This is a genomic window from Pelomonas aquatica (assembly GCF_026712205.1).
In the GTDB taxonomy this organism is placed as follows: Bacteria; Pseudomonadota; Gammaproteobacteria; order Burkholderiales; family Burkholderiaceae_C; genus Pelomonas; species Pelomonas aquatica.
Map to the genome: position 1 here is coordinate 1 of NZ_JAPPUW010000022.1, position 54,844 is coordinate 54,844.

At 67.0% G+C, this 54,844-nt stretch carries 58 protein-coding genes and 1 pseudogene (1 of these 59 cut by a window edge); 36 read left to right on the forward strand and 23 right to left on the reverse strand.

The genetic code is table 11. The annotated features are described in order from the left end of the window. Positions 1 to 95 precede the first annotated feature (95 nt). Together NYP07_RS19510 and NYP07_RS19515 are read right to left on the reverse strand one after the other, a co-directional pair. Positions 96 to 269, reverse strand: coding sequence for a hypothetical protein (locus NYP07_RS19510; RefSeq protein ID WP_268153402.1), 174 nt, complete (start codon positions 267 to 269; stop codon positions 96 to 98). A 375-nt stretch (positions 270 to 644) separates the two neighbouring features. Next, positions 645 to 899 carry a helix-turn-helix domain-containing protein gene (locus NYP07_RS19515; RefSeq protein WP_268153472.1) on the reverse strand — a complete coding sequence of 85 codons (255 nt, stop codon included), beginning with the start codon at positions 897 to 899 and terminating at the stop codon, positions 645 to 647. A 118-nt stretch (positions 900 to 1,017) separates the two neighbouring features. On the opposite strand from NYP07_RS19515, the gene NYP07_RS19520 reads away from it, so the two are divergent. From NYP07_RS19520 to NYP07_RS19550, 8 genes and pseudogenes are all read left to right on the forward strand, one after another. Beyond that, complete coding sequence (locus NYP07_RS19520; protein WP_268153403.1) at positions 1,018 to 1,239, forward strand: hypothetical protein; 222 nt, start codon at positions 1,018 to 1,020, stop codon at positions 1,237 to 1,239. 8 nt (positions 1,240 to 1,247) lie between these two features. After that, positions 1,248 to 1,427 (forward strand): annotated as a pseudogene (locus NYP07_RS24165) (Arm DNA-binding domain-containing protein); the annotation flags it as partial. A 99-nt stretch (positions 1,428 to 1,526) separates the two neighbouring features. Next, entirely contained in the window at positions 1,527 to 2,510 is a 984-nt protein-coding gene (locus NYP07_RS24075; RefSeq protein WP_268153405.1) for a tyrosine-type recombinase/integrase, read from the forward strand. A 238-nt stretch (positions 2,511 to 2,748) separates the two neighbouring features. Beyond that, complete coding sequence (locus NYP07_RS19530) at positions 2,749 to 3,318, forward strand: hypothetical protein (protein ID WP_268153406.1); 570 nt, start codon at positions 2,749 to 2,751, stop codon at positions 3,316 to 3,318. Further along, positions 3,315 to 3,617: a hypothetical protein gene (locus tag NYP07_RS19535; protein WP_268153407.1), complete on the forward strand. Its 303-nt coding sequence runs from the start codon at positions 3,315 to 3,317 to the stop codon at positions 3,615 to 3,617. The genes NYP07_RS19530 and NYP07_RS19535 overlap by 4 nt, the downstream gene beginning before the upstream one ends. After that, a complete protein-coding gene (locus NYP07_RS19540; RefSeq protein WP_268153408.1) occupies positions 3,614 to 3,982 on the forward strand; it encodes a hypothetical protein in 369 nt (122 codons plus the stop codon). Before NYP07_RS19535 ends, NYP07_RS19540 begins: the two co-directional genes overlap by 4 nt. 421 nt (positions 3,983 to 4,403) lie before the next feature. Then, positions 4,404 to 4,829: a hypothetical protein gene (locus tag NYP07_RS19545; RefSeq protein ID WP_268153409.1), complete on the forward strand. Its 426-nt coding sequence runs from the start codon at positions 4,404 to 4,406 to the stop codon at positions 4,827 to 4,829. A gap of 9 nt (positions 4,830 to 4,838) precedes the next feature. Continuing rightward, entirely contained in the window at positions 4,839 to 5,657 is an 819-nt protein-coding gene (locus NYP07_RS19550; RefSeq protein WP_268153410.1) for a hypothetical protein, read from the forward strand. Between the two features lie 14 nt (positions 5,658 to 5,671). Here NYP07_RS19550 and NYP07_RS19555 read toward each other — a convergent pair whose 3' ends face one another. Beyond that, entirely contained in the window at positions 5,672 to 6,007 is a 336-nt protein-coding gene (locus NYP07_RS19555; RefSeq protein ID WP_268153411.1) for a helix-turn-helix domain-containing protein, read from the reverse strand. Positions 6,008 to 6,120: 113 nt separating this feature from the next. On the opposite strand from NYP07_RS19555, the gene NYP07_RS19560 reads away from it, so the two are divergent. Continuing rightward, positions 6,121 to 6,933 carry a hypothetical protein gene (locus NYP07_RS19560; RefSeq protein ID WP_268153412.1) on the forward strand — a complete coding sequence of 271 codons (813 nt, stop codon included), beginning with the start codon at positions 6,121 to 6,123 and terminating at the stop codon, positions 6,931 to 6,933. Positions 6,934 to 7,178: 245 nt separating this feature from the next. On the opposite strand, the gene NYP07_RS19565 is transcribed toward NYP07_RS19560, so the two are convergent. Continuing rightward, positions 7,179 to 8,186 (reverse strand): LysR family transcriptional regulator, encoded by a 1,008-nt coding sequence (locus NYP07_RS19565; protein WP_268153413.1) that lies wholly within the window; start codon positions 8,184 to 8,186, stop codon positions 7,179 to 7,181. 105 nt (positions 8,187 to 8,291) lie between these two features. Here NYP07_RS19565 and NYP07_RS19570 point away from each other — a divergent pair, with 105 nt between their 5' ends. Further along, positions 8,292 to 11,780 (forward strand): indolepyruvate ferredoxin oxidoreductase family protein, encoded by a 3,489-nt coding sequence (locus NYP07_RS19570; protein WP_268153414.1) that lies wholly within the window; start codon positions 8,292 to 8,294, stop codon positions 11,778 to 11,780. Between the two features lie 111 nt (positions 11,781 to 11,891). Next, positions 11,892 to 12,746 carry an SDR family oxidoreductase gene (locus tag NYP07_RS19575; RefSeq protein WP_268153415.1) on the forward strand — a complete coding sequence of 285 codons (855 nt, stop codon included), beginning with the start codon at positions 11,892 to 11,894 and terminating at the stop codon, positions 12,744 to 12,746. 111 nt (positions 12,747 to 12,857) lie between these two features. On the opposite strand, the gene NYP07_RS19580 is transcribed toward NYP07_RS19575, so the two are convergent. Genes NYP07_RS19580 through NYP07_RS19590 form a run of 3 tightly spaced genes read right to left on the reverse strand, consistent with a single transcriptional unit; the run spans position 12,858 to position 14,799 of the window. Then, positions 12,858 to 13,784, reverse strand: a complete 927-nt coding sequence (locus NYP07_RS19580; RefSeq protein ID WP_268153416.1) for a VOC family protein — start codon at positions 13,782 to 13,784, stop codon at positions 12,858 to 12,860. Positions 13,785 to 13,813: 29 nt separating this feature from the next. Continuing rightward, positions 13,814 to 14,575, reverse strand: a complete 762-nt coding sequence (locus NYP07_RS19585) for an SDR family NAD(P)-dependent oxidoreductase (protein ID WP_268153417.1) — start codon at positions 14,573 to 14,575, stop codon at positions 13,814 to 13,816. 2 nt (positions 14,576 to 14,577) lie between these two features. Then, positions 14,578 to 14,799, reverse strand: coding sequence for a ferredoxin (locus NYP07_RS19590; protein WP_268153418.1), 222 nt, complete (start codon positions 14,797 to 14,799; stop codon positions 14,578 to 14,580). 189 nt (positions 14,800 to 14,988) lie between these two features. Here NYP07_RS19590 and NYP07_RS19595 point away from each other — a divergent pair, with 189 nt between their 5' ends. The 21 genes from NYP07_RS19595 to NYP07_RS19695 all read left to right on the forward strand — a co-directional run bounded on the left by NYP07_RS19595 (position 14,989) and on the right by NYP07_RS19695 (position 36,108). Then, on the forward strand, positions 14,989 to 15,810 hold the full coding sequence (locus NYP07_RS19595) for an IclR family transcriptional regulator (RefSeq protein WP_268153419.1): 822 nt from the start codon (positions 14,989 to 14,991) through the stop codon (positions 15,808 to 15,810). Between the two features lie 137 nt (positions 15,811 to 15,947). Beyond that, positions 15,948 to 17,255 carry an amidohydrolase family protein gene (locus NYP07_RS19600; protein ID WP_268153420.1) on the forward strand — a complete coding sequence of 436 codons (1,308 nt, stop codon included), beginning with the start codon at positions 15,948 to 15,950 and terminating at the stop codon, positions 17,253 to 17,255. Next, positions 17,255 to 18,406 (forward strand): acyl-CoA dehydrogenase family protein, encoded by a 1,152-nt coding sequence (locus NYP07_RS19605; protein ID WP_378991154.1) that lies wholly within the window; start codon positions 17,255 to 17,257, stop codon positions 18,404 to 18,406. Before NYP07_RS19600 ends, NYP07_RS19605 begins: the two co-directional genes overlap by 1 nt. Further along, positions 18,406 to 19,422, forward strand: coding sequence for an acyl-CoA dehydrogenase family protein (locus NYP07_RS19610; RefSeq protein ID WP_268153422.1), 1,017 nt, complete (start codon positions 18,406 to 18,408; stop codon positions 19,420 to 19,422). Before NYP07_RS19605 ends, NYP07_RS19610 begins: the two co-directional genes overlap by 1 nt. Further along, positions 19,419 to 20,234 carry a crotonase/enoyl-CoA hydratase family protein gene (locus NYP07_RS19615; protein ID WP_268153423.1) on the forward strand — a complete coding sequence of 272 codons (816 nt, stop codon included), beginning with the start codon at positions 19,419 to 19,421 and terminating at the stop codon, positions 20,232 to 20,234. Before NYP07_RS19610 ends, NYP07_RS19615 begins: the two co-directional genes overlap by 4 nt. Before the next feature lie 5 nt (positions 20,235 to 20,239). Next, positions 20,240 to 21,364 carry an acyl-CoA dehydrogenase family protein gene (locus NYP07_RS19620; RefSeq protein WP_268153424.1) on the forward strand — a complete coding sequence of 375 codons (1,125 nt, stop codon included), beginning with the start codon at positions 20,240 to 20,242 and terminating at the stop codon, positions 21,362 to 21,364. A 101-nt stretch (positions 21,365 to 21,465) separates the two neighbouring features. Next, positions 21,466 to 22,293 (forward strand): SDR family NAD(P)-dependent oxidoreductase, encoded by an 828-nt coding sequence (locus NYP07_RS19625; RefSeq protein WP_268153425.1) that lies wholly within the window; start codon positions 21,466 to 21,468, stop codon positions 22,291 to 22,293. After that, entirely contained in the window at positions 22,293 to 23,987 is a 1,695-nt protein-coding gene (locus NYP07_RS19630; RefSeq protein ID WP_268153426.1) for an FAD-dependent oxidoreductase, read from the forward strand. The genes NYP07_RS19625 and NYP07_RS19630 overlap by 1 nt, the downstream gene beginning before the upstream one ends. A gap of 83 nt (positions 23,988 to 24,070) precedes the next feature. Then, positions 24,071 to 25,279 carry an acyl-CoA dehydrogenase family protein gene (locus NYP07_RS19635; protein ID WP_268153427.1) on the forward strand — a complete coding sequence of 403 codons (1,209 nt, stop codon included), beginning with the start codon at positions 24,071 to 24,073 and terminating at the stop codon, positions 25,277 to 25,279. A 1-nt stretch (position 25,280) separates the two neighbouring features. Beyond that, positions 25,281 to 25,976, forward strand: coding sequence for a TetR/AcrR family transcriptional regulator (locus NYP07_RS19640; protein ID WP_268153428.1), 696 nt, complete (start codon positions 25,281 to 25,283; stop codon positions 25,974 to 25,976). A gap of 37 nt (positions 25,977 to 26,013) precedes the next feature. Further along, complete coding sequence (locus NYP07_RS19645) at positions 26,014 to 27,597, forward strand: phytoene desaturase family protein (RefSeq protein ID WP_268153429.1); 1,584 nt, start codon at positions 26,014 to 26,016, stop codon at positions 27,595 to 27,597. Next, complete coding sequence (locus tag NYP07_RS19650) at positions 27,594 to 28,859, forward strand: MFS transporter (RefSeq protein WP_268153430.1); 1,266 nt, start codon at positions 27,594 to 27,596, stop codon at positions 28,857 to 28,859. The genes NYP07_RS19645 and NYP07_RS19650 overlap by 4 nt, the downstream gene beginning before the upstream one ends. Next, positions 28,856 to 30,139: a cytochrome P450 gene (locus NYP07_RS19655; RefSeq protein ID WP_268153431.1), complete on the forward strand. Its 1,284-nt coding sequence runs from the start codon at positions 28,856 to 28,858 to the stop codon at positions 30,137 to 30,139. Before NYP07_RS19650 ends, NYP07_RS19655 begins: the two co-directional genes overlap by 4 nt. A 5-nt stretch (positions 30,140 to 30,144) precedes the next feature. Continuing rightward, entirely contained in the window at positions 30,145 to 30,498 is a 354-nt protein-coding gene (locus NYP07_RS19660) for a nuclear transport factor 2 family protein (RefSeq protein ID WP_268153432.1), read from the forward strand. A gap of 4 nt (positions 30,499 to 30,502) precedes the next feature. Next, a complete protein-coding gene (locus tag NYP07_RS19665; protein WP_268153433.1) occupies positions 30,503 to 31,504 on the forward strand; it encodes a flavin reductase family protein in 1,002 nt (333 codons plus the stop codon). Continuing rightward, on the forward strand, positions 31,501 to 31,905 hold the full coding sequence (locus NYP07_RS19670; protein ID WP_268153434.1) for a Cif family virulence factor: 405 nt from the start codon (positions 31,501 to 31,503) through the stop codon (positions 31,903 to 31,905). The genes NYP07_RS19665 and NYP07_RS19670 overlap by 4 nt, the downstream gene beginning before the upstream one ends. Positions 31,906 to 31,922: 17 nt before the next feature. Further along, complete coding sequence (locus NYP07_RS19675) at positions 31,923 to 32,501, forward strand: glutathione S-transferase family protein (RefSeq protein WP_268153435.1); 579 nt, start codon at positions 31,923 to 31,925, stop codon at positions 32,499 to 32,501. A gap of 97 nt (positions 32,502 to 32,598) precedes the next feature. Continuing rightward, the gene (locus NYP07_RS19680) at positions 32,599 to 33,027 is read left to right on the forward strand and encodes a limonene-1,2-epoxide hydrolase family protein (RefSeq protein WP_268153436.1); all 429 of its coding nucleotides are present in this window, start codon (positions 32,599 to 32,601) and stop codon (positions 33,025 to 33,027) included. Beyond that, positions 33,024 to 34,058 carry a hypothetical protein gene (locus tag NYP07_RS19685; RefSeq protein WP_268153437.1) on the forward strand — a complete coding sequence of 345 codons (1,035 nt, stop codon included), beginning with the start codon at positions 33,024 to 33,026 and terminating at the stop codon, positions 34,056 to 34,058. Before NYP07_RS19680 ends, NYP07_RS19685 begins: the two co-directional genes overlap by 4 nt. Continuing rightward, on the forward strand, positions 34,058 to 34,867 hold the full coding sequence (locus tag NYP07_RS19690; RefSeq protein WP_268153438.1) for an SDR family NAD(P)-dependent oxidoreductase: 810 nt from the start codon (positions 34,058 to 34,060) through the stop codon (positions 34,865 to 34,867). The genes NYP07_RS19685 and NYP07_RS19690 overlap by 1 nt, the downstream gene beginning before the upstream one ends. Further along, positions 34,864 to 36,108 (forward strand): MFS transporter, encoded by a 1,245-nt coding sequence (locus tag NYP07_RS19695; protein ID WP_268153439.1) that lies wholly within the window; start codon positions 34,864 to 34,866, stop codon positions 36,106 to 36,108. Before NYP07_RS19690 ends, NYP07_RS19695 begins: the two co-directional genes overlap by 4 nt. 73 nt (positions 36,109 to 36,181) lie before the next feature. Here NYP07_RS19695 and NYP07_RS19700 read toward each other — a convergent pair whose 3' ends face one another. From NYP07_RS19700 to NYP07_RS19735, 8 genes are all read right to left on the reverse strand, one after another. Continuing rightward, on the reverse strand, positions 36,182 to 37,384 hold the full coding sequence (locus tag NYP07_RS19700; RefSeq protein WP_268153440.1) for an MFS transporter: 1,203 nt from the start codon (positions 37,382 to 37,384) through the stop codon (positions 36,182 to 36,184). Between the two features lies 1 nt (position 37,385). Next, on the reverse strand, positions 37,386 to 38,294 hold the full coding sequence (locus NYP07_RS19705; RefSeq protein WP_268153441.1) for a DMT family transporter: 909 nt from the start codon (positions 38,292 to 38,294) through the stop codon (positions 37,386 to 37,388). A gap of 174 nt (positions 38,295 to 38,468) precedes the next feature. Continuing rightward, entirely contained in the window at positions 38,469 to 39,020 is a 552-nt protein-coding gene (locus NYP07_RS19710; protein WP_268153442.1) for a glutathione peroxidase, read from the reverse strand. Further along, a complete protein-coding gene (locus NYP07_RS19715) occupies positions 39,017 to 39,556 on the reverse strand; it encodes a carboxymuconolactone decarboxylase family protein (RefSeq protein ID WP_268153443.1) in 540 nt (179 codons plus the stop codon). Before NYP07_RS19715 ends, NYP07_RS19710 begins: the two co-directional genes overlap by 4 nt. Positions 39,557 to 39,571: 15 nt before the next feature. Further along, positions 39,572 to 40,738 carry a thiolase family protein gene (locus tag NYP07_RS19720; RefSeq protein ID WP_268153444.1) on the reverse strand — a complete coding sequence of 389 codons (1,167 nt, stop codon included), beginning with the start codon at positions 40,736 to 40,738 and terminating at the stop codon, positions 39,572 to 39,574. A 9-nt stretch (positions 40,739 to 40,747) separates the two neighbouring features. Then, positions 40,748 to 41,650: a 3-hydroxyacyl-CoA dehydrogenase gene (locus tag NYP07_RS19725; RefSeq protein ID WP_268153445.1), complete on the reverse strand. Its 903-nt coding sequence runs from the start codon at positions 41,648 to 41,650 to the stop codon at positions 40,748 to 40,750. A gap of 22 nt (positions 41,651 to 41,672) precedes the next feature. Then, positions 41,673 to 42,524, reverse strand: a complete 852-nt coding sequence (locus NYP07_RS19730) for a fumarylacetoacetate hydrolase family protein (RefSeq protein WP_268153446.1) — start codon at positions 42,522 to 42,524, stop codon at positions 41,673 to 41,675. After that, positions 42,521 to 43,603, reverse strand: coding sequence for an amidohydrolase family protein (locus NYP07_RS19735; RefSeq protein ID WP_268153447.1), 1,083 nt, complete (start codon positions 43,601 to 43,603; stop codon positions 42,521 to 42,523). Before NYP07_RS19735 ends, NYP07_RS19730 begins: the two co-directional genes overlap by 4 nt. Positions 43,604 to 43,779: 176 nt before the next feature. On the opposite strand from NYP07_RS19735, the gene NYP07_RS19740 reads away from it, so the two are divergent. Next, a complete protein-coding gene (locus NYP07_RS19740) occupies positions 43,780 to 44,190 on the forward strand; it encodes a VOC family protein (protein ID WP_268153448.1) in 411 nt (136 codons plus the stop codon). Here NYP07_RS19740 and NYP07_RS19745 read toward each other — a convergent pair. After that, complete coding sequence (locus NYP07_RS19745; RefSeq protein ID WP_268153449.1) at positions 44,172 to 44,951, reverse strand: SDR family oxidoreductase; 780 nt, start codon at positions 44,949 to 44,951, stop codon at positions 44,172 to 44,174. The genes NYP07_RS19740 and NYP07_RS19745 overlap by 19 nt on opposite strands. Positions 44,952 to 44,963: 12 nt before the next feature. Next, positions 44,964 to 45,794 carry a TetR/AcrR family transcriptional regulator gene (locus tag NYP07_RS19750; protein WP_268153450.1) on the reverse strand — a complete coding sequence of 277 codons (831 nt, stop codon included), beginning with the start codon at positions 45,792 to 45,794 and terminating at the stop codon, positions 44,964 to 44,966. Between the two features lie 198 nt (positions 45,795 to 45,992). Here NYP07_RS19750 and NYP07_RS19755 point away from each other — a divergent pair, with 198 nt between their 5' ends. Further along, a complete protein-coding gene (locus tag NYP07_RS19755; protein ID WP_268153451.1) occupies positions 45,993 to 47,660 on the forward strand; it encodes an ATP-dependent acyl-CoA ligase in 1,668 nt (555 codons plus the stop codon). A 59-nt stretch (positions 47,661 to 47,719) separates the two neighbouring features. Here NYP07_RS19755 and NYP07_RS19760 read toward each other — a convergent pair whose 3' ends face one another. Next, positions 47,720 to 48,520, reverse strand: coding sequence for an SDR family NAD(P)-dependent oxidoreductase (locus NYP07_RS19760; protein ID WP_268153452.1), 801 nt, complete (start codon positions 48,518 to 48,520; stop codon positions 47,720 to 47,722). A gap of 79 nt (positions 48,521 to 48,599) precedes the next feature. On the opposite strand from NYP07_RS19760, the gene NYP07_RS19765 reads away from it, so the two are divergent. After that, positions 48,600 to 49,325: a DUF2889 domain-containing protein gene (locus NYP07_RS19765; RefSeq protein WP_268153453.1), complete on the forward strand. Its 726-nt coding sequence runs from the start codon at positions 48,600 to 48,602 to the stop codon at positions 49,323 to 49,325. Between the two features lie 31 nt (positions 49,326 to 49,356). Here NYP07_RS19765 and NYP07_RS19770 read toward each other — a convergent pair whose 3' ends face one another. From NYP07_RS19770 to NYP07_RS19790, 5 genes are all read right to left on the reverse strand, one after another. Continuing rightward, on the reverse strand, positions 49,357 to 49,920 hold the full coding sequence (locus NYP07_RS19770) for a 3-phenylpropionate/cinnamic acid dioxygenase subunit beta (protein WP_268153454.1): 564 nt from the start codon (positions 49,918 to 49,920) through the stop codon (positions 49,357 to 49,359). Between the two features lie 36 nt (positions 49,921 to 49,956). Next, positions 49,957 to 51,354 carry an aromatic ring-hydroxylating dioxygenase subunit alpha gene (locus tag NYP07_RS19775; protein ID WP_268153455.1) on the reverse strand — a complete coding sequence of 466 codons (1,398 nt, stop codon included), beginning with the start codon at positions 51,352 to 51,354 and terminating at the stop codon, positions 49,957 to 49,959. Positions 51,355 to 51,462: 108 nt separating this feature from the next. Further along, positions 51,463 to 52,494 carry a hypothetical protein gene (locus NYP07_RS19780; protein ID WP_268153456.1) on the reverse strand — a complete coding sequence of 344 codons (1,032 nt, stop codon included), beginning with the start codon at positions 52,492 to 52,494 and terminating at the stop codon, positions 51,463 to 51,465. 29 nt (positions 52,495 to 52,523) lie between these two features. Beyond that, the gene (locus tag NYP07_RS19785; RefSeq protein ID WP_268153457.1) at positions 52,524 to 53,528 is read right to left on the reverse strand and encodes a fumarylacetoacetate hydrolase family protein; all 1,005 of its coding nucleotides are present in this window, start codon (positions 53,526 to 53,528) and stop codon (positions 52,524 to 52,526) included. 21 nt (positions 53,529 to 53,549) lie between these two features. Further along, positions 53,550 to 54,251 carry an SDR family NAD(P)-dependent oxidoreductase gene (locus NYP07_RS19790; protein ID WP_268153458.1) on the reverse strand — a complete coding sequence of 234 codons (702 nt, stop codon included), beginning with the start codon at positions 54,249 to 54,251 and terminating at the stop codon, positions 53,550 to 53,552. A 127-nt stretch (positions 54,252 to 54,378) separates the two neighbouring features. Between NYP07_RS19790 and NYP07_RS19795 the strand changes: the two genes are divergently transcribed. Then, a protein-coding gene (locus NYP07_RS19795; RefSeq protein WP_378991147.1) for an amidohydrolase family protein crosses the window boundary here: on the forward strand, positions 54,379 to 54,844 show its 5' end (the start). Its footprint extends 506 nt past the window's final position; only the first 466 of its 972 coding nucleotides appear in the window; its start codon is at positions 54,379 to 54,381; the stop codon falls past the right edge of the window.

Here is a 54,844-nt window from a genome sequence, read left to right on the forward strand (position 1 = left end):
CAAGACCCCGGATGAGTTCTACTTCGCGTCGCTGCCGGCGATTCAACAGGCAGCCTGACGGATCGAGTTCCACTTATCGAACCCCGACTCCGTGTTCAAACGAACGGGGCCAGCTCTGTCGGAACATCGGTGCCATCCGCCTCTGCCGACGTATCAGGAGCGCCGTCAGGCATTTCCTTGTCGAACGCACCTAGCTTGGGCATCTGGAAGTGGGTGCGAAGCCTGTTGGGCTTTGGAAGCGCCTGATGGATTCGCTGCGGGTGCAGCATCAATTGTCATCGGTGCCGCGGACGTGAGGTGCGCCGGCGGACTTCATCGCACAGCGCCAGGCCGCTAAGGGCAGAATCGGTTTGAGCCAGTGGCGTAGCCCAGCAACGGTTGTTCAAGCAGGCACCGGGCGGGCGCCACTGTCGAGCGACCGTTGAATCTGCAATGATGAAGCTGCCAGTCAGCCCATCGGACCGCAGTGGCCGGTTTTGGCCGGAACGGCTGGTCAGGCGCTGAACCGCGAACGACTGAGATCAGCCTCCGGGTCAACGGCCCATAACAGTAGGGCGCGCAGGCTACACAACCGGATGTGATCGACGCGAAGCCGTCGCTGACGACAACCCTCGCCAGAACTAACGATCACACGTGATGCCGCGTTATCTGCCGGCGCCCTCTTCTGCCTCTTTAGCTTCGTCGTCGATGTACACGGCGACGTCGCCAACCGCGCATCGGAAGAAGCGGCACAACCGCTCCACCGTCTCCGTGGTGGTCACGTAGCCCTTGTGATTCAGCATCCTCGACAAGGTCATCCGGTTGATGCCCGTGGCCTCGGCGAGCTCCAACAGCGTGATCTTGCGTCCCTGCTGGAACTGCGCTTCGGCCAATAGCTCAGCGAGACGGAAGCGAATCATGTAGCGCACCTGAAACATTAATGTTGCAAACGCGCATTGAAGTGCTACTATGCAATCCATGTGATGCACATAAGTTGCATTGGATGCATAGGGCTGCGCTTTGATTCAGGAGGCTAGCATGAACGGTGTCACTTATCTCACGACCGACGAGTTGTCCGCACGGATCCGCTACACGCCGGCGACGATCCGGAACCAACTGAAGGACAACGTCCTCATCGAGGGCAAACACTACATCCGTCCCTTCGGAGGTCGGAAGATCCTTTTCCTCTGGGAGCCGATCGAGGTCGACATGAAATTGGGCAGCACGGATTCCGTCGCCATGCCCGTCGCGATCGAGTGAGGCAAGCCATGGCAAGCCTTCGCTCGAGAAAAGAGAACCACCAGCTGTTCTTCGACTTCCGCTGGAACGGCGCTCGATACCGAGCCCAAACCGATGAAGTAGACAGCCCAGCCGCTCGAAAGCGACTGGCCCCCAAGCTGGAATCGCTCAATGAGGCGCTTCGAACAGGGACATTCGACCTGGGCAAGTTCTTCCCGGACCTTGCTGTCCCGCTGACTTCCACATCTCCTGCCGCCACCCATGAGGTGCTACCACCCCCATCAGTGGTCACCCCGATAACCAGTGCGGTGCCATGCAGTCTCAGCTTTCGCAGCTTCTCGGACCAGTGGTACTCCGAGTTCCGCGTCGGCTGGCGCAAGACCTACGACGCCACCGTCCGCGGCCTGCTCGATCAGCATCTGCTGCCGCGATTCGGCACGACGGCTGTGTCGGCCGTGACCCGCGCGCAGATCCTCGAGTTCCGTGCCCACCTGTCCAAGCTCCCCGGCCGCCGCGAGGGCTCAAAGCTCTCCCCGGCCCGGATCAACACCATCATGCTGATCCTGCGCCAGATCCTGCAGGAGGCCGCGGACCGCTACGAGTTCACGATGCCGATGGGGCGGCTCAAGCCGCTCAAGATCCCGAAGTCCGACGTCATGCCGTTCACGCTGACCCAGGTCCAGGACCTGATCGCGCGCGTCCGGCCCGACTACAAGCACTACCTGACGGTGCGCTTCTTCACCGGCATGCGCTCCGGCGAGATCCACGGCCTGAAGTGGAAATACATCGACTTCGAGCGCCGCCTCATCCTCGTGCGCGAGACGATCGTCGGCGGCGAAGAGGACTACACGAAGACCGATGCGTCCCAGCGCGACATCGTCATGAACTCGGTCGTCTACGACGCCCTGCTCGCCCAGAAGAAGGCCACCGGCAACCGGGACTACGTCTTCTGCAACCTGAAGGGCGAGCCGGTCGACACGATCAACTTCACGAAGCGCGTCTGGTATCCGCTGCTGAGGCACCTCGGGCTGGAGCTGCGCCGTCCCTATCAGACTCGGCACACGGCGGCCACGCTCTGGCTCGCTGCAGGCGAGATGCCCGAGTGGATCGCACGCCAGCTCGGACACGCATCCACCGAGATGCTGTTCCGCGTGTATAGCCGTTATGTCCCCAACCTGACGCGCAACGACGGCTCGGCATTCGACCGCATGCTTCAGCAGACGCTGTCACGCGACAGGCCCTCGGCCCAGGATCCGCAGCCACCGCCCTCCCCTTGGCGACTCGCCGCCTGACGCCTTCGAGTCCCTCGAAGCCCCGCCAGGCGCCAGGCCCTCGGCCTGCCATTTGAAGTGACCCGCACGGCCAGCCTCCTCAGAGCGGCCGGGCCGGCGGAGCACTGCCCGAACTAGTCCCTGCGCTGCCAAGCCTTTCGCTTCGACGCGCTCGCAAATGCCCCGGCGATGACGGCAGGCCCCAGTGCCGACCGTTGCCGACCGCCGGGGATCGTGACCACGACCTTTGGAGACCTTCATGTCCGACGAATTTCTGCCTCCCGGCCTCGACCTCCTCGCGCCCCGCGCGGATTTCCGCGGCACGCGCCCACTCATTTGGAGCGCCGGCCGAATCCTCGGCAACGACCTCGACATGTCCCGCGCCCTGGTCCAGCCAACGCTGCACTTCCGCCTGGAGTTCAAACCCGACACCAGCCAGGACGCCATCCACGCACTGCAACGTGACCTGGCCTTTCTGCTCGAGTCGGCGGGCCTGCTCGGCGGCTATGCCAACGACGAGCAATACATGGTGATCAGCCTGCTGCTGCCGATGAGCGAGGCCGACGGCGAGCCCATCGTGAACTGGCTGTCGGCGCATCCCGCGGTCGCCGTGGTCCGCTACTCGGACGTCCAGTCGCTGGCCCAGGTGCTGGCCAACACCGCCGGGCGCGAGCTCGGCGAGGAGCTGCCCCTGGCGTCGGCCTTGCTGTTCTCGCTGATCCGCAGCATGGTGCCGGAATGGCGCATGCAGCGCTGGATGCTGCGCCAAGCCCGGCAAGCCCGGGAGGGCTCGACAACGCCGGACGCCAACGAGGAGGCTGGATCGTGAGCACAGGTGCTTCCCATCCTTCTTCCGCCGATTGGCGCGAACGTCATCCCTCCCGCATCGATCTGTGCGTGCAGTTCCGCGGCCCCTGGTCCGCTCGCGGCGCCGTCGCACGCCGGCTCGCCCAACGACTGCAGGGCTTCCAGGTGAGCGTCGCCGTCACCCCCGACAGCGTCGTGCTCAGGCAGCCCGAGCGCGGCATCTCGCCCGCGCTCTGCCAGGGCGTGTGCCACTGGCTAAGCGAGCAGCCCGAGGTGCTCTCCGTGGCGCCGATCGCTCTGCAGGTCTGGGAGCTCGCATGAGGATCAACGCCCTCGGACTCAACTCCGTCCGTGCCGCCTACCTGGTGCTGCAGGAGATCCAGCGCCAGCCTGGTCTGCCGGACGAACTGCGCGCAGCCGCGGGCGCCGCCTGCATCGGCTACCCCAGCCTCGCCGTCATCAGGCTTGGGCTCTGGACCGCTGAGTCTGCTCAGGCCCAGACCTGGGGGGCGGCCCTGATGCAGGCTCGTCAGTCGTTGGATCGGCTGCTGACCCTCGACACGGATGCGGACATCCGCGACCTCGCGCGGTGGGCGAATCGCCACTTCCCGACCCGCGTGCAACTCGCGGGGCATCGGGTCGTCCACGACCCCGGTCGGGGCTGGACGCTGGAGATCGCCGCATGAAGCGCGGCGCACGTTCACGCCGTACCCCGACCGGCCCCACCTGGACGGTCACCTTCCGGCGCAGCGCACTCGGCCGCCTGGAGGTGACCCTGCCGCCCGGGGCTCATGAGGGCCTCGGCCCGCTGGGCTCGCGCGTCTGGTTCGCCGTTCGCCGCGGCTGCGTCGAGGTCAGCGCGCGGCCCCGAGGACCCCGACCCGCCAACGGACGACGCTGCACGCGAATGCGTCGACCCCGTGGACGCCCGAGTGGCAGTCGGTATGTGAGGCCGCGATGACCTCGACCGCCTGCCTCCGACCCGCACGGGCGCCGCCTCCTCCGCACTTGCGCCTGATCCGTCCCTTCATCCGTGAGCCAACGCGCATCGTCCGCAAGAGGGCTGCGCGCGGGCCAACTCGATCCCCGTACCTCCTGGAGTCTCGAATGAACGCACCTGACCCGGAAGCCCTGGGCTTCTCCTTCTCCATCGTCCCGACACCGGGCATGACCTGGCCCCAGGTTGTGGCTCTCGAACGCCAGATCGAGGACTACGCCCGTGAGCGCGAACTGCTGCCCCGCGGATGCCAATTGCGCTGGGTGCTGTCGAGCCCGCAGCGCAGCCTGAGCGCGGCCGATCAGGTCGAGCTGCTGGATTGGATTGTGGACCGCCCGGGCATTGCCGCTGTGAACCTCAGCCAGCTGCTGCCGGATCTGGCGGCGCCGGTGCCGTTGTCCGAAGGCTATCTGCGCCTGACGCCACTGGAGCCGTCCGTGATTGGACTGACGCTGCTGCATCGGCTGGGCCGCATCAAGCCGGAGCTCTATCTGGAGATTCTGGGTGGCTTCGTGCGGCCGATCGGACTGCACTGAGGAGCGGCCATGACCACGTTTGATGAACGCGGCATCGCGCTGAACCTGGGGCGAGAGCTCATGACCTCCTGGGTGGGCACCGAGGACATGCCGCCAGGCCTGCGTGAACTGGCGGGGATGGCACTCGACCGCTACCCTGGCTCGGCCTCCATCGCCCATCGGCTGGAAGATCTCGGGGGCTACGGGCTGCTGTTGGCCGTGCGCAGCATCGAGACAGCGGCCGGCCTGATCGCAAGGCTCAGCCTTGGTCATGACGCACCGCCGGCGCTGACCGAACACCGCGACCGCGCTCGGCACGTCGCCTGGCACTTCCCCGAAGAGGCTGAACTCAAGGAGGCCGTCGGCAGTCCGCACGCGGCGCGCTGGTGGGCGGCGTTTTACCTGGACAGGCCACCCGGGCGAGATGGTCTCCTTCGGGAGCAGCCTGCGCCCCGGCCGGACGGGCGCTGCAGCCCGAGGCAGCGGCTCGAAGCCCTGCGACGCCTGCCAGCGTTCCTAGACGGTCTGGCTCGGGAATCCGAATTGCCGCCGCTGGCGGTGTCGGAGGCGCAGACGGCGCGCGCGGAACTGCGCCCGTCGCGATGGCTGGAGTTGCAGTTCCACGAGGTCTCGGCGCCCGAACTCATCCGCGCGTTCGAAGGCCTGGAGCGGGGCTGTCAGCTCGTCGAAGCAGTAAGCGACGGGGTCTTTGCGGCCGGCCCGCGCTCGCAGGCCCTGGCACAGACGCTGCGGAGTCACCTGCCGCGGGGCGAGGAGTTCCCGGTCAGCGGCTTTGACGAGCAGCGCCGCGGCAGCTGGATCGACTGGCTGCTGTCGGGGTGCGTGTGAGTCGTACCAGGCGCTCAGCGCACTCGCCCACGCGACGGCGGATTGCCCTGCTTGCGGTTGCTGCCACGGGCCGGCCTCGGCGGGGTGCCGGCCGGGAACAGGTCGGCGACCGTCACGCCAAGCGCGTCGGCCAGCGCGCAGATCATGGTCAGCGTCGGGTTGGCATTGCCGGTCTCGATGCGGCTCATGTAGGTGCGGAACAGGCCGCAGTGCGCCGCCAGATCCTCCTGGGTGAGCTCGCGCTGCAGTCGCAGCTCTCGGATGCGGGCGCCGAACGCGACCTGCGGGTGAGCGGCCGGGCGGGATGGCGCCTCGGCGCGCGAGCGGGATCGGGGAGAGGCCTGAGACACCCCGGCAGGGTGTCGAAAGTACACTCATTCAAACACACACTAATTCGCACATTGATGCGACGGTGTGTGCGCGCGAAGCAGCGCTTCCCGGTCATCACAATCAAGGAGGACTTATGACCGCGTCTCGTGTCGTTGTGTCGTCGCACATAGGTGGGTGCGCCAAGCGTGCCTGGGTCTTGAGAGGGACGGCCGCACTGGTCACGTCCCTGGTGCTCGTGGGATGTGAGTCGCTGCCGCAGACACCCAGGGATCATGCGCTGAGCTGGGCGTATGCCTGGGCCGCGGGAACGCTCCCGGAGAAGGTGGACACCACACCGTACCTGCCCCGGCCCAAGGTTGCCGTGGGCAACGGCTTGCGAACGCTGTCCCTCTTCAACAAGCCTGGCGGTCCGGACAAGGAGATCCGCTGGAACGAAGGGTTCCGGCAGGCGTGTGCGCGGCAGAGCGGGCGCTTCGACGCGAACAAGCTGTGCCACTCCGGCGACGATCCGGACAAGATCCTGTTCGCGGTGGCCCTGAAGAGCTGGTACGGGGATGGCTCGTCATCGGTCGAGATCACCTACGTGGAGCCGACGAGGCAGCCGCCGTCGCTGGACTATCAACTGGTGCTGCAGCGGGCCGGTTTTATGCCGGACCGGATCGTCCAGCAAAGGAAGATCATGGCGGCAGTCGACGCGGAGTCGCGGCAGATGAGGGAAGAGGCTCGCGCCCGAAGCGCATGGCAGCTCATGCGGGAGCGAGGCCGGGCGGTCTGCCAGGATCGGGATGGTGTTCGCTATTTTGGGTTCGTCGAGGACTTCACGGAATCACGGATGAAGGTGTCGGTCACGCGGGCCTACTTCATTCGGTCACCGGCATTTGCGCCGGGGAACTTCCGGCCCGAGGTGATTTGGACCGGGCCGGTGGGCTGGTTTCCCTGCGACTAGCGGGCAGTCGCACTGTGGTGCAAGCCCGAGCGGCAACAGCGTCTGCGGGAAAGGAAGCCGGGGCGTGAATGCGAGTGGCGAGCATGCAGGTTCGGGCGAAACCGGTGGGACGATTTCGTTGGAGACCGTGGTGATCGCTCTCATTCCAGAGTACCGCCAGGTCTGGGTTCAAGACGCTGATGGTCACCAGTTTGAACCGCCCCGCCGGGGCGGTTCACGCTGCGCTTGCGCCAGCAGGATGATTCTTAGACAGACGGCGACACACGGACGCGCGAACCTGAAGGTTCGCGCACCACAGCGTCCTCGGTGTCCGATGTCTGGGGGCCGGCGCGCCCCAGGAAATCCCGGAACGCCGTCGCGCAGGGAGAGAGATTAGGCGCGGTCCGCCAGGCCAGCCCAATCTCCATGACGGGCAGGTGCTGGTCGAGCGGCAGTGGCTGGATGCGCCGGCCGTCCAGTGACCAGGTGCGGAAGACCATATCCGAGAGGATGGTCACGCCGAGCCCCAACGCGACCATCTCACGCAAGGCCTCCATGGACGAGGTGCGGATCCAGGACGCGGGCTCCAGCCCGGCCTGCTCCCAGTAACGCCTTGAGTTGCTGTCCGCCTCGTCCATCATCGGCACGATGTATGGATAGGGTGCAAGGTCTGACCAGTTCACGACGCTACGGCCTGCCAGCGGGTGGTTGTGCGAGACCCACACCTGACGGCGAGAACTGACCAGCATGCGCGTGGCAATGCCTGCCCGAGACTGCAGGTTGGACAGCAGCACTACCGCCAGTTCCAGCGACCCGTCACGAAGCCGGCTCTCGATCTCGGGACGCGGCAGTTCGATCGGAACCACCTCGACGTTCGGAAACAGCTTGCGAAACCGCGCCACCATCGGCAGCAGGAAGTAGCCCTGCACCGTGTACGTGGCTGCCAGTTCCAGCCGGCCCGTGAGGTTCGCTGGCCGATGAAACGGCAGCCGCGACGCTTCCCGCGCTGCCTGCAACAGCCCCTCGGCCTGCTGAAGGAAGGCCTGGCCCTCGAAGGTCAGGCTCACGCCGTGCCGGCCACGCTCGAACAGCGTGGCGCCCACCGACCGTTCCAGTTCAGCTATCGCCAAGGTCATCGCAGACTGTGAGACACCGACCTCCGCCGATGCCACCGAAATCTGACCGCAGCGAGCCGCGGCAGCAAAGTAGTGGAGTTGTCGGAACGTGAAGCGCGGCACGGCGCGGGCTTCGGCGGTAGTGGTCGTCTTGGACATTGGAAATGTCAATGTGCGAGGCAAGAAATTGAATTCGACTATGGCACATTTTGTGAACAAACTATCTAATTCTGTTTACATCAGTCACATCGACGCCCAGCACACATGAGCCACTCCGTTCGATTGAGTGATAAGTACGACCTCCCTGCCGGTCGCGTCTTCATGACCGGAACACAGGCGCTGGTGCGCATGCTGCTGGCCCAGAAAGCCCGTGACGAGGCCGTGGGGTTGAAGACCGAGGGCTTTGTCTCCGGCTATCGCGGCTCGCCACTGGGTGGCCTCGACCTGGAACTTTGGAAGAACAAGGCGCGCCTCACGGAGCGCAAGATTCGCTTCGAGCCGGGCCTCAACGAGGAACTTGCCGCCACGGCCATCTGGGGCACGCAGATGCTCGCACTAGACCCGAAGGCGCGGGTGGATGGCGTGTTCTCCCTCTGGTACGGCAAGGGGCCCGGCGTTGACCGATGTGGCGACGTATTCAAGCACGGCAATATCGCCGGCTGTGCACTTAAGGGCGGCGTGCTGCTGGTGGCAGGAGACGACCACTCCTGCAAGTCTTCCTCGCTACCGCACCAGAGCGAGCATGCGTTGATCGCCTCGATGATCCCCGTGCTGGCGCCGGCTGATCTCAACGACTTCATCGAGTACGGCCTGCACGGCTACGCGATGTCGCGCTACTCGGGCTGCTGGGTCGGCTACAAGGTTGTCAGCGACACGGTCGAGTCCTCCGGCTCGGTGGAAATTGATCCGATGGCCGTCGAGATCCGGATCCCCGACAGCTACCCGATCCCGCCGGATGGCTTCTCGATTCGCTGGCCCGATCCGCCACTGGTCCAGGAGAACCGGCTGCAACGTGAGCGCCTGTACGCGCTGCTGGAGTACGTCCGCGTCAACCGGCTGAACCGGCAGGACTGGTCGGCGCCGCAGGCCAGGCTGGGCATCGTGACCGCGGGCAAAAGCTACCTGGACGTGCGCGAGGCACTGAAGCTACTCGCGCTGAACGTGGACGGCGCGGCTGCGCTGGGCCTCAGGCTGCTGAAGGTGGGCGTGGTCTGGCCGCTGGAGCCGCAGTGCGTGGTCGAGTTTGCGCAGGGCCTGGAGGAGATCCTGGTCGTCGAGGAAAAGCGCCAGGTGCTGGAGTACCAGATCAAGGAACACCTGTACAACGAGCCGGATCGTCCACGCGTCGTGGGCAAGTACGACGATGCCGGCGAGTGGGTGAAGGTGCCGAGTCAACATATCCTGCTGTCGCCCAATGGCGAGCTGAACCCCGCGGTGATCGCCGATGCGATCGCACGCCGGCTCGAGCGAGTGCTCGGTCGCAGTGCCCTGCCCCCGGGCGTCAGCGCCTGGCTCGGCGAGGGCTGCACGGCAATTCGCCAAAGCCTGCCGGTCGATCCGAGCCTGCCGCAACGGGTGCCCTACTTCTGCTCTGGCTGTCCCCACAACACCAGCACGCGCGTGCCCGAGGGTTCGCGGGCGCTCGCCGGTATCGGCTGCCATTACCTCGTGCAAGGCATGGACCGGCGCACCGAGACCTTCTCCCAGATGGGCGGCGAAGGCGCCACATGGATCGGCACCGCACCGTTCACGGACACGCCGCATGTGTTCGCCAACCTCGGCGACGGCACCTACATGCACTCAGGCTCGCTGGCGATCCGGGCAGCTGTCGCGGCCAAGGTCAACATCACCTACAAGCTGTTGGTCAATGATGCGGTCGCGATGACCGGCGGCCAGCCTGTTGAAGGCGCGCCTTCGGTGCCGCAGTTGATGCATCAACTCGCTGCGGAAGGCGTTCGCGAATTGCACCTAGTCAGCGATGAACCGGAGAACTTCAGCCTCAATGAGTTGCCGCCGGGCAGCCACATCGCGCATCGCGACAGCATGGATGCGTTGCAACGTCAGGTGCGCGAGGTCGGAGGCGTTTCGGCCATCGTCTACGTGCAGACTTGCGCCACCGAAAAGCGCCGGCGCCGCAAGGCGAAAAAGCTGGCTGATCCGGCCAGGCGGATCGTCATCAACGAAGCCGTCTGCGAAGGCTGCGGCGACTGCGGTATCCAGTCGAACTGCGTCTCGATCCTGCCATTGGAGACGGAACTGGGCCGCAAGCGTGTGATCGATCAGAGCTCCTGCAACAAGGACAGTTCGTGCGTGAACGGCTTCTGCCCCAGTTTCGTCACCGTGGAAGGCGCCGAGCCCCGCAAGCCCGATCGCAGCAAGATTAGGCTGCCGGAGAATTTGCCGGACCCTGCCCTGCCTAGCTTGGCTCAACCCTACAACATCCTGGTGGCTGGCGTTGGCGGTACCGGCGTCGTGACCATCGGTGCCATCCTTGGTATGGCGGCGCACATCGAGGGCAAGGGCGTCCGTGTGCTCGACATGGCGGGCCTGGCCCAGAAAGGCGGCGCCGTGCAGTCGCATGTGCGCCTGGCCGCAACGCCGTCCGAACTGCACGCCACCCGAGTGCCGCGGGCCCAGGCCGATCTGATCCTCGGCTGCGACCTGATGACCAGCGCCGGAACCGATCCGATGGCCACGCTTTCCATCGACCGGACCCGAGCGCTGATGAACACGGATGTGGCACCGACCGGCGCCTTCACGCGCAATCCCGATTGGCAAGCGTCGCCGGAAGGCCTGCTGGAGCATGTCCGCGGCGCAGTGATGGAACTCGCAGCCGTCGACGCCACGCGACTGGCCACTGCCCTGCTCGGCGACGCGGTCGCGAGCAACATGTTCATGCTGGGCTACGCTTGGCAGAAAGGCTGGATCCCGCTGCAGCGCGAATCGCTGAGCCAGGCGATCGAACTGAACGGTGCCGCGGTGGCCATGAACCAGGGAGCCTTCACCTGGGGTCGCCAGGCCGCGCTGGACCTGACGGCCGTGCGCCTGGCTGCAGGCATCCGCCCTTCAGAGTCGCTCATGCTGATGCCCAACCGCCTCCCCAGCCTGGCGCAACTGCTGATTGACCGGGACAAGCGCTTGAGCGCCTACCAGGATGCCGCCTATGCCCAGCGCTACCGGCGCCTCGTCACCGAGATCGCGCGCCTCGAGCAGAGCCGCACCGGCGGCGACCGCTTCGCCCGTGAAGTGGCGGTCAGCCTCTACAAGCTGATGGCCTACAAGGACGAGTACGAAGTGGCGCGGCTCCATGTCGAGACCGGCTTCTTCGAGCGGATCCGTGAGCAGTTCGACGGCAAGCTGAGCCTGCGCTTCCACCTGGCGCCGCCGCTGCTGGCGCGCAAGGATGAGCAGGGCCACCTGGTCAAGAAAGCCTACGGCCCGTGGGTCGCCGTCGTCTTCAAGGCGCTGGCCAAGCTGAAAGGCCTGCGCGGCACGCCTTTCGACCCCTTCGGCTACACGGCCGAGCGGCGGAGCGAACGCCAGGCCATCCGCGATTTCGAGGCACTGATGAGTGGCATCGCCGCCGAACTTGATCACCAACGCATGGCCATCGCCATGGAACTGGCGCGCCTGCCCCAGGCGGTGAAGGGCTTCGGCCACGTCAGGGACCGCAACGCCAGAGCGGTGACGCTGAAGCAGGCTGAACTGATGCGCCGATGGAAGTCTTGCAACACGGTGCTGAAGGCGGCCTGACCTCCGCATCGCGCAGTTGGAGACATTGAAATGGCCAATTGCATGAACACATATTCTATTTGTGTTTAAATAAATGCCAGCATCGCCAGACATCCGCGAAAGCCCCCCTTCATGAACATCGACCTGAGCAACAAGCGCGTCATCATCACCGGCGCGTCACGCGGCATCGGCCGCGCCATCGCCACCGCATTCGCACAGGAAGGGGCGCGGGTCGCCATCTGTGCCCGCACCGAGGCGGATGTGCGGACGGTCGGCGACGAACTGGCGAAATCCGCCCAGGCCGTCATCGCGCGCGCGGTGGACGTGACGGATACCGTGGCGGTGAAGGCCTTCGTGGACGAGGTGGCGAGCGCCTGGGGCAGCGTGGACGTGCTCGTGAACAACGCCGGCCAGGGCCGCGGCGGCAACCTGGACACGTTGACGCCCGAGCAGATCCTCGAGCATGCCAATGTGCTTCAGATGGGCCACTTCCGCTTCATCCAGGCGGTGGTACCGCACATGCGCCAGCAGCGCTGGGGCCGCATCATCGAGATCAACGCGCTGGCCGGCTCGATCCCGACGCCGGACGGCATCCCCTCGGTGATCAACCGCGCATCCTGCATCGCCCTGTCCAAGACGCTGGGCATGTCCCTGCCCAAGGACGGCATCCTGGTGAACACACTCAATATGGGCTGGATCGACACCGGCCAGTGGAACCGCCACTTCAAGGAAATGCCGGCCGGCAGTTGCACGCGCGAGGAGTTCGACGAGATGGTGCTCAAGGTCGTCCCCGCCGGCCGCTACGGCAAGCCGGAAGACGTCACCGGCATGGTGCTACTGCTGGCTAGCGACCGGGCCAGCTTCATCAGCGGCGCGTCCATCGACATCGCAGGCGGCATGCAGGGGCAGATCGCCTACTACCCGACGCTGAAGCGGGAGTTCAATGCGGCGATGCAGGAACGCGTAGACTCACGGGCATCGAGCTAATCAGATCGACTAAGAAGCGGTGTCCTGATAGCTGCGGATGCCGCTGGCCGTGATCGGCACCCGCAAACGCCGGTTGGAACTTTCTGTCAAAGGCGCCGCCCAGCGCGCAGATCAGAAGTCCTTCAATTCCTCAACATTGCGCACGCTCGGCCCCAAGATCGGCCCGACAAGCTCATGCCCCCACGTGCTCATCTTCTCCGGATTCAGCTCGAATCCGTCGTTATGCCAGGGCTCCAGCTCGACGATGGTCTCGAAGGCGAAGCCAGACGGGTTGAAGTGATAGAAGGACATGTGCGGGTCTTGCGTGTGCTGGCCCAGCGTCATCATCATCGGCAGATTGCGCTTCCTGACGATATCGTAGGTCTGGCCGACATCCTGGACCGACTTCACGAATAGGCCCACATGCTGGACGCCGCGCTTGCCGGCACCGAAGCCGAAGGCGATGTCATGGCTGGTGGACTCGTTCAGCTTGGCGCGGAAGAACCCGGTCTTGCCTTTGCCCGCACCGGCGCCGTACCACTTGAAGCCCATCAGGTCGATCAGGAAGGACTCCAGCTCGGGCGGGTACTCCGGCGTGATGACGACCAGGTGCCCCATCCCACGGGCGTTCGCCACGAAGCCGCCATGCGGACGGCCCGGCACGAAGGACTTCGGCGTCCACTTCTGCGAGTAGTACAACTCGTGCTGATAGCCGACCGGATCTTTGAAACGGATCAGTTCCTTGACGCCACGCTGCTCGCACAGCGCCGCATCGCCGACCGTCACTTCGATGCTCGCCGCACGGAACTTCTCCACCGCGGCGACAAACTCCATCCGTCCGCGCGCCTCCCAGCCGATGTAGGCCAGGCGATCGATCCTGCCGGGATGGAAGGCAAACCGGTTGCGGCGGTCGTCGATCTTGAAGTACAGCGACTCCGGATCGTTGGCCGGCACGGCGCCCAGTTGGAAGCCCATCACCTCCGGGCCATAGCTGCGCCACTGATCCAGCGTGGCGGGTGTCGCTTCGAAACCGAGGTAGCCGAGGCCGATGATGTCCATGGTCGAGTCCTCTCAGGTAATCCGGTAGTTCAATGGGCCAGTAGGCCGCCGTCCACGACGACGTCGGTGCCAGTGATGAAGGACGCTTCGCTGGACGCCAGGAACAGCGCCGTGGAGACGACCTCGTGGGATTCGCCCGGCCGGTCCATCAGTACGCCGTCCAGGATGACGGCCCGCATCGCCGCGTTCTGCATGAAGGTTTCGGTGCCCGGCGTGGCGATGAAGCCCGGGCTGATGCTGACCGCCCGGATGCCTACCTTGGCTCCCTCGATCGCGATCTGCCGCGTGAACGACACCACCGCGCCCTTGGCTGCCGCGTGGGCCGAGATTCCGGCCGCCTTGGAACCACCCCAGGCGGCGACGGACGAGACGTTCAGCACCACGCCACGCTGTCTGGCCAGGTGCGGCCAAGCATATTTGGTGGCGAAGAAGACCAGGTCGATCTCGTTGCGCATGGTGAAGCGCCAATCTTCGATCGACAGCTCGGCCACCGGCCCGAAGCGGGCGGCCGAGGCGTTGTTGTAGAGCACATCGATGCGACCGTGCTGCTCCGCGGCACCCTCAATCCACTGGCGGGCCTGCTCGGGTTCGCCCAGGTCCACCGGCGCCATGCCGTGCAGCGTCAGCCCTTCGGCGGCCATCAGCGCGCGCGTGCCTTCATGCCCATCGGCGTTGACGTCGCAGCCGACAACGATGGCGCCCTCGCGCGCAAAGCGCAGCGCCGCGACGCGCCCCTGGCCGCCGCCGCTGCCGGTGAGCAGGACGACCCTACCTTCGAAGCGACCGGCCATGGTCAGGCGACGGCTTCGACGGCCAGGGCCTCGGCCGGGCAGGCCGCGGCGCCTTCCTTCGCTTCTTCCTCCAGGCCGGCGGGCACCAGGTCGCTATCGAGATAGACAAGCCCGTCTGAATCCAGCTTGTAGACCGTGGGGCAGACCTGGGCGCACAGCCCGTAGCCGCAGCAGCGGCTGCGGTCGGCGATGACGCGGAATTTCGGGGTGTCGGACGAACTCATCTTGTCTCCTGTCGTCGATCTCTTGTCGACCAATTATGCACACTAATGCTGATTGTGTCTTCAAATCGGAGCCGGACCGATCGGTGATTATTCGGATATCGGAATGCTTTTCCATATCTAGAATGACATGACACCTTTCCATGGCCACGCTTTGCGCACGGCACCACTTCATCCTCGCATCTCATCACCATGCCCAGCGCGACGAACGAAGAACATGAAGTGGACGAAGACGCCGACAACGGCTCCCGAAACAGCACCAGCGTCAGCGGCGTCACGGTCAAGCCGGTCTCCAATGCGATCCGCATCCTGCGCTATCTGTCGCAGACCGCGGCGCCCGAACGCGCTGCCGATATCGCGCGCCACCTGCAGATCAATCCGAGCACCTGCTTCAACATCCTGCGCACGCTGGTCGCCGAGGAGGTGGTCGAGTTCAATCCGGTGTTCAAGATGTACACCGTCGGCCTGGGCCTGGCCAAGCTGGCCAACCAGGTGATGACGCAGGGGCAGCGCATCGAACTGGCCCGCCCGGTGATGGAGGACCTTGCGGCGCGCTACCAGGTCACGATGACGCTGTGGCGCCGCATGGGTCTCGACCGGATCGTGCTGGTCAGCTCCGTCGTGAGCCCCGCCGCGCTGCGAATCGACATGCCGCCGGGCCAGCGCTTGCCACTGCTGATGGGCGCCAGCGGCCGCCTGTTCATCGGCCAACTGGGCTGGAGCGAAGAAGAGACCCGCAAGGAGTTCGAGGGCATCCACTGGTCCCGCCCCCTCTCCTTCGACACCTACTGGCGCGAAGTGAACAGGGCCAGGAAGCGCGGCTGGGCCCAGGACGACGGCTACTTCTCCAATGGCATCCTGGCCATCGCCGCCCCGGTCTACGATCCCTCCGGCAGGATTGCGTTCACGCTGTCCGCCGTGATGATTCGCGGCCACTATGACGACGACGGCTTGGATGCCATCGGGGAGGCGCTCCGCGCCGCCGGCACTGCGCTGACCAAGACGCTCTTCTAGGTACAAACACCAGACAGTGCGCAACTACTGAACAGAGTCATTGATTCTGTTCAATTTAGATCCTATCATCAGCCCCACATCGGAACCGAGCGCGGCCGCAGTCCGCTTCGGCGCTCACGCAACCCAAGGGGAAGTTGATGAAACTGGAAGACCTGATCCTCGTCAGCGTTGACGATCACGCCATCGAGCCGCCGAACGCCTTCGAGCGCCACATGCCCGCCAAGTACAAGGGCCGCCACCCGAAGGTCGAGCAGATCAAGGGTCGCGACGTCTGGGTATTCGAGGAGCGCGCCACCGGCTACATGGGGCTGAACTCCGTCGTAGGCCGGCCGAAGGAGGAGTACGGCATGGAGCCGCTGTCCTACGCCCACATGCGCCGCGGCACCTGGGATGTGAAGGCCCGCGTCGACGACATGAACGCCAACGGCGTGCTGGGCTCGCTGTGCTTCCCCACCTTCCCCGGCTTCGCCGGCCAGCGCTTCCAGGGCGTCGAGGACCGCGGCGTTTCGCTGGCGGCCATCCAGGCCTACAACGACTGGCATCTGCACGACTGGTGCAATGCGGCACCGGGCCGCTTCATCCCGCTGATGATGGTGCCGTGGTGGGACATGCAGGCGGCGGCCGCTGAGGTCAAGCGCATGGCTGACCAGGGCGTGCATGCGGTGACGCTGTCGGACAACCCGACCGTGCACGGCTACCCCTCCATCCACAACGCCCACTGGGACCCGCTGTGGAAAGCCTGCGCCGACAACAACGTCGTCGTCTGCTGCCACATCGGCACCGGCGCCAAGGCGGCCCATGCCTCGGATGAATCGCCGATCGATGCCTGGATCACCTCGATGCCGATCTCGATCGCCAACTCGGCGGCCGACTGGATCTGGGCGCCGATGTGGAAGAAGTTCCCGAAGCTGAAGATGGCTCTGTCTGAAGGCGGCATCGGCTGGATTCCCTACCTGCTGGAACGCGCCGACTTCACCTACAACCATCACCACGCCTGGACGAACACCAACTTCGGCGGCAAGAAGCCCAGCGATACTTTCAACAAGCACTTCATCACCTGCTTCATCGAGGACGCCTTCGGCCTGAAAAACCTGGACTCGATCAACGTGGACATGGCCTGCTGGGAATGCGACTACCCGCATTCAGACTGCACCTGGCCGCACTCGGCCGAGGTGTTCCAGAAGCAGTCGGCGCACCTCAGCGACGAGATCATCAACAAGATCACTCACCTGAACGCGATGCGCGAGTTCAGCTACGACCCCTTCAGCATCCTCGGCCGCGAGAACTGCACGGTGGGCACTCTGAAGGCACAGGCCAAGCACGTCAGCGTGGAGCCTGCATTGGGCCTGGGCGGCGCCGCGCCGGAGCGCGACCCGAACAAGCCGGTCACTTCGGGCGACATCAACCGCATGTTCGCTGCGGCGGACGCGCAGACGGCGCTGTGATCGCCAACGAGTTCCGCTACAGCCGCATCCCCGAGGCGGCCGAGGCGCAGCGCGAAGAGGTCCGCAGCTTCGTGCGCGAAGCCCTGGCAGACTACCCGCTGGAGCGCCGCGCCGATTCCTGGATGGGCTTCGATGCCGGCTTCAGCCGCAAGCTGGGAGCTCGGGGCTGGATCGGCATGGCGCTGCCCAGGCGCTACGGCGGCGCCGAGGCCGGCCCCTTTGCCCGCTACGTGGTCATCGAGGAGTTGCTGGCGGCCGGCGCGCCCGTCTCGGCACACTGGATCGCGGACCGCCAGAGCGGTCCGCTGATCCTGCGCTACGGCAGCGATGCGCAGCGGGACCGCCACCTGCCCGCGATCTGCCGCGGCGAGCAGTACTTCTGCATCGGCATGAGCGAGCCGGGATCGGGGTCGGATCTTGCTTCGATCAAGTCGCGCGCCAGGCGCATCGAGGGCACGGACCGCTGGCTCCTGAACGGCCAGAAGCTCTGGACCACCAATGCCCACAAGTCGCATTTCATGATCGCGCTGGTGCGCACGGCCGAGCCGACGAAGGCACGCCATGAGGGTATGTCGCAGTTCATCATCGACCTGAGCGCACCCGGCGTGACCATCCGCCCGATCCGCGACCTGGCCGGCAGCGAGCATTTCAACGAGGTCTTCTTCGACAACGTAGAACTGGGCCCGGAATCGCTGATCGGCACCGAGGGTCAGGGCTGGGAACAGGTGACTGCCGAACTGGCGTTCGAGCGCAGCGGGCCGGAACGCTTCCTCAGCAGCATCGCCTTGCTGCACACGCTGATCGATGCCATCGGCCCCGCACCCGACGCGCTGCAAGCCAAGGAGATCGGGCGCCTGACGGCGAAGCTGATCGGGCTGCGCACGATGTCGCTGTCCGTCACCGCCCAGCTGGCAGCGGGTGCCAATCCGGCGCTGGCCGCTTCCTGCGTCAAGGACCTCGGCACCGGCTTCGAGCAGGAATTGCCCGAGATCGCTCAACTGCTGCACGACACGCCACCGAGCACCGCCGGCGGCAGCACCCATGCCCGCGTGCTCGCGCAACTGACGCAGATGGCGCCATCCTTCTCCCTGCGCGGCGGCACCCGGGAAATCCTGCGCGGCATCATCGCGCGTGGCCTAGGACTGCGCTGATGCGTGAACTTTTCGAATCCACCGTCGAGCGCCTGCTCGCGGACATCTGCACGCCCGAAGCCGTGCTCGCCAGCGAAGGCGGCCAGTGGCCTGCGGCGCTGTGGGCAGCGGTCGAGGATTCCGGCTTCGCCTTGGCGGCGGCGCCGGAGTCCAGCGGCGGCGCCGGCGCAAGCTGGGACGACCTGTTCCCGGTGCTTCTCGCCTGCGGCCGGCATTGCGCCCCCCTGCCCTTGCCCGAGGCGATCCTGTGCAACTGGCTGCTGGGCTGCGCGGGCCTGGAGGCCGTGGGCGGCCCCTTGTCGGTCGCCTTCGACGCCCGACTCACCTGGACCGATGGCAAGCTCAGCGGACGTCTGAGCGGCGTCCCCTGGGGGCGGCATGTCGCGCATGTCGTGGCCCTGGTCGGCGACAGCGTCGTGTTGCTGGCCACCGCGTCGGCCTCGGCGGTCAACGCAGGCCAGAACATCGCCGGCGAATCCCGCGACGACATGAGCTTCAGCGATGTCGCACCGATCGCCAGCGCCGCCCGGCCCGCCAGCCTGAGCGCCGACGTCGTGCTGCAAGGCGGCGCACTGCTCCGGGCCGCGCAGACGGCCGGTGCACTTCAGGCTGTGCTGGCCATGTGCACCCAGCACGCCACCGAGCGGGTGCAGTTCGGCAAGCCGATCGGCAGCTTCCAGGCCATCGGGCACCAGATCGCTGTGCTGGCGGAACAGGTGGCGCTGGCCACCGTCACCGCGGAGGCGGCCTGCGCCGAATTTGCGCCACTGCGGATTGCTTCCGCAAAGGTGTGCAGCGCCGAGGCCGCCGGTATCGCCGCGGGCATCGCCCACGCCGTCCACGGCGCCATGGGCTTCACCCACGAGCACCGCCTGCACCTGAGCACACGCCGCCTCTGGGCCTGGCGCAGCGAGTTCGGTTCGGCGAGCGAGTGGTCGCAACGCATCGGCCGCCTGGCCTGCGTCGGTGGCGCTGCCAAGTTCTGGCCGGCCATCACCGCTGGAGAATTCAAATGAGCGCTGCCGTCGACAACCCCTTCCTGCTGGTCGAGCGCCACGGCCCGGTCGTACTGGTTCGCATGAACCGCCCCGAGTCCCGCAATGCCCTGTCTGAGCCGCAGCAGATGCAGGAGTTCGTGGACCTGTGTCACGCCCTGCGCCGCGACCGGGAGGCCAAGGTCCTGGTACTGACCGGCAATGGCTCGGCCTTCTGCGCCGGTGGCAACGTCAAGGACATGCAGACACGCGGCGGCATCTTCGCCGGCAGCCCCTACGAGGTGCGCAACAGCTATCGCGACGGCATCCAGCGCATTCCGCTGGCCCTGTACGAACTGGACCTGCCGGTGATCGCGGCCGTCAATGGTCCCGCCATCGGCGCCGGCCTGGACCTGGCCTGCATGTGCGACATCCGCATCGCTGCGGACAAGGCCCTGTTCGCCGAGAGCTTCGTCAAGCTGGGCATCGTGCCCGGCGATGGCGGCGCCTGGCTGCTGCCGCGTGTGATCGGCCTCCCCAAGGCCAGCCTGATGGCCTTCACCGGCGACACCATCGACGCGGCCAAGGCCGAGCAATGGGGACTTGTGGCGCAGGTGGTCCCGGCCGCCGAACTGGAGCAGGAAGCACTCGCGCTGGCCCAGCGCATCGCCGCCAATCCCGCCCACGCGCTGCGCCTGACCAAGCGGCTGCTGCGCGAAGGCCAGCACATGCGCCTGGACTCGCTGCTGGAGCTCTCGGCCGCCTACCAGGCGCTGGCCCATCACACCGAAGACCATCACGAGTCGGTGAACGCCTTCCTCGAGAAGCGCCCGGCCCGCTACACAGGAAAGTAGTCGCCATGCGCCCCGTCTTCCGCGAAGACCACGAACAGTTCCGCGAAACCGTCCGCCGTTTTGTCGACAAGGAGATCGTCCCCCACCTGCACGAGTGGGAACACGCCGGCATCGTGCCGATATCGCTCTGGCTCAAGGCGGGCGAGGCGGGCCTGCTGTGCTCCACCGTGCCCGAGGAATACGGCGGCTCGGGCGGCGACCTCGGCCACTCGGCCGTGATGATCGAGGAACTGGCCCGCGCCAATGCCACGGCCGTGGGCTTCACCACCCATTCGGAGATCGTGGCGCCCTACATCGTTGCCTATGGCAGCGAGGAGCAGAAGCAGCGCTGGCTGCCGCGCATGGTCAGTGGCGAACTGATCGGTGTGATCGCGATGAGCGAGCCCGGCATCGGCAGCGACCTGCGGGCGATGCGCACGACGGCCCGGCGCGAGGGCGACGACTACATCATCAACGGCCAGAAGACCTTCATCACCAACGGCGGCAACGCGGGCCTGATGGTCACGGCCACCAAGCTCGACCCGGCCGACAAAAAGCTGACCTTGGTCTGCGTGGAAGAGGAGCGGCCCGGCTTCGCCAAAGGCAAGCTGCTGGAGAAGATCGGCCTGAAGGGTCAGGACACCTCCGAATTGTTCTTCGACAACGTGCGCGTGCCGGTCAGCAACCGCCTGGGCGCCGAGAACGAAGGCTTCAAATACCTCACCCACCAGCTTGCCTGGGAGCGCACGATCATCGGCATCCGCGCCTGCGCCTCGATCGAGGCGCTGCTGGAGGAAACCATCGCCTACACGCGCGACCGCAAGGTTTTCGGCCAGACGGTGTTCGACTTCCAGAACACCAAGTTCAAGCTGGCCGAGTGCAAGGCGCAGGCGACGATGCTGCGCGCCTTCGTGGACGACTGCCTCTCCAAGGCCATGCGCGGCGAGCTGACCGCAGAGGTCGGTGCCATGTGCAAGCTGATGGGCTCCGAGATGCAGGGCAAGGTCCTTGACGAACTGCTTCAACTGCACGGCGGCTACGGCTTCATGAGTGAGTACAAGATCTCGCGGGCCTGGGTCGATGCGCGGGTGGCGCGGATCTATGGCGGCACCTCCGAGATCATGAAAGAGATCATCAGCCGGTCGCTCTGAAGACGGCAGCCACGCTGATGATCGCATCGATGCGCCCCCTATCCCGAGCGCACGGGCTGCCTGCCACGCCAGCTGGCCGCGGCACCAAGGAGACAAGCATCATGACCATCCCATCCATGTCTGACGCCGACTTCCGCGATCGCTACGGCCCCTGGGCGCTGATCTCCGGCGCCTCCGAAGGCACCGGCGCCGAGTTCGCGCTGCAAGCCGCGGCCAAGGGGCTGAACGTCATCCTGGTGGCCCGACGCATCGACAAGCTCAACGAACTGGCCGAGCGCATCCGTGCCGAACAGAAGGTCGAAGTCCACACCGTCTCGCTGGATCTCACCGCCGCCGATGCCGCAGCCCAACTCCAGCAGGCCGCCGCGGGGCGCGACCTGGGACTGGTCGTCTTCAACGCCGGCGGCGACAGTGTCGGCGGGCCCTTCCTCGACAAGCCCTACGCCTCCTGGCGCACGCTGACCCAGCGCAACATCGACCTGCTGACCGAGGCCTGCCATGCCTTCGGCACCGCCTTCGCCAAGCGCGGGCGCGGCGGGCTGATCCTGGTGGGTTCGGAGGCGGCCCTCGGCGGCTGCGGCCGCCTGGCCATCTACACGGCCACCAAGGCCTATGCGATGAACTTCGGCGAAAGCCTCTGGAAGGAACTGAAGCCGCACGGCGTCGACGTGCTGAACCTGCTGATCGGCGCCACCGACACGCCGAAGCTGCGCACCGTCTTCGCGAAGAACAATCTCTCGCCCGACCTCGTGCCGCTCACCCCATCGCAGGAAGTCGCCCGCCTGGGCCTGAGCGGCCTCGGCCGCGGCCCGACCCTCGTGCTCAATGCGCTGGAGGATCTGGACAGCCCGCTGGTGTCCTCCACGATCCGTCGCGAGCGCGTGGAGGTGCAGAGCAAGTTCCTGGACAACTTCTACGGCCCGGCCTGATGGGTCTGGTTGGAGATCAGCAAGCGACGCAGACTCTCGAGACCGATGTCGTCGTCGTCGGTTCTGGCGGCGCCGGCCTGACGGCCGCTACGGTGGCGGCCCGCCACGGGCTCCAGGTCTGTCTGGTCGAGAAGACCGCCTTCTTCGGCGGCACGACGGCGCTGTCCGGCGGCGGCATCTGGGTGCCGCGGAGCACGCTGGCGGCGCAGGCGGGGATCGAGGAAGCGCCGGAGGCTGCCTCGCGCTACATCCACGAGGTCGTCGGCGACAGCCTTCGCGGCGATCTGCTGGACGCCTTCCTCAAAGCCGCGCCGCGCATGGTGGACTACCTGCACGAGCACACCGCCGTGCGCTTCCGCCTGCAACGCGGCTTCGCCGACTGGCATCCCACCGCCGCGGGTTTCATGCGCGAAGGCCGGCTGCTCTGCCCGATGGACTACGCCGGTCGCGAACTCGGCCCGCACTTCGCCAGGCTGCGGCCGCCGCTGAACGAATTCAACGCGCCAGGCGGTCTGATGATCGGCCTGCCCGACATGGGCCACGCCGCAAACATGACGCGCTCGCTGGTCTCGTTCAGGCACATGGCCAAGCTCGGTCTCGCCTACGCGCGAGACCGCCTGCGCCACCCACGCGGCATGCGTCTGACGATGGGCAATGCGCTGGCCGCGCGCCTCCTGCGCTCGGCCGTCGATGCCGGCGTGAGCCTGTGGAACCACGCGCCGATGACCGGCCTGCTGACAGAGGGCCGGTCGGTGACCGGCATCACCGTGCTACGCGAGGGCCGGCCGGTGCAGGTGATGGCACGCCGCGGCGTCGTACTGGCCAGCGGCGGGTTCTCGGCGAACGCCGACATGCGCCGCCGCTACATCCCCTTCGCAGAACACCACGTATCGCTGGTCCCGGAGGGCAACACGGGCGATGGTCTCAGCAATGCCCAAGCGTGCGGCGGCCGCTTCGACGGCGCCAACCACAGCAACGCGGGCTGGGTCGTGGTCTCGGTGCTGCACGAGCCGGACGGCCGCGTGCGCAAGTTCCCGCACCTGTTCCTCGACCGCGGCAAGCCGGGTTGCATCGCCGTCAACAAGGACGGCCGACGCTTCGGCAACGAGTCGGCCACCAACCTGGTCGAGCCCATGCACCGCAGCGGCTCGGTGCCGGCCCACCTGATCTGCGACGACGCCTTCATCCACCGCTACGGCCTGGGCCTGGTGCGGCCAGGCGGCTGGGGCCTGAGGCGCCTGGTGGCGGCGGGCTACATCATCAAGGCTGCTTCCATCGAAGCCCTGGCGCAGCGGATCGGCGCGCCACCCGAGGCCCTGGCCGCCACGGTGAGCCGCTTCAATGCGCAGGCCGACAGCGGCATCGACCAAGACTTCGCCCGCGGCAAGGACAAGGCCGACCACTTCATGGGCGATCCCGGCCACGGGCCCAATCCCTGCCTCGGCGCCATCCGGCGCGGGCCGTTTTACGCGGTGCAGATCTTCCCCGGCGATTCGACGACGACCGTGGGCCTGCGCGTCGATGCCAGGGCCCGCGTCCTCGATGCTCAGGATCAGCCGATTCCCGGCCTGCATGCGATCGGCCTGGACATGAACTCGCTCTGGCGCGGGCGGGCGCCCGGCAGCGGCGCCAACAACACGCTGGGCCTCACCTTTGGCTACATCGCTGCACGCACGCTTGCCGGCATGAGCTGATCCGCCGCCCAAACTCAGAGTAAACACTTATGTCACTCTGCCTCTATGGTTGACACTATTCGCATATCTGTTCAGGAACAAATATGCGTACTTCGTCGCCGGAACCTGTTGCCGATCTTTCTGACCCCGTCGCCCTTGCCCGCGCGCTGACGCCGCTGCTCGCCAAGCATGCCGAGAACGCAGAGCGCGAGCGCTGCGCCAGCGCCGTGGTGATCCAGGCACTGCGCGATGCAGGCCTGTTCAAGATGATGTTCGCCCGCCGGGCTGGCGGCGTCGGCCACAAGCTAATCACCCACGTCGAGACGGTCGCCGAACTGGCCCGCGGCTGCCCGGGCACGGCCTGGGCCTTCGGCCTGCTCTCCGGCGTGACCGGCTCGGCCTCCGCGATGCCGCCGGTCATCCGCGACCTGGTCTTCAAGCGAGGCGATGAACTGGTGTGCAGCGTCGCCGGCCAGATCGGCACCGCGCGCGCCACCGAGGGCGGGTACGTCGTCGATGGTTCCTGGGGCTACGGTTCGGGCTGCCTGCATGCGGACTGGGCACTGAACGGAATCCGCATCCTGGACGATCAGGGTCAGCAGAACGACGCGGGCTTCGCCTTCCTGCCGCTGGCCGGGCCGGACGTAGCCATCCAGGACACCTGGCATGTCTCGGGCCTGTCGGCCTCGGGCAGCAACACCATCGTAGCCAGCAAGGCCTTCGTGCCGTCGACGCTGGTGCTGCGCTTCTCGGCGCTTCGCGGCAGCCGTCCGCTGGCCGAGATGGAGCCGCGGGACCGCTGGCCCGTCGAGCCGCTGTTCCCGCTGGGCGTACTGTCGCCGATGCTCGGCGCTGCCGGTGCGATGCTGGACATCGTCAAGGCGAACATGCCCGCGCGGCCGACGATCGGCTGGCAGTACGGCAAGCAGGCGGACTCGCAGACTTTCGTCGGCCAACTTGGCGAGGCGGCGCTCGAGATCGACTCGGCCTGGCTGCATGTGCGCCGGGCCGTCTCGATGATCGACGAGGCCGCACAGAGCCAGCCGCTGAGTGGCTACGAGAAGGCGCGCGTCCAGGCGGACTGCGGCTACGCGATGCGGCAGTTGCGCCGCGCCGGCGAGCGCCTGATGGAGATCGCCGGGCCGGGCGCCTTCGCGCTCAGCAGCCCCTTGCAGCGCCTGTGGCGCGACCTGAGCGTCGGCTCGCGACACACGGCGCTGAACACGATGCTGTCCACCGAACTCTATGGCCGCGCGCTGCTGGGCCAGGCCTCGAACCTGTCGCTGCTGCCCGATATCCGCGAGGCCGCCTGAAGTGGAATCGACCGCCTCTACCGAGGACTTCCGCGTCCGCTCCGCCGCGGAGAAGCGCGAGCGCATGCACGCCCGGCTGATCGCCGCGACGATGGAGGCCTATCTGCAGGCGCCAGCCGGCTTCCACCCGGTGATCGACGACGTGATCCGCGTGGCCGACGTCTCCCGCGGCACCTTCTACAAGTACTTCGATTCGCTGGACGAGGTGCGCGCCAAGATCGGCCGCAGCATGGCGGGCGAGATGCTGTCGAGCTACGAGGCGCTGTTCGCCGGCATCGAAGACTACGCCGTGCGCATGGCGGCCGGCCCGCTGATGGCGCTGGCCCGCGCGGCCATGGAGCCGCGGCACGCCGCCTTCATCTCGCGCGTCGACTTCATCGAATTCCTCGACGGCGAGGACCCGCGCAGCGTGATCGTCAAGCGCGGGCTCGAGGAAGGCCGGCAGCGCGGCCAGGTGCAATTCGAATCGCTGGAGGCCGCGGTGGACTTGGTCGTCGGTGTGAGCCTCGAGGGTGCGCGGCGGATCTTGCAGACCGGCGCGCTGGACGGCGCCTACATCCGCGAGACCGCGACGCTGGTGATGCTGGGCCTGGGCCTGTCCCGCCCAGAAGCCAAGGCCGCCGTCACCGCCGCCTGGGAACACCTGCAAAAAGTATCGGGCCGGCTGCACTGGTGGAGACCGGTCGGCGGCATTTAAGACAAGAAACGCGTTCGAGAAGAACCCGAAGGATCCCATGAGCGAGACAACAGCAACCTACGACGCCGTCATCGTCGGCGGCGGACACAACGGCCTGGCCTGCGCCTGCTACCTGGCGATGGCCGGCAAGAAGGTGGTGGTGACCGAGGCGCTGGAGAAGGTCGGCGGCATGTGTTCCTCGGGCTACCTGATTCCAGAGGCGCCGCAGCACCTGGTTCATCCCTGCGCGCTTGACCTGATGTCGCTGCGGGTCCATCCCATGATGCCGGAGGAACTGGACCTGGCGCGCCATGGCTTCAAGCACGTGGAGATGACGCCGGGCTATGTCTACCTGCACCCGGACGGCCAGTCGCTGGCCTTCTGGCGCGACGTGGACAAGACCGCCGCCGAGATCCGCCGCTTCTCGGAGGCGGACGCCGCCGAGTTCATCGAGTTCATGAAGATCGTCAACGCCTTCATCGACATGGCGATCCCGATGATGCGCGTGGACCCGGCGCTGAAGAACTGGGGCGCGAAGTTCCAAGCGCTGAAGGCGCTGCTGCGCAACAAGCACCTGAAGCCCGAGATCATGGGCATGCTCGGTAGCCCGGCCTACCAGGTGATCATGGAGCGCTTCGAGCACCCGATCACCCAGTCTGCGCTGTGCTGCCTGCTCGGCGCCGCAGGCCCGATCACCAACGAAGGCACGGGCGTCTACTTCGCGCTGCTGGGCTTCCTGCTGCGCACAGGCGTGGGCCGCGTGGTGGGTGGCATGCAGCAGTTGAGCAATGCGCTGGCGGCACGACTGGAAGAACTGGGCGGCACGATCCTGCTCAATGCGCCCGCGGCCGAGATCATTGCCCAGGGCGGCAAGGCCACCGGCGTACGGCTGAAGGACGGCCGGGTACTGAACGCCAAGGCCGTGGTGGCCAGCATCCATCCGAAGAACGCGTTCGACATCGTCACCCCCGGAGCGCTGGACCGGCGCGCCATGGTGCGCGTGGCGCTTGCCCCGGCCAACGCCCACGGCGGCGCCCCGCTGAAGGTGGACGTGGCGCTGCGCGGCCAGGTCAGCATCAAGCGCCACCAGGCAATGCGCAGCGACGGGCTGGACCTGCGCAAGTGCGTGCTGCTGATCGGCACGACCGACGCGGTGCTCGAGAATTTCCGCGCCGCGGCGCGCGGCGAGGTGCCCACCCTTCCCTATATGTGGAGCACGCTGCCCAGCGCCGTTGATCCGTCGCAGGCGCCGGCCGGGCAAGACATCGCCTATCTCTATCCGGTGGCGATGCCGGTCAAGCCCGGCGAAGGTTGGGACGCGATCCGCGGCCGCGTGGGCCAGCAGGTGATCGACCAGGCCAGCGAGTACATGGACGGCCTGAAGGATCTGGAGATAGGCCGCCGCGTCGAGGCCTCTCCGGACCTGGCCAAGCGGCTGAACGTGCACAACGGCTGCGTGGTCCACATCGACACCGGCACGACCCGGTCCGGCGGCATGCGGCCGGCCTTCGGCCTGGGCGGAGAAACGCTGCCGGTGGCGGGCCTGTTCTTCGGCGGCGCCGGCATCCACCCGGGCGGCGGCATCAACGGCCTGCCCGGCCGCATCGCAGCGGGGCGCGTGAAGCGCTTCCTTGCCAAATGAACACGCACGCGATCAGCGCGGCTCCGGCCACGCCGCCACTGGCCACCAGCGAGTTCCGCTCCGGCTGGAAGACGCTGCTGCTGGCTCTGGCCGGCGTGGCCACCAGCGTCAGCGCGCTGCTGATCTACAGCCTGGGCACGCTTATCGTGCCGCTGAGCGACGCGCTGGGCTGGAGCAAGGCCGACCTGCAGCTGCTGGTGAGCTTCCTCGCGGCCGGTGGCGCGGTGTCCGTCAACTTCGTCGGCTGGCTCAATGCGCGTTACGGCATGCGCGCGGTGACCGGCGTGTCGATGCTCGCGCTGGTGCTGGCCTTCGCCTCTCTGACACTGGCCTCGAGCGCCATCGGCTGGCTCTACCTCGGCTATTTCCTGCTGCCCTTCATCGGCATCGGCACTACACCGGTGACCTGGACGCACATCGTCAATCTGCGCTTCAAGCGCCATCGCGGCCTGGCCTTGTCGCTGGTGCTGTGCGGCACGGGCCTGGCCGCCGCCGCGCTGCCGCCGCTGCTGAGCGCTGCGGTTGCGCGCTGGGGTTGGCAGGCCGGCTACCTGAGCCTCGGCGGCCTGGTGCTGGTGTTCTGGCTGAGCACGGCCTGGCGTAACCTGCCCGCGCAGGGCGTGGCAACGAACAGGACGCCAACGGACGGGGTCGACGGCATCCCATGGCGGCAGGCCGTCGGGAGCCGAAGCTTCTGGACCTGCAACATCGCGCTGGCCTTGGTCGTCTCGGCGCTCTACGGGCTGACGGCCAATACCGTGCCGATGCTGCGCGGCCTGGGCTTTAGCGCTGCCACCGCGGCCGGCATCTTCAGCAGCTTCGGCGTGGCGCTGATCGCCGGGCGCATCTTCGTCGGCGCGCTGATCGATCGCTACTGGGCGCCGGGTGTCGCGGCGATCGTGCTCGCGATGCCGGCCATCGGCTGCGCACTGCTGCTCAGCGCCGATGCACACACCCCGCTGGCCCTGCTGGTCGCAGCCACCGCGCTGTGCGGCGTGGGTGCCGGGGCGGAGTTCGACATCGCGGCCTATCTCGTCTCCCGCTACTTCGGGCTGCGCGACTACGGCCGCCTGTTCGGCATGCACCTGGGCCTGGTCACCATCGGCTCGGCCGTATCGCCCTTTGCCTTCGGCGCGTTGCTGAAGGCCAGCGGCTACCACCCTCTCTTCATGCTCTGCGGCGGCGCCTGCGTCCTCGGCCCCGCATTGTTGCTCACCCTGGGGCGCTACCCCGACCTTTCCAAGACGGAGACAAAGCCATGACAAGCCACACCGAACAATCGAACGAACAGAAGCTGGAGAGCGTGTACTCGTCCGTCTCCGACGCCTACAAAGGCACCGGCGCCGACATCTACGCGATGTGCCGCGAGATGCGCCAGAACTCGCCGGTCTGGGAGGGCGACTTCATCGGCAAGTTCGGCGTGCCGACGAATGCCGGCATGAAGATGCAGACCCGCAAGACGGTGGCCGTCTTCAAGTACCAGGACGTGATGAATGTGCTGAAGGATGCCACCAACTACACCAACGGCTTCATCGCCGAAGGCCTGGGTGCGGTGTTCGACGGCCTGATCATCCTGGCCATGGATGGCCAGCAGCACCGCAACGTGCGCGCCATGCTGCAGCCCGCCTTCATGCCGGAGACGGTCAACAAGTGGAAACCGGCGCTGGACCGCATCATGCGCGAGGAGTTCATCGCGCCGCTGGTGGCGGCCAAGAAGGCTGACCTGGCGGACTTCGGTCTCAACTTCCCGATCCGCGCGATCTACGCCGTCATGGGCTTCCCGGAGGACAAGGAGACCTATCGCCAGTACGCCACCTGGGGCCTGGCCATCCTCGGCGCCAACATCATCGACCCAACCAAGATCGATGAAGCCCGCCGCCAGGCCGGCATCGCGCTGAAGGGGCTGTACGACTCGATCAAGGGCGTGGTACGGCAGCGCCGCGCCGAGGGCGCAACTGGCGACGACCTCATCAGCCGCCTGATCCGCGCCGAGTACGAAGGCCGCAAGCTCGACGATCACGAGGTCACGACCTTCGTTCGCTCGCTGCTGCCCGCCGCCACCGAGACGACCACCCGGACCTTCAGCGCCGTGATGACCATGCTGCTGACCAAGCCGGAACTGATGGCCCGCTTGATGGCCGACCGCTCGCTGCTCAACAAGATCATCGACGAGACGGTCCGCTTCGAGCCGGTGTCCACATTCAAGGTCCGCGAGGCCGCCAACGATATGGAAATCGGCGGCGTAAAGATCGAGAAGGGCAGCTTCGTCCAGTGCATGGTGGCCTCGGCCAACCGCGACGAGACCGTGTTCGAGAACCCCGACGTGTTTGACGTCGATCGCCGCCAGAAGCCTTCCTTCGGCTTCGGTTTCGGCGCGCACATGTGCATCGGCCAGTTCGTCGCCAAGGTCGAGATCGTCTGCGCGGTCAATGCCGTGCTGGACCTGCTGCCAAACCTGCGCGTCGATCCGACCCAGGCACCGCCGGTCATCGAGGGCGCCATGCTGCGCGGCGCCAAGAACATCCACGTCATCTGGGACTGAACACTATGGACGCATCCAGCATCCAGGCCTTCCTCCATGCCCAGGTGCAGGCCTGGAACGCGGGCGACAAGGAGGGCTTCCTCGGCGCCTATCGCCAGGCGGCGCCGGAAGGCCTGTTGATCGAGTACGTCGGGCGCGGGCCGGCCGGCAACGGCTGGCCGGTGCTCGAAGGCATGTGGGCCCAGCAGGGCGCCAAGATCGAGATCGAGGAGGTGCTGCTGGTCGTCAACGGACTCGAGGCGGCCTGCCACAACCGCAACAAGTTGCGCGACACGACGATTGCCATCGAGACGATCGAGTTGTACGACTTCAGGACGCCGGGCCGCCTGGCCGTCCGCTACTTCATCAAGCAGGGCTGAGCGGATGGACTCAGTGATGCCGTCGCGGGCCCATGATCCGAAGGCCTTCCGCGCCGCGCTCGGATCCTTCGCCACCGGCGTCACGGTCATCACCGCGTGCTCGGGCGACGGGACCCCGGTGGGCCTCACCGCGAACAGCTTCAACTCCGTCTCGCTCGATCCGCCGATGGTGCTTTGGAGCCTGGCCAAGACCTCGCGTAGCCTGCCGGTGTTCATGGACACCGAGCACTGGGCGGTGCATGTGCTTGCGGCTGAGCAGCACGGCCTCTCGGACGTGTTCGCCCGCGCGGGCGAAGACAAGTTCGCCGGCCTGGAGGTCGTGGCCGCAGCGGGCTCCGGCGTGCCGCTGCTGGAAGGCTGCGCCGCCCGCTTCGAATGCCGCACGAGCTTCCGCTACGAGGGCGGCGACCATGTCATCATCGTCGGAGAGGTCACCGCGTTCGAGCGCAGCAGCCGTTCGCCGCTGGTGTTTCACGCCGGTCGCTACGCCAGGGCCACCGAGCACGACCGCTCGCTGCCACAGGCGCGCAGCGCCAGGATCGCCGGCGGTCTCAACGACGACATGCTCGGCTACCTGCTCGGCCGAGCGCACTACCAGAGCCACGCCGGCCTGCGCGAACTGGTGCGGGAGCAGGGCCTGAGCGAAGCGCAATGGATCGTCATTGCAGCGTTGACCGTACAGGACGGCGTCACGGCCGCCAGCCTCGATGCCGCACTCTCCTATGTGCTCGACACCCCCTGCGAACCCATTCTCTACGCGTTGCTCGCCCAGGGCTGGATCGCCATCGCCGGCTCGGCCGGGGGGCCGCCGCTCTACCGCCTCAGCGAGTCGGGCCGCATGCGCTCCGTCCACCTGCTCGCCGCTGCGAAGTCGCGCGAGTCTGACCTGCTCGCCCGCATGGAAGGCGACGACGGCCTGCTGTTGAAGGCCCTCCTGCGCAAGTTCATCACCTCGACCAACCCCGGCCTCGCCGACCTCTGGCCCGCCGAACAAGGACAGGTATGACCACCGTAGAAAAGGCAGCCATCGAACGCTTCATGCACGGCCAGGTGGCCTGCTGGAACAACGGCGACCGCGAGGGCTTCATGGCCCACTACCGCGAGATGGCGCCCGAGCGGCTCGACATCGGCTACGCCGGCCGCAGTGACCCGAACACAGGCTGGTTCGTCATCGAGGAAATGTGGGACAAGCACAACGCGAGCTTCCGGCTCGAAGTCGTGGAGACCATCGTCAACGGCAACGAGGTCGCAGTGCATCACCGCAACTGCATCAAGGGCACCGATGCGGTGATCGAGAGCATCGAGACCTACCGCTTCGAACCGGGCCGCCTGTCGGTCGTCTACTTCCTGAAGCCGCCAGCGCAAGCGATCGAACTGGAACAGTTCCGCGGCTTTGCGGCCGCCTGAAGGACGGGGCCGCGACGATGCTGACGCTCTACCACTCGCCCGGCTCCTTCTCCTCGCGCATCCTCTGGTTGCTCGAGGAACTGGAGGCCGACTACGCGGTCGAAATCGTCAGCTACCCCAAGGCCGACGGCAGCAACGCCGATCCGCGCAATCCGCATCCCCGCGGCTACACGCCCGCACTCTCGCACGACGGCCATGTGGTGACCGAGACCGGCGCCATCGCCCTTTACCTGACCGACCTGTTCCCGCAATCGCCGGTGGGCGTGCCGTCAGCCAACCCGCTGCGCGGCCGCTACCTCACCTGGCTGTTCTACCAGGTGGGCCTGACCGAACCGCTGGTCTACATGAAGGGCAGGAAGCTGCTCGCACAGGACGCGCCGATGCGCTACCTGGACGGCGAAATGATGAAGCACATCGAGGCCACGCTGGCGGCCGGACGTTACATCCTGGGCGATCGCTTCACGGCGGTGGACATCCTCTGCATGAGCCTGTTCGAGCACGCCCGGCCGCTGCTGGACGACAGCGCCTTGATCGATGCCTATCTCGCCCGCGCCGACCGCCCTGCCCGCAGGCGTGCCGCGGCCCGTGTCGACTAGATCTGCAACTCGCCGATGGCAGCCCGCAACTCATCGATAGCAAGCCAGCCAAAGACGATCTCACCTTCACGCCGAATCGACAGCCCCAGGTCTAACCATGAACCCCGAAGCCACGGTACGCCAATTCATCAGCGCCTTCAGCAAGAGCTGGCCCCAGGACTTCGACGCCGCGCTCGCCCCGCTGGCCGAGGACGCCAGCTACCAGATCGTGACGCCCACGGTCGAGCCGATCCGCGGCCGCGCCGCGATCAAGGCCGCACTGCTGGGCATGAAGGAACGGGTGACCGACCAGAAGCATGTGATGAAGGCCGTCGCGGCCGACGGCAACACCGTGTTCACCGAGCGCGTGGACTCCTCGCTGCGCAACGGCCACTGGGTGGAGATCCCGCTAGTGGCCGTCTTCGAACTCAACGACCGCGGCCAGATCCAGTCCTGGCGCGAATACCTCGACCTCGCATGCGTCGCTCAGAAGCACGGCATGAGCTCTGACGCGCTGCTCAACTCCCTGAAAGCACTGACATCATGAAAACCTTTCCCCGCGTGCCCGAACGCGGCGACTTCGCCTTCCAGATGCTCGTCGCCCCGCACCGCAGCAGCGGCGCCGCCATGCACGACCTGCGCGGCTTCTTCGGCCTGCACTTGAGCAAGACCATGCCCTTCGGCACCGTGCGCGACGACGAGGGCCACATGTACACGGTGGTGCGCGCGGTCAACTCGCCCACCGGCACGCCCAACAACACCCGCTTCATCTACCAGAGCACCCGTGTAGACGGCCAGACCCTGCGGATGGACAAGCCGAAGATGCTGGCCACCGCGCAGACGCTGATGCCCACCCGCACCCTGGTGGAGGGCGACACTGCCCGCTGGACCAGCCTGCCGGAAGAAGCCGGCACGCCCTGGAAGCTGGACGCCTCCGGCGAGCACATGCACTGGGTCGAGGAAGGACTGATGGACCTGCAAGGCCGCAACATCGGCCCCGGCATGCAGTGGCTGCTGCCCGGGGTGGACTGGGGCACCTTCTACATCTCGCAGCTCTATGACGTGGCCGGCACGGTCGAGGGCCGCGCGGTCAAGGGCATCGTGGCGGTCGAGCAGTCGTACATGGCCGAGGGCGGCCAGGTGCATGCCAAGAAGTGCCTGATCGTCAACAACAAGAAGCATGTGATCTGGTGCGCCTTCGCCACCGTCTACACCGACGGCACGATCGACGCCGGCACCTTCCTGGTCGGCCACGAGAACCTCGGCTTCGCCTTCCTCTGCAACGAGAAGAGCGAGGTGCGCACCACCACCGACATCGAGGCCACCGTCATCCGCAAGGACGGCGATCCCTTCATCGACAAGGTGCTGCTGACCGTCGAGGGCAAGGACCAGTGGGAATTCATCCCGGACGCCAAGGGCCGCATGGTCGACTTCCTCGGCGGCCATGTGCCCACCGCGCAGCAGGAAGGTCGCTGGCAGCGCGTCGGCGACACCCGCGTGCCTGACCGCTGGTTCGCCTGGGGCGAAGGCGACCGCCGCAACGGCACGGCCCGCAACGTTCTCGGCACGGAGGAATGATGAGCCCCCACCTGGGCCGCTTCGACGGCCAGGTGGCGATCGTCACCGGCGGCGCCTCGGGCATCGGCGAGGCGACCTGCCGCCGGCTCGTCGCTGAGGGCGCGACGGTGGTCATCGCCGACATCGATGGCGAACGGGCAGCGTCGGTGGCCGCGGAACTGGGCCGTGCTGCCAGCGCCGTGCAATTCGACGCTGCCGACGTGACATCGATCGAAAGCCTGGTGCTGTGCACCATCGAGCGCTTCGGCCACCTGGACGTGCTGCACAACAACGCCGCCCTCACCTCGCCGGCGCTGCACGCCAAGGACACGAACGCCATCGACATCGGCTTCGACACCTGGGACCTGATCTTCGCGGCCAATGTGCGCGGCTACCTCGCCGGCTGCAAATACGCGCTGCCGACGATGATCCGGCAGGGCTCGGGCGCCATCGTCAACACGGCCTCCACCGGCGCCTTCTCCGGCGACATCACGCGCATGGCTTACACGGTGTCCAAGGCAGCCATCATCGGCCTGACCCGCCAGATCGCCACGCACCACGGCAAGCAGGGCATCCGCTGCAATGCGGTGGCGCCGGGCCTGGTCATGTCGCCCGGTGCGCGCGCCGCGGTGCCGGACGTCATCCAGGTCATGCAACGGCATCTGCTGACGCCGGAGATCGGCGAGCCGGACGACCTGGCCGCCCTGGTCTGCTTCCTCGCCTCAGAGGAGGCGCGCTACATCAACGGCCAGACCTATATCGCCGACGGCGGCATGCTGGCCCACAACCCGGCGATGGCCGACCTTGTCGACCTGGCAGCCCACCGATGAACACCAGCGAATTCGCCCGCGGCTGGCGCATCCTGCTGCTGGCCCTGGCCGGCGCCGCCACGACAGCCAGCGTGACCCTGCTCTACAGCCTCGGCACGCTGGTGCTGCCGCTGCAGAAGGCCTTCGGCTGGAGCCGGCCCGACCTGCAGATCGCCATCAGCTTCATGTCGGGCGGCGTCGTTGTCGCCAGCCAGTTGGCCGGCTGGGCCAACCTGCGCTGGGGGCTGCGACGCATGGCGCTGATCTCGCTGGCAGCGCTGGCCCTGACCCTGTTCGCAATCACGCTGATCCCGAGCGCGATCGGCTGGCTCTACCTGCTCTACTTCCTGGCGCCGATCACCGGCACCGGCATCACCTTCGTGACCTGGACGCAACTGGTCAGCCAGTGGTTTGATCGCCGCCGCGGGCTGGCGCTGGCGCTGGTGCTCTGTGGCTCGGGCCTGTCTGCTGCCATCCTGCCGCCGCTGTTGGGCTGGGCCATCGAGCGCTGGGACTGGCGCGCGGCCTTCATCGTGCTTGGCGGCTTGCCGCTGGTGCTGACCTGGCCGCTGGCCCTGCTGTGGTTCAGGGCCAGCCCGGACGCCGGTGCCACGCCGCAGAAGGCGGCCGCTGCCGGGCAACCCTGCGTGGCAGGACCCTCCGACTTCCGCACCGCCGTGCGCTCGCGCCGCTTCTGGACGCTCAACGTTGCGCTGACGCTGGTCGTCTCGGCCATCGTCGGCATGGTGACCAACACCGTACCGCTGCTGCGCGACATCGGGCTCAGCGCCACCGAGGCCGGCAGCGTCTTCGGCAGTTTCGGCATCGCGTTGATTGCTGGCCGGGTCATCGCCGGCTGGCTGATCGACCGCGTCTGGGCGCCCGGCGTGGCGGCCGTGGCGCTGGCCATGCCGGCCATCGGCTGCCTGATGCTGTCAAGCGCGGGCCCCGCCTCGCCGTCCTGGCTGCTGGTGCTGGCGGTGTGCCTGGTCGGCGTCGGCACCGGCGCCGAGTTCGACATGTCGGCCTACCTGGTCTCCCGCTACTTCGGGCTGGAGCACTACGGGCGACTGTTTGGGATCCACCTGGGCCTGATTACCGCCGGCAGCATGCTCGCGCCCTTGATGTATGCGGCCATGTACCAGGCCAGCGGCGGCTACGGCCCCTTGCTCGCCTACAGCACGACCTGCTGCGTGATCGGACCGGCGCTGCTGCTGACGCTGGGACGGATGCCGCGGGTAGGAAACCTGAAGCTGGCCTGAAGGACCCTGACACCAAGATGCGCCGGCCACCGAAGACCTTGTTCGGCGCCAGGCTCTGCATCAGCGACTCAGTTCAGTGGTCTGCATGACTCTCGCTCCCATTGCGGGCCTGCCAGGTTCCCAGCGCCAGTGCGCAGGCCATCAGGCCCAGCAGCGTGCTGGCCCCGAGCGCCGCGCCCGCCGCCCCGAAGACAAGCGGCATCGTGGTCATCGAGAGGTGCACGCTCATGGCCCGCAAGGCCAGCGCCTCGCCCTGGCGACCTGGCGGCGCCACCTCGTGCACGCTGGCCAGGATCGCCGGCTGGATGGCGCCCAGCGCCAGCCCCAGCACCGAGGCTCCCAGGCCCATCGCCCACACCGCGCCCAGGGACGGGAACACCAGCAACACCGCACCCGCTAGGCCAAGCGCGCCCACCATCATCAGCCGGCGCGACAGCCGCTCGGCCACCAGCGGGATCAGCAGCCGCACCGCCATGGAAGCCACCGCATAGGCCGCCAGCACGCTGCCGATCGAAGCCGCGCTGAAGCCCCGCGCATGCCCGAGGATGGGCAGCGCGAAGCCGAACACATCCCAGCTCGTCGACACCAGCCAGTTGATGAACAGCAGCCGCCGGAAGGCGGGCGAGCCCAGCATCTGCCAGGCCGGGGGCGGCGCAGTCGCCGCCGGGGCGGCGCGGGCGATCAACTCCCGCGGCACGCCGCCGGCGATCAGCAGGGTCGCGGCGGGCAGCAGTGCCAGGGCCAAGAAGGCGGCGCGAAAGCCGTAGTGGTCGATCAGCACTCCCGCCAGCAGCGGCCCCACCAGATTGGCCACCGAGGGCGCGAGTGCCACGCGGGAAAAGATGCTGATCCGCTCTGCAGTGCTGCGTGCCATGCGGCTGGCCGTGCGCTGCACCGCGATCATGCCGAAGCCCGAGCCCGCGCCGCACAGCGCGGCCGTGGCGCAGAGCGCCAGCACATGACCGCTCAGCGCGCCGCACAGGGCGCCCAGCAGCGAGAGCGTGGCCGCGACGCGCACCGGCCGATGGAAGCCGAAGCGGTCGGCCATGCGCCCCGCCGGAATGGCGAACACGGCCGGCACCAAGGCGAAGAAGGCCAGCAGCACGCCGACGGCGAAGGCGCCTTGCCCCTGCTGAAGCGCCTGCAAGGGCGCGGCCAGGCGCGCGCCCTGCGTGCAGGCGTGCAGGCCGACCTGGCAACTCACCAGGGCGAGCAGTCCCATGGCCTGGCCTTGCGCGGCGGGGACGGGTGTCACCCGGGCTTGCGGTTCACTCATTTCAAGCCTCTTGCAATTCGGCCGAGGTCGACAGGGGCCGGGCCGGCCACAGCACCAGCACGATCGCCCCGAGGATCAGCGCGATGGCCGCGCCGTCCTGCCAATGCAGGGTCTCGCCCAGCAGCGCCGCGCCGGACAGCAGCCCGATCACCGGGATCATGCAGATGCTGACGCTCGACGCCACCGGCGGCAGCGATCGCGCCAGGCTGAACCAGGCTGGCTGGCAGAAGCCGAAGATCAACGCGGCGTTGTAGGCGATGGCGCCAAACACCCGGGGGTCAGGAATTGCCCAGCGGGCGGACTCGGTCGCGGAACTCCAGCCGCAGGCGACGGCGGTCGTGATGACGGTCATCCAGAAGGCGATCGCCAGCGTCGGCGCCTGCACCTGCGTGCGTCGCAACTGCTGCGTGCCCAGCGCCCAGATCGCGGTGCCGAACAGCAGCACCGCGGCCGACACCGGCGCGCCCCTCATCCGTGCGAACTCGTGCCACAGCAGCAGCACCACGCCCACCCCGGCCGCCAGGATGCCCAGCGCTTGCCGCCCGCGCACCCGCTCGCCATAGAACCCCAGGCCCCACAGCGCCGAGAACACCGGCATCGTGTAGCCCAGGATCGCCGCCCGGCCCGAGGGCAGGCCCGGCAGCGCGAGCATCAGGCAGACATGCCAGACCACCATGTTCGTCAGGGCCAGCAGGGCCACGGCCGCCCAGTCCTGCCGCGCGATGCGGAACGGCACCTTGAAGAAGCGCAGCGCCAGCGCCAGGCACGGCAGGCCGGCCAGCATCGACAGCGCGCGAAAGGTCATCGGCGGGTAGGCGTTGACGGCGCTCTTCATCACCGGCCAGTTCAAGCCCCAGACGAGCGTGAGCAGCACCAGCGGGATGGCCTGCGAGCGGGTCAGCCGGGTCATGGAATCATCAGCCCGCCGTCCCCCGTCGCGGGCTGCGAGTTCGTCGGCGCTCATGCGCTGCCGGTGGGGCTCGTACACCGGCCTCGCACAGATGCAAGCCCGCGCTGCAGCCGGCCACATCGCTGGTCACTTCGATGACGCAGGCCGGCGAGGACGGCGCCATCGTTCATCGCTTCAACCCAGCGCCTGCTCGATGGTCGCCAGCAGCGCGGGATGCTCCGCCGTCACGTCCGGCGCAAAGCGCGCCAGCACCCGCCCGTCGCGGCCCACCAGGAACTTCTCGAAGTTCCAGGTCACGTCGGTCTCGCGCTTGGGCAGTAGGCCGTGCTGGGCCAGCGTCTTGTGCAGCTTGTCGTCGCCGGAGCCGTGGGCCTGCGGCTGTGCGGCGATCAGCGCCTGGTACAGCGGATGGCGCGGCTCGCTGTTGATCTGCACCTTGGCGAACAGCGGAAAGTGCACGTCGTAGCTGGTGTCGCAGAAGCTCTGGATCTCGGCCTCGGTGCCCGGCTCCTGGCCAGCGAAGTCGTTGCAGGGGAAGCCCAGCACCTGAAGGCCGCGTTCGCGCTGTTGCCGGTACAGGGCTTCCAGGCCGGTGTACTGCGGCGTCAGCCCGCACTTGGACGCGACGTTGACGATCAGCAAGACCTGGCCCTTGTAGGCCGCCAGCGTGGCGGGAGTGCCGTCGATCCGGGTCAGCGGGATGTCGTACAGGAATGTCTCGCTCATGTCGTGCCTGCCTCCTCGTAAGCCTGTTGGACGTAGGTCATGCGGCCGCCGGCCAGCATCAGTGCGCAGAACAGATTCAGCTCGACGACCTCGGGCACGCTGAACCATCGTGCGAGTTCGGCGTAGACGGTGTCATCGATGGCCGTGTAGTCGTCGGCGAACAACTGCGCATAGCGCAGGGCCGCGCGCTCGGGTGGGCTGAAGCGGTCGCTGTCGGGCGCGAGGCAGGCCAGGTCGGCAAGGTTCGCCAGATCGGCTTCGGTGACCGTGTCGCTCTTGCGGGCCAGCCGGCAGGCCTGGCAGTTGGTAATCGAGGCGATCTTGAGCCGCACCAGTTCCCGCAGTCGCGCGCCCAGCAGGCCGTGCGTATGTAGCTGCTCCAGCGCCTGCAGCCAGGCGGCGGCCACTTCGGGCCGGTGGGCCCAGACCTGGACGGGCGCCGTGGTGCTCAGCATGCCGCTGCTGCGCCCGCGCTCCGTCACCGCTCGCAGCCCCGGCGGGAACTCGCTCAGCGGCACGAGGGGCAGACGCGGCATCACGGGGCTCCGGCCTCAGAGGCGTTCAATGATCGTCGCCGTACCCATGCCGCCGGCGCAGCAGATGGCTTGCAGCCCGTAGCGGGCGCCGCGGCGCTCCATCTCGTGCAGCATCGAGACCATGATCCTTGCGCCGCTCGCCCCGAGCGGGTGGCCCAGCGCGATCGCACCGCCGTTGACGTTCAGCTTCTCGTGCGACACGCCCAGCTCGCGCATCCAGACGATCGGCACCGGGGCGAAGGCCTCATTGACCTCGAACAGGTCAATGTCCTTGATGGTCAGGCCGGCCTGCGCCAGCACGCGCCGGGTGGCGGCAATGGGGCCGGTCAGCATGAGAGTCGGGTCGGAGCCCACGGTCGTGAAGGCTCGCACCCGCGCCCGCGGCTTGAGCTTGAACTGAGCGACCGTCTCGGCGGAGGCCAGCAGCAGCGCGGCGGCGCCGTCGGAGATCTGCGAGGCATTGCCGGCCGTGATGCGGCCGTCGGCGCGGAAGCTGGTCTTCAGCGTAGCCAGCTTTTCCGCCGCCGTGCCGGGGCGGATCGTCTCGTCGGCGGCGAACACCGGCGCCTCGCCTTCCAGCCCCTTCTCGCGCAAGGCCATCACCGGCACCGGCGTGATCTCCTTCTGGAACCAGCCTGCCGCTGCCGCTGCGGCGGCGCGGCGATGGCTCTCCACCGCAAAGGCGTCCAGTTCGCTGCGGCTCAGCTTCCACTTGTCGACCAGGCGTTCGGCGGCCTCACCCTGGCCGGTCAGCTCGTACTTGTCGCTGGCCATCCAGCCGAAGGCCTCGCCGTGCAGGTCGCGGTTGCTGCCCATGGGCACGCGGCTCATGTTCTCGGCGCCACCGGCGACAACGATGCGGGCCGAGCCCGCATGGATCAGCCCCGCCGCCACGTGGACAGCCGCCTCGCCGGAGCCGCACTTGCGGTCGATGGTGAGGCCCGGGATCGTCTCGGGCCAGCCGGCGCCGAGCAGCGAGGTGCGCGCGATATTGGCGGACTGCTCGCCGATCTGCGTGACGCAGCCGAAGATCACGTCATCGACAACATCTGCCGGCAAGCCGGCACGCTTGACGAGTTCGGCGATGACGTGGGCGCCCAGATGGTCCGCGCGCACCCCGGCGAGGCTGCCGCGGAACTTGCCAACCGGGGTGCGGATGGCTTCGATGATGTACGCGCTCATTGGGGGACCTCAGAGTGCGCTGGCCTTGAGGCCCGAGGCCGGCACGCGCTGGCCGCCCTCGTACTTGTAGACGCCGTGGCCGGTCTTGCGGCCCAGGCGGCCGGCGGCCACCATCTTGATGATCAACGGGCAGGGGCGGAACTTGTCGCCCAGCATCGCGTGCAGGTAGCGCAGCACCGACAGGCGCGTGTCCCAGCCGGTCAGGTCGCCCAGCTCGAGCGGGCCCATCGGATGGTTGAAGCCCAGGCGCAGCGCGGTGTCGATGTCCTCGGCGGTGGCCGTGCCTTCCTGCAGCATCCACATCGCCTCGTTGCCGAGCAGCGCAGACATGCGGCTGGTGGTCAGACCCGGCGATTCGTTGACGACGATGCTGGTCTTGCCGATGGCGTCGGACCAGTCACGGGCCCGGGCGACGGTCTCGTCGTCGGTGGCCAGGCCGCGCACCAGTTCCACCAGCTTCATCTTGTGGACCGGGTTGAAGAAGTGCATGCCGACGACGCGCTCCGGCGACGCCACCGCGGTGGCGATCTCGGTGACGCTCAGCGCCGAGGTGTTGGTGGCGATGACGGCGTTGGCGGCCAGCACCGGCGCAGCAGCGGTGATGACTGCCTTCTTGATGTCCAGCTTCTCGGAGACGGTCTCCACCAGCAACGCGGCGCCGCCGGCGGCAGACACCAGATCGGCGGAGATCGTCAGCCGCGCCTTCGCCGCCGCGGCGGCGTCGGGCTGCACCTTGCCGAGCTTGACGCCGTCGTCCAGGATCTTCTCGATCTGCTGGCGGGACTTGTCGAGCGCGTCGCCATTGGTGTCGACCAGCACGGTGGTGAAGCCGGAGCTGGCGAAGGCGTGGGCGATACCGGTGCCCATCAGGCCGGCGCCAACGACGATGATCTTGTCTGTGAGGTCTGCCATGGTCCTGGCCTCTCTGGTTGTCTTAGCGGGCCAGCTTCGGGCCCACGGTGTTTCTGAGGATGCCGATGCCATCGACCTCGGCCTCGACGACGTCGCCCGGCTTCAGGAACAGGCCCGTGCCCTGGGCAGTGCCGGCCGGGGAGCCGGTGAACATCACGTCCCCGCATTCGAAGGTGGAGCGCTCGTCCACGAAGCGCACGAGGAAGCCCACGTCCCAGGTCATCTCGGCGGTGTTGCCGTCCTGGCGCGTCTCGCCGTTGACCTTGAGCGTCAGCCGGCGCATGGGAGAGCCTTCTGGAAACTCGTCACGGGTAACGATCCAGGGCCCCAAGCCGGTCGAGCGGTCCTGGCTCTTGGCGGCGAACAGGTCCATGCCGACGCCGGGCGGGCCGCTGCGCTGCAGGTCGCGGGCGCTGACGTCGTTGCCGACCGTGTAGCCCAGGACGCTGGACAGCGGATCGTCGCGGTCGACGCTTTCAGCGCCGATCACAGCCACCAGTTCCACCTCGTGGTCCAGCTCATCGGTGAGCGGCGGATAGCGCATCTCGTCGCGCGCGCCGATCAGCGCACCGAAGGCCTTGAGGAAGGCAATCGGCTGGCCATGAGGCTTGACCAGGCCGAAGTCAGCCGCCAGGTGCTTGGCGTAGTTGGCGCCGGCGACGACGACACGGTTGCCCTTCTCGATCGGCGGCAGCAGGCGCACCGCCGTCAGCGACAGCGGACCGCCGGTGGTCTCGATGGCGCCGGCCTCGCCGCGGGTGACCCGCGGCGCCCAGTCGGCAAACGCGCCCTTGATCGGCGTGACCGTCTGCGCCGGGACATCGACGAGTGCCCAGAAGGCTGCCCCGCCGGTGGTGCAGCGCGCGATCTTCATGCTGTGGCCACCTGCTTCGGCGCCGGGCTGCCCAGCTTGGCCGGGTCGAGGTGCAGCAGTTCGCAGGCGTTTTTCCAGCGGATCTTTTGCAGATCGTCATCGGACAGACGCAGGCCGTCGGTCAGGTCATGGCGCACGGCATCGCTACCGCCGAAGTTGCTGCCGTACAGGATGCGGTCGGCGCCGAGGATGTCGATCAGCGCCTGGCGCATCGGCAGTTCGTGTAGCTCGACGTCGAAGTAGAAGTTCTTCAGGTACTCGGTGACCGGCTTCTTGTTGTGGGAGACGTCGAGGTTCGGATTGCACTGCGCCATACGGCCCAGTTGGTAGGGCACGTAGCCGCCGCCGTGGGTGATGTAGACCTTGAGGTCGGGGAAGCGGTCGAATACGCCGCCGTTGACCATGTACCAGAAGCAGCGGGTCTCGTCGTAGTTCATGCCGACGATGGCCGTGGTCTCGTAGCGGTCGTCGTTGGCTTTCTTGCCCCAAGTCACCGACTGGTTATATCCATGCACGAACATCGGCAGATCCAGGTCGCACAGCGCGCGCCAGACCGGGTCCATCTCCGGGGAGTCGAACTCCAGGCCCCCGAAGTTGGCGCCGCCAGCCACCAGGCCCTTGGCGCCCAGGTGCGTGCAGGCACGGCGGATTTCCTTGGCCGCCTCTTCGGGGACGTTCAGCGGCGCGTGGGCCCAGGCCATCAGACGATCCGGCGCCTGGCCGCAATAGTTGGCCAGTGTGTCGTTGACCTTGCGGGCGAAGGGCACCGAGAACTCGGGCTCGGCCCAGTACATGTAGCAGTGCGAGGGCACCGACACGACTTGCGCGTTCTGGCCCGCGGCATCCATGCCGGCCAGGCGGGTCTTGGGGTCGGCCCAGCGGGCGAGATAGGTCTCCAGCTTGGGGCCATTGCCCGCGCGGACAGCCGCTTTTCGCTCCGGCGAGCCGAGGCCAAGAATCCAGTCGCCGACGCGCAGCTTGATGTCGCCGTCCTGGTGCTGCTCGAAGAACGGGCCCCAGTGCGGATGCTGGTTGTAGTAGTCGGGGTGCGGGGCATGAGCGTGCAGATCGATCAGCATGGGTGAACCTCGATGAATGTTCGTCAGGAATTTGTCCGGGTCGCCAACCCGCGTTACTCGTACGGTCGGAGTGGGATGCCGGCATCATGCCAATGTTAGGCATATTTAGCAAATATGTTCAACTAATAGGTTTCCAGTAGGCAAGCCGGAGCATGCAGATGGGTGCGATACAGCGGATGGACCACTTCACCGTCGTCACCGACCGGCTGGAGGAGACGCGGGTGTTCTATGAACGGCTGGGCCTGGCGGTGGGCCCGCGGCCGGACTTCGGCATCGGTGGCCTCTGGCTCTATGTGGGCGGGCATCCGGTCTTGCACGTGATCGAGGTGCAGCAGATGCCTACGCCGCGGCGCGGCGCGCTGGACCACATGGCCTTCATGGGGGGCGATGCCGCGTCCACGCTTGGGTTGCTGCAGCAGGCCGGCATCGCCTACCGGCTGGTGCGGCTGCCACGGCCCTACAGCACCTGGCAGGTGTTCTTCCAGGACCCGAATGGGGCGGAGGTAGAGATCGACTTCGACGCGGCGCAGGCCATCCCGGCCGCGCTGCGCGTCTCACCCGATCCCGGTCAGATCAGGCCGTCGTAGGAGCCGCCGTCGACCTGCAGGTTCTGCCCGGAGATGAACGCGGCTTGGGCCGAGCACAGGAAGGCGCAGGCATCGGCCAGTTCCTCCGGGCGGCCCAGGCGCCCCGCCCTGACTATCCGTGCCTGCAGGGCGCGCGCCTCTTCGAAGCTGATGCCGCGGTCGCGCATCATGCGCTGTGCCATCTCCAGCTGCCGACCGGTGTCGATGTGCTGCGGCAGCAGGTTGTTGATGGTGACGTTGTCGGCGACGACCTCGCGTTGCAGCCCCTTGCAGAAGGCGGTGAGCCCAGTGCGGGCGGTGGTCGACAGGCTCAGGCCCAGGCGCGGTGACTTCACCACGGCCGAGGTGATGTTGACGATGCGCCCGAAGCGACGCTTGCGCATGCTGCCGATGACCGCCGTGATCAACTCGATGGGCGCCAGCATATTGGCCTCCAGCGCAGCCAGCCAGGCCAGGTGGTCCCAGTCGCCCAGCTTGCCCGGCGGCGGGCCGGCATTGTTGGTGACCAGGATGTCCGGGCCGGCGGCGATCTCCAGCAGCGCCGCGCGACCCGATGCGATGTTCAGGTCAGCGACCGCCAGCGCGGGGCGTCGGCCATGCAGGCGCTCGATCTCGTCGGCAGCGGCGGCGAGGCGGCCGGCATCGCGGCCGTTGAGGATGACGTCGCAGCCTTCGCGCGCCAGGGCCGAGGCACAGGCCAAGCCCAGCCCGCGCGAGGATGCGCATACGAGCGCCCGACGCCCGAGCAACCCAAGGTCCATCGGATGCGCCGCTCAGCGGCGGGTGCGGACCACGCCGGCACCCATGATCGTCGTGATCATGCGGGTCACGCGGCGCGGCAGGCTGTGGCGTTCAGTCGAGCCGGACACCAGTTGCTCGCTGAGCACATAGCGGATCAGCATTTCGCTGACCAGTTCACGGTCGATGCGGGCGCCGAGACGGTCGTCCCAGGCATCGAAGACCGGCCGCAGAACATCTTCGAAACGAACGACCGCGTCATGGAAGATTCGCTTGAAGAAGCTCAGCGCGTAGTCCGGCGCCACCAGCAGCAGCCGCCGCGCGTTGCCATGCTCCAGATAGCGCTCCAGATAGGCCAGCAGCGCATCGAAGCGCTCGTCCGGGTCGGCGAAGGGCTCGACAGCTTCCTGCAACGCTCGGTGGAAGCGATCGCGCTTGTGGCGAGAGAAGGAATCCAGCAGGTCGTCCTGCGAGGAGAAGTAGCGATAGAAGGTGCCGCGCGAGACATTGGCGAGCTTGCACACGTCCAGGATGGAGATGCGGCTGGCGCCGGACTCCAGCACGATCTGCTCGGTCGCGACGAGGATGGTCTCGATCGTCTCCTCGGAGCGCTTGTTGCGGCGCTTGCGCCGCACCGGTGTGGCGGCCGGTGCAGGCGCCACTGCGGCTGGCGCCGCGGCCGGTGGCACCAGGGCCATGACGGGTTTGGCGGGCGCCTTGGCAGTCTTCGCCTTCACCGCCGCGGGCTTAGGCACTTTCGCCGCTTTTGTCGCGGCCTTTGTGGCGGCCGCGCGCCGTGTGGGCTGCGTCACGGCCGACAGCGCCGCACTGCGCTGGGCAGGTGCCTTGCCGATGGCATCGATCACTTGCGCCGGCGACTGCTCTTTCTCTCGTCCCATGTTCGGTCCTCGCTGAGGTATCTGGATTGTCGATCATCTTCTTGGTTTTTAGACACGCATTTCCGCCTGCGGCCCGAGCCGTTCAGGGTAAACACGCGTGAGGCGCGTCGCCCCTACATCTAGAATTTTATTCTCATATTGGAATAGATAGAAACGGTGACTTCCATGCTTGATGCCGCTGTTCGCAATGAAAACTCGCTCAACGGCATGGGCAGCCCCGACACCTGGAGCCTCGGCGAACGCGATACGGTGATCGCCGCGCTGGACCGCGCCGTGGCCCGATTCCCCGACCGGGTGCTGCTCGATTTCGCCGGAAATCTATACACATACGCCGAAGTTGACCGACTCTCAAATTGCATGGCGCACGCCTTGCAAGATCTGGGCCTGCGCCAGGGTCAAACGCTGGTCTCGATGTTGGACAACAACATCGATGCTGTCGTGGTCTGGCTGGCCGTGAACAAGCTGCGCGCCGTCAGCGTGCCGATCAACACGGCGCTGCGCGGTGAGTTCCTGCGCCACCAGATCGCCGACGCCGATGCGGCGCTGGTCATCTGTGAGGGCGACTACCTGGAGCGCATTGCCGCCGTGGTGCCCGGCGCGCCCGCGGTGAAGCAGATCCTGCACCGCAGCGGGGCGGCCGCGCCTGCGGGGGAACTCTCCGTCGCCGTGGTGCCGCTGGATGCCCATCGCGGCAGCGATGCCAGCCCCTTCGACGACAAGCCCGATCCGGCAGAACTCGCCTGCCTGGTCTACACCTCCGGCACGACGGGGCCGTCCAAGGGCTGCATGCTCAGCTACAACTTCATGTGCAACCTGGCCCGGTTGCAGTTGCGCGCCGGCCCGGCCACCGAGAAGGACGTGACGATCACGCCGCTGCCGCTGTTCCACATGAATGCGCTGTGCGTAGGCATCATCTCCAACATCCTGGTGGGCGCGCGGGTCTGCGTCGTGCCGCGCTTCTCGGTCTCCAACTTCTGGCCGGAAGTCGAGCGCTCCGGCGCCACCATCGCCTCCATCCTCGGCAGCATGGGCGGGCTGCTCGCTCAGGCCCCGGACAGCGAAGCCGCCAGGCGCTGCATCGGCCAGATCCACACGGTGCGGGGCAATCCCTTCACCGAGGAGACCAAGAAGATCTGGCGCGAGCGCTTCGGCGCCAGGCAGGTCGGCGGCAACGGCTACGGCCTGACCGAGGCCTGCGTGGTCACCTCGCTGCCCGGCGGCGAGTACGCGGCCCCGGGCTCCTCGGGCAAGCGCATCCCCGACTTCGACGTACGCATCGTCGACGAACTGGACCGCGAACTGCCGGCCAACACCGCGGGCGAGATCGTCGTGCGGCCGCTGCGCCCGGACATCATGTTCATGGGCTACTGGCGCCGCCCGGAGGACACGGTCAAGCTGCTGCGCAACTTGTGGTTCCACACCGGCGACATCGGCAAGTTCGACGAGCAGGGCTTCTTCTACTTCGTTGACCGCAAGAAGGACTACCTGCGCCGTCGCGGCGAGAACATCTCCAGCTTCGAGATGGAGGCGGCGTTCGCAGCACACCCGGCGATCGCCGAGGTGGCCGTGCATGCGGTGCCGTCCAGCAAGGGCGAGGACGATGTCAAGGTCACCGCCGTGCTGCACGCCGGCGCCACGCTGGCCCATGCGGACCTGTTCCGCTGGTCCACCGACGCGGTGCCCTATTACGCGCTGCCGCGCTACATCGAGTTCCGCGATTCGCTGCCGAAGAATCCGCAAGGTCGGGTCTTGAAGTATTTGCTGCGTGACGAAGGCAAGACGGCTGCCACCTGGGATCTGGAAGAGACCGACATCAAGGTCGCCAAGCGCTGAGGCGTTGTCTATCCAGCAGGGCCCGCCATCGGGAGATGGCGAGCCCTGTTCTTTGCCGGTCAGCGCTCGCGCACCGGCACGTCGGCTGGCCGCGAGTTGTAGCCGGGCAGGTGCAGGCCGCCATCCACATGGATGGACTCGCCGGTGACGTAGCGCGACATGTCGCTCGCGAGGAAGACGACGGCCGGGCCGATGTCCTCCTCAGGGTCGCCACAACGGCCCAGGGGCCGCATCGCGGCCGACTTCTCGGCAAAGCCGGGGTTCTCGGCGCAGAGCTTGTGGAAGGTCGCCCCCATGGCCGTTGGCGCGATCGCGTTGACGGTGATGTTGAAGCGCCCCCACTCGGAGGCGGCGCTGCGCGTCAGCCCGAGGATGCCGCCCTTGGCGGTGTTGTAGTCGCCATGCAGCCAGGCTCCCATCTCCACGTCGATCGAATAGAAGTTCACCACCTTGCCGCCGCCACGTGCGCGCATGTGCGGCAGCGCAGCCTTCATCGCCCACCAACTGGCCCAGACGGTGGAGCGCAGCGTCCGCTCGAGCATCTCGTCGGTCTTGTCCTCGAGCTTGACGTTGGGCGTGGGCACGAAGGCGTTGTTGACCAGGATGTCCAGGCCGCCGAAGGCCTCGACGGCGGTGGCGATGGCGGCCTCGATGCTGGCCTTGTCCGTGACGTCAGTACGCACGAACAGCGCGCGCGCGCCCAACTCCACGCATTCGGCGGCGACGGCCGGGCCGGTGCGTTCGTCGATCTCGGCGATGACGACCACCGCGCCTTCGCGCGCGAAGCGGCGGGCCACGCCACGGCCGATGCCGTTGCCGGCCCCGGTGATCAAGGCGACCTTGTCACGCAACAGCGCCATCTCTGACCTCGCAAATTAAATATGAACACATTTAGCACCATCGTACACTTTAAGACCACTATGTCTAAGTGAAATCTCCATGGGCGCTTTCCGTCGACGCATCGTGATTGCCCATGAGGGCGGGCCCCGGCGCGGCACGGCCCGCGCCGCGCTGGAAGACGATTTCCACCACTTCAGGGCCGCCGTCGATCACGAATTTGAACAGGTGCTGCACGTCGAAGGGAGCGCGCTGCGCAATCCGTACACGCTGTGCCCATCGGCGGCAGGGCCGCTGAATGGTCTGGTCGGCATGCGACTGGATCGGATCGCCAGTTCGGTGGCGCGCGTCACTGAGGCTAGCCTGCAATGCACCCACCTGTTCGACCTGGCCGGCCTGGCGATCGCCACCGCCGCCATGCAGCGGCCGCGCCGGCAGTACGACATCGAGGTGCCAGACCGCGTCAACGGTCGCACGCAGGCGAAGCTGTGGGCTAACGGCGATCTGCTGCTGGACTGGCAGCTGGACGGCCTGGTCATTGCCGGCCCGAACGTGTCGCTGCGGGAAGGCTTCTCCCGCTGGGCCTTGCAGACACTCTCCCCTGACGAGGCCGAGGCTGCCATCGTGCTGCGCCGCTGCGCGATGATTTCGCTGGGACGGCAGAAGAACCTGGACATCCAGATCCACGCGATGCCGACCGGGCACTGCCATGTCCAGCAGCCGGAGCGAGCCGCGCTGGCGTTGCGCATCGTCGGCTCGACCTGGGATTTCAGCGAGCGCGCGGCGGTGCTGTGCGCCGACGATGAAAAATGGCTGGCCTTCGGATGAACGCCAGCCATTCGCAAGGGCTCTAAGGGTCTCAGAGGAAGATAGCCAGGTTCGGTGTGCCGAGCACGGCCTGGTCGAGCAGGATCTCGCGGCGGGCCAGCTTGAAGCTGTTGCCGTCCTTGCGCAGGATGTCGTGGCGCTCCGCGCTAATCAGGTCGAACTCGTCGAAATTGAAACGGCTGCGCGTGACCAGCAGATAGCTGACGACGGCGAACTCGTCGGGCTTGGCGGTTTTGCGCACAAGCACGTTGGTGACCAGGCGGCGGGTGCGCGAGGGCGGGTCCTCGGCCCAGGCGCTCTTGCCCGTGAGACGCATGATGCGGCCCATCACCGAGCGGTAGTCGTCGTGGTAGTGCTGCACGCTGCGGACATAGGTGGCGGCCTGATGGGCCGAGCCGCGAGTCTCGCGCAGCGGCGCGTTGTAGACCAGGTCGGTGGCCAGCGTCGCGGCCCATTCCGTCAGGCGGATCTGGTCGAGCAGCGCCGCCTCGTCATAGAGGAATTCGACGATGCGGTTGTACTCGGGCGCGCCCACCGGCACGCGCTCAAAGGTCTCGGTGGACTCCACGGCCTGGCTTTCAAGAACGGCTGACATGACAGATTAGCTCCTTGGACTGATGTGGCGGGGGGGTCAGACTTCCGAGGTCATCAACTCGCGCCAGTACATCCACCAGTGCCACTGGGTGTCGTCCTTGGTGAAACCTTCGTTGACCATGCCAGGGCCGGGCCAGCCTTCGGGCGCGCCGGTCTCGTACACGGCCTGGTACTTGAGGGTCTGCTTTTTGCCCATCGCGCCCTTGGCGGAGAGCGTTATGTGGGGCCAGGTGTCTGAGTCGTCCTGCTCGACCATGCCCGAGGTGCCGAAGAGCTGGATCGTCTGCTTCAGGATGCGTTCGCGCAGTTCCTGCGGCGCGTCCTTCTCGGCCAGGATCCAGTTGACAAACTCGAGCTTGTCCGGGCCGCGCGGCACGTAGGCATGCAGCGTCAGCGAGCCCAGGACGGAACCGTCCGGCTGCGGGATGTAGACGAAGCCGAACAGCACATTCGGGAAGATGCCGCCCACCTGCGGCGGCATTGTCGTCAGCACCTGCAACTGCTCGGGGCTGAGGTTGCGGGCCAGTTGCTCGACCATGTCCTTGTGCATGCCGGCGGGCGGGAGCGCGTCGAGCTTCTGCTGGACGCTGAGCTCCTTTGGATCCAGGCCGGTCAGGCGCGAGATCTTGCGGGCCAAGTCGATGCAGCGCAGCGCGTGGCCGTGCGGCGAGCTGATCTCGACACCGTACATCTCCGGGCTCAGGTCGGCACTGGTGCCGTCCTCGTTCTTCTTGGCGTAGTTGCCGACCTCGCCGAGCCAGCGGTGCAGCGTCAGCGTGTGGAAGCCGTCGGCCGCGGACTGCTCGCCGGCGGCCTTCCAGTTCGCGCGGACGACGAAGCGCTGCGGCGGGCCGAGCACTTCCAGGCCGCGGTCGCTGCGCTTGAAGAGCATGTCGTAGTACCACTTGGCATCGCCGAGGAAGTCCTCGAAGGACGGGCCCTCAATGTTCCAGGTGGCGAAGATCAAGCCACCATAGAGGGTGACCCGGGCCTTCTTCAGGCCCAGTTCCTCCTTGCACATCATCTTGCCGTGCATGCACTCCTTCTCGACCGGCGCGCCGATGAAGTCGCCGTTCGGGCGGAAGGCCCAGCCGTGGTATATGCATTTGTGGATCTGCGTGTTGCCGCCGTCCAGCACGGAGACACGCATGCCGCGGTGCGGGCAGACGTTGAGCATCACGTGCACCTCGCCAGCCTTGTCGCGCGAGATGATGACCTGGTCCGAGCCCATGTCGCGGACAACGAAGTCGCCGGAGTTCGGGATCTCGGATTCATGGCCCAGGAAGTTCCAGATCTTGCCGAAGATGCGCTCCATCTCCAGTTCGTAGATCTCGGGATCGGAGAGGACCCTCATCTGGACTTCCCGCGTCGCGGGCAAGACCAGGTCGGCGATCTTTGTGCCGTCGGCCAGCATCGGGCTCGTCTGCGTCAGCATGCTTGTGCTCCTGTTTGTCTCTTCATCTAATATAAGACACTATCGACGATAGTGTGCATACAAATTATCGCGTGCCACAATGAGATCAATCCCACCGGACCGTGCCGCTCAGGGTTCGCGACCTGGCACGTTGCGCGCCGTCCCGTTGCGCAGGTCGGACTCCCCCCAGCCGAACCAGCGATCCGGCTCGCGGGTGTCACCGACTCGGCGCCAACGGCCTTCCTGCTGCGCAGTCACCGGGAATCCGCCGGTGAAGTCGGCCATCTCGCCGTAGCGGTCCGGCAGGAATTCCCACTGCTCCTGGCCCTCGACGGTGATGGTGACGGACTGGGCGAACCAGCTTTCCTTCTTGTGCACGACGCGCGCCTCCACATCAGTGGTGGTGCGGATCTCGCCCTTCTCGTTCTGGAAGATCGCGTAGCCGAGATGGTCGTGGCCCACCATGAAGGACCCGGTGTCCCAGGTGCCGTCCTTGTAGATGGTGACGAAGGACCACCAGGCCACGTGCTTCTTGTTGTTGACGATCGGATCCTTGCGGAAATGGATCGCGCCGCCGTCGACCATGTAGGGCTGGTCCAGCGCCATCGCACCCTTCACCGGCCGCCCTTCGCAAGTGCCCTGCAGTTCGTACAGTTGGGAGACGTAGAACATGCCCCACTCCGGCCCGGGCAGGTACCACTGGAAGCCCTCGCCCATCAGCGCGCCGGACAGGTCGAACAAACCTTCTTCCTTCCAACTGATGCGCTCGCCCGAGGCCGCGATGCGCCAGGCATTGCCCTCCTCCCCCGGGACGCCCTGCCAGCACATGGAGCCCTCGCTCAGGCCGCGGTCTGGCATCGCCGTCATGGCCTGGCTGGCGGTGCGGGCCTTGTCGATGCGTAGCGTCTGCCCGTCCACGCGGCTGGACTGGTAGATGAACTTCATCGGGTTGGGCGTGCTGTCCGGCGCATTAAGCGCGCGCACGAAGGCGTAGAGATGCCCCTCCTCATCCCGCACGCAGCCGAAGGGCGAGTGCTTGGTCAGCTTCAGGCCGTAGTAGCCGCGCGTGTCGGCCAGCGTCTCGGCAGACACCTTGTACGGCGCGATCAACATCTGGAAGACGAAGCCGCCCCGTTCGGGCGTGGTGGAAAAGGTCTTCATCGGGGCGGCCTTCGCGAAGCGGATCGGGATCAGGCGGCGGCCACGCGCTGGGGCCGCGTGATATGCGTGCGCAGGACGCCCAGGCCCTGGACCTCCAGTTCCACCACGTCGTTGGCTTTCAGGTTGCGCAACTGCTCCAGGCCGCAACCGTTGCCGACGGTGCCCGAACCCAGGAACTCGCCCGGATACAGGGTCTCGGAGCGGGAGATGTGCTCGATCACCTCCTCGAAGGTCCAGCGCATCGTGCTCGTGCTGCCGCGGCCCCATTCCTCGCCGTTGACGCGGGCGATCATCGTCAGGTTGTACGGGTCTTCGAGTTCGTCGGTGGTCACCAGGCAGGGGCCCATGACATTGGCCGTGTCGAAGTCCTTGCTCTTGGCCGGGCCCAGCATGCCGGACATCTCCAACGCCTGCGTGTCGCGGGCGCTGATGTCGTTGAAGATCGTGTAGCCCACGACGTGCTTGCGGGCGTCGGCCTTGGCGACGTCCTTGGTCTTGCGGCCGATATAGCAGCCGAACTCCAGCTCGAAGTCGAGCGCCTTCGAGAAGCTGGGCCAGACCACGTCGTCGTCCGGACCGATCACCGCGAAGCGGTTGCACTTGTAGTAGATCGGCTGGCGGTTGAAGGTGGCGATCACCCGCTCGTCCGCCTTCGTACCCATTGCCGCCAGCGTGGCCTCGGGATCCGGTGTCTGCAACGCGCGGATCTTGCGGGCCGCGGCAAAGCTCTGGCGCAGGTGCAGTTCGAAGCAGGAGCAGTCGCGCATCTGCGGCGGCGGCTGGATCGGTGCGTGCAGGTGCACTTGGTGGCGCAGCAGCACCGCCACCCGCGGTGCCAGCTCGACCAGCGAACGCGCATGGGCCATCGCCTCGTCGCCCGCCTCGATCAGCGAGAGCACGCTGGCCAGGCTCGGCGAGGTGGAACCGTGCAGTTCGCGCTGGGCCGCCTGCAGCGAGAGGATGGCCGAGTCCTGGTCGATGAAGGCGCCGGCATGCTGGACGCCCTGGGCGTCGGAGTAGGTGACGAGTCTCATGGTTTCTTGTCGGGTGGATGGTCAGGTGCGGCCCGCGACGGGCAGCAAGGCGCCGGTGATCGCCGCAGCGTCATCGGACAGCAGGAACTTGATCACGTAGCCCAGGGCCTGGGGCGTGACCCAGCGGTCGAAGGCGGCATCCGGCATGTCGGCGCGATTGGCCGGCGTGTCGATGATGCTGGGCAGCACGGCATTGACGGTGATGCCGCGGTCCTTCAGTTCTTCGGCCAGCGCCTCGGTGAAGCGCATCACGCCGGCCTTCGACGCGGCGTAGGCGCCCATGCCGGTGGCAGCCTTCACCGCGCCGAGCGCGGCGATGTTGACGATGCGGCCACGGCCGTCGGTGCTCAGGTACGGCAACGCCGCCTGGCTCGCCGACACGGCGCTGCGCAGGTTCATCGCGTAGAGGCGGTCCCAGGTGTCCAGCTTGCCGTCGCCCACGGTCTCCCAGGCGAACCCGCCGGCGACGTTGACCAGGCCATCGATGCGCTGCCAGCGCTGCCGGACCTGTGCAAATGCAGCAGCGGCCGCGCCAGCATCGCCCAGGTCCGCGCCGCCAATGGTCAGCACGCGGTCGCCGTCAGGCAGCCCCACCCCCGCCGGCGCCCTATCCAGCAGGGCGACACGCGCCCCCTCCTCCAGCAGCACCGCTGCCAGCGCCCGCCCCAGCGCGCCGAAGCCGCCGGTCACCACGAAAACCCGGTCAGACAGTGAGGAAGCCATCGTGAAAACCCTCTAAGTTATACATCTTGACTGAATATGTTCAGCTATTACACTGCTTCGACACTGATGCGTCAACCGGGAGAGGCCCTTGCTGATTGATGTCCACGCCCATCTGTTCACTGCGGGCATGTTGAACAGGCATGAGTTCTGGGGGCCGTTCATGAAGCGCCAGGGGCTGACGGTTGGCCACTTCTCGCTGGGCACCAACAAGCACCGCAAGCCGGCGGGCACCGATGCCGAGGCCGAAGCCGCACTGCTGTCGAAGATGACGCACGCGAGCCGCCGCGCACTGATGGCCGAGCGCGGGGTCGACAAGCTGGTGCTGTCCACGCCATCGCATGCCTTCATGTACTGGGCCGACGACTTCGGCAACGAGTACGCACGGACCTGCAACGACGAGATGTCCCGGTACTGCGCGGAGGACCCCGAGCACTTCGCCTTCTGGGGCCACGCCAACCTGGCCGACCCGAAAGAGGCCGTCAAGGAAATCGACCGGGCGGTCAAGCATCTGGGCGCCAAGGGCCTTTGCGTGGGCGGCGCGAACTTCAACGGGCTGGAGGCCCACAGCGAGGAACTCTTGCCGCTCTGGGAGA

Bases quoted from the DNA above. Each gene is read 5' to 3' on its own strand.
- NYP07_RS19510 (WP_268153402.1), bottom strand. From the start codon at position 269: ATGCTGCACCCGCAGCGAATCCATCAGGCGCTTCCAAAGCCCAACAGG.
- NYP07_RS19515 (WP_268153472.1), bottom strand. From the start codon at position 899: ATGATTCGCTTCCGTCTCGCTGAGCTATTGGCCGAAGCGCAGTTCCAG.
- NYP07_RS19520 (WP_268153403.1), top strand. From the start codon at position 1,018: ATGAACGGTGTCACTTATCTCACGACCGACGAGTTGTCCGCACGGATC.
- NYP07_RS19530 (WP_268153406.1), top strand. From the start codon at position 2,749: ATGTCCGACGAATTTCTGCCTCCCGGCCTCGACCTCCTCGCGCCCCGC.
- NYP07_RS19540 (WP_268153408.1), top strand. From the start codon at position 3,614: ATGAGGATCAACGCCCTCGGACTCAACTCCGTCCGTGCCGCCTACCTG.
- NYP07_RS19545 (WP_268153409.1), top strand. From the start codon at position 4,404: ATGAACGCACCTGACCCGGAAGCCCTGGGCTTCTCCTTCTCCATCGTC.
- NYP07_RS19550 (WP_268153410.1), top strand. From the start codon at position 4,839: ATGACCACGTTTGATGAACGCGGCATCGCGCTGAACCTGGGGCGAGAG.
- NYP07_RS19560 (WP_268153412.1), top strand. From the start codon at position 6,121: ATGACCGCGTCTCGTGTCGTTGTGTCGTCGCACATAGGTGGGTGCGCC.
- NYP07_RS19565 (WP_268153413.1), bottom strand. From the start codon at position 8,186: ATGTCCAAGACGACCACTACCGCCGAAGCCCGCGCCGTGCCGCGCTTC.
- NYP07_RS19570 (WP_268153414.1), top strand. From the start codon at position 8,292: ATGAGCCACTCCGTTCGATTGAGTGATAAGTACGACCTCCCTGCCGGT.
- NYP07_RS19575 (WP_268153415.1), top strand. From the start codon at position 11,892: ATGAACATCGACCTGAGCAACAAGCGCGTCATCATCACCGGCGCGTCA.
- NYP07_RS19580 (WP_268153416.1), bottom strand. From the start codon at position 13,784: ATGGACATCATCGGCCTCGGCTACCTCGGTTTCGAAGCGACACCCGCC.
- NYP07_RS19585 (WP_268153417.1), bottom strand. From the start codon at position 14,575: ATGGCCGGTCGCTTCGAAGGTAGGGTCGTCCTGCTCACCGGCAGCGGC.
- NYP07_RS19590 (WP_268153418.1), bottom strand. From the start codon at position 14,799: ATGAGTTCGTCCGACACCCCGAAATTCCGCGTCATCGCCGACCGCAGC.
- NYP07_RS19595 (WP_268153419.1), top strand. From the start codon at position 14,989: ATGCCCAGCGCGACGAACGAAGAACATGAAGTGGACGAAGACGCCGAC.
- NYP07_RS19600 (WP_268153420.1), top strand. From the start codon at position 15,948: ATGAAACTGGAAGACCTGATCCTCGTCAGCGTTGACGATCACGCCATC.
- NYP07_RS19610 (WP_268153422.1), top strand. From the start codon at position 18,406: ATGCGTGAACTTTTCGAATCCACCGTCGAGCGCCTGCTCGCGGACATC.
- NYP07_RS19615 (WP_268153423.1), top strand. From the start codon at position 19,419: ATGAGCGCTGCCGTCGACAACCCCTTCCTGCTGGTCGAGCGCCACGGC.
- NYP07_RS19620 (WP_268153424.1), top strand. From the start codon at position 20,240: ATGCGCCCCGTCTTCCGCGAAGACCACGAACAGTTCCGCGAAACCGTC.
- NYP07_RS19625 (WP_268153425.1), top strand. From the start codon at position 21,466: ATGACCATCCCATCCATGTCTGACGCCGACTTCCGCGATCGCTACGGC.
- NYP07_RS19630 (WP_268153426.1), top strand. From the start codon at position 22,293: ATGGGTCTGGTTGGAGATCAGCAAGCGACGCAGACTCTCGAGACCGAT.
- NYP07_RS19635 (WP_268153427.1), top strand. From the start codon at position 24,071: ATGCGTACTTCGTCGCCGGAACCTGTTGCCGATCTTTCTGACCCCGTC.
- NYP07_RS19645 (WP_268153429.1), top strand. From the start codon at position 26,014: ATGAGCGAGACAACAGCAACCTACGACGCCGTCATCGTCGGCGGCGGA.
- NYP07_RS19650 (WP_268153430.1), top strand. From the start codon at position 27,594: ATGAACACGCACGCGATCAGCGCGGCTCCGGCCACGCCGCCACTGGCC.
- NYP07_RS19655 (WP_268153431.1), top strand. From the start codon at position 28,856: ATGACAAGCCACACCGAACAATCGAACGAACAGAAGCTGGAGAGCGTG.
- NYP07_RS19660 (WP_268153432.1), top strand. From the start codon at position 30,145: ATGGACGCATCCAGCATCCAGGCCTTCCTCCATGCCCAGGTGCAGGCC.
- NYP07_RS19665 (WP_268153433.1), top strand. From the start codon at position 30,503: ATGGACTCAGTGATGCCGTCGCGGGCCCATGATCCGAAGGCCTTCCGC.
- NYP07_RS19670 (WP_268153434.1), top strand. From the start codon at position 31,501: ATGACCACCGTAGAAAAGGCAGCCATCGAACGCTTCATGCACGGCCAG.
- NYP07_RS19675 (WP_268153435.1), top strand. From the start codon at position 31,923: ATGCTGACGCTCTACCACTCGCCCGGCTCCTTCTCCTCGCGCATCCTC.
- NYP07_RS19680 (WP_268153436.1), top strand. From the start codon at position 32,599: ATGAACCCCGAAGCCACGGTACGCCAATTCATCAGCGCCTTCAGCAAG.
- NYP07_RS19685 (WP_268153437.1), top strand. From the start codon at position 33,024: ATGAAAACCTTTCCCCGCGTGCCCGAACGCGGCGACTTCGCCTTCCAG.
- NYP07_RS19690 (WP_268153438.1), top strand. From the start codon at position 34,058: ATGAGCCCCCACCTGGGCCGCTTCGACGGCCAGGTGGCGATCGTCACC.
- NYP07_RS19695 (WP_268153439.1), top strand. From the start codon at position 34,864: ATGAACACCAGCGAATTCGCCCGCGGCTGGCGCATCCTGCTGCTGGCC.
- NYP07_RS19700 (WP_268153440.1), bottom strand. From the start codon at position 37,384: ATGAGTGAACCGCAAGCCCGGGTGACACCCGTCCCCGCCGCGCAAGGC.
- NYP07_RS19705 (WP_268153441.1), bottom strand. From the start codon at position 38,294: ATGACCCGGCTGACCCGCTCGCAGGCCATCCCGCTGGTGCTGCTCACG.
- NYP07_RS19710 (WP_268153442.1), bottom strand. From the start codon at position 39,020: ATGAGCGAGACATTCCTGTACGACATCCCGCTGACCCGGATCGACGGC.
- NYP07_RS19715 (WP_268153443.1), bottom strand. From the start codon at position 39,556: ATGCCGCGTCTGCCCCTCGTGCCGCTGAGCGAGTTCCCGCCGGGGCTG.
- NYP07_RS19720 (WP_268153444.1), bottom strand. From the start codon at position 40,738: ATGAGCGCGTACATCATCGAAGCCATCCGCACCCCGGTTGGCAAGTTC.
- NYP07_RS19725 (WP_268153445.1), bottom strand. From the start codon at position 41,650: ATGGCAGACCTCACAGACAAGATCATCGTCGTTGGCGCCGGCCTGATG.
- NYP07_RS19730 (WP_268153446.1), bottom strand. From the start codon at position 42,524: ATGAAGATCGCGCGCTGCACCACCGGCGGGGCAGCCTTCTGGGCACTC.
- NYP07_RS19735 (WP_268153447.1), bottom strand. From the start codon at position 43,603: ATGCTGATCGATCTGCACGCTCATGCCCCGCACCCCGACTACTACAAC.
- NYP07_RS19740 (WP_268153448.1), top strand. From the start codon at position 43,780: ATGGACCACTTCACCGTCGTCACCGACCGGCTGGAGGAGACGCGGGTG.
- NYP07_RS19745 (WP_268153449.1), bottom strand. From the start codon at position 44,951: ATGGACCTTGGGTTGCTCGGGCGTCGGGCGCTCGTATGCGCATCCTCG.
- NYP07_RS19755 (WP_268153451.1), top strand. From the start codon at position 45,993: ATGCTTGATGCCGCTGTTCGCAATGAAAACTCGCTCAACGGCATGGGC.
- NYP07_RS19760 (WP_268153452.1), bottom strand. From the start codon at position 48,520: ATGGCGCTGTTGCGTGACAAGGTCGCCTTGATCACCGGGGCCGGCAAC.
- NYP07_RS19765 (WP_268153453.1), top strand. From the start codon at position 48,600: ATGGGCGCTTTCCGTCGACGCATCGTGATTGCCCATGAGGGCGGGCCC.
- NYP07_RS19770 (WP_268153454.1), bottom strand. From the start codon at position 49,920: ATGTCAGCCGTTCTTGAAAGCCAGGCCGTGGAGTCCACCGAGACCTTT.
- NYP07_RS19775 (WP_268153455.1), bottom strand. From the start codon at position 51,354: ATGCTGACGCAGACGAGCCCGATGCTGGCCGACGGCACAAAGATCGCC.
- NYP07_RS19780 (WP_268153456.1), bottom strand. From the start codon at position 52,494: ATGAAGACCTTTTCCACCACGCCCGAACGGGGCGGCTTCGTCTTCCAG.
- NYP07_RS19785 (WP_268153457.1), bottom strand. From the start codon at position 53,528: ATGAGACTCGTCACCTACTCCGACGCCCAGGGCGTCCAGCATGCCGGC.
- NYP07_RS19790 (WP_268153458.1), bottom strand. From the start codon at position 54,251: ATGGCTTCCTCACTGTCTGACCGGGTTTTCGTGGTGACCGGCGGCTTC.